This window comes from Streptomyces sp. NPDC090088 (assembly GCF_044747345.1).
Taxonomy (GTDB): Bacteria; Actinomycetota; Actinomycetes; order Streptomycetales; family Streptomycetaceae; genus Streptomyces.
The window spans coordinates 335,981-389,823 of sequence record NZ_JBIVDZ010000002.1; the positions used below are offsets into that span (position 1 = coordinate 335,981).

Below are 53,843 nucleotides of genomic sequence, written 5' to 3' on the forward strand. Positions count from 1 at the left end.
CCCGCATGGGTTCCGGCTCGGTGTCACCACGGACTTCAAGTCCCGGTGGTACGCCGACAAGCTGTACAAGGACTACGTCAAGGAAGACGTCGCCATCCGTCGGATGATGACGTCCGGCATGGAGCGCGCCGGTATCTCGAAGGTGGAGATCGAGCGCACCCGTGACCGTGTGCGTGTGGACATCCACACCGCGCGTCCGGGCATCGTCATCGGCCGCCGTGGCGCCGAGGCCGACCGCATCCGCGGTGACCTCGAGAAGCTCACGGGCAAGCAGGTCCAGCTGAACATCCTCGAGGTCAAGAACCCCGAGACGGACGCTCAGCTGGTCGCTCAGGCCGTCGCCGAGCAGCTCTCCTCCCGCGTCTCCTTCCGCCGCGCCATGCGTAAGAGCATGCAGTCGGCGATGAAGGCCGGCGCCAAGGGCATCAAGATCCAGTGCGGTGGCCGCCTCGGCGGCGCCGAGATGTCCCGCTCGGAGTTCTACCGCGAGGGCCGCGTGCCCCTGCACACGCTCCGCGCGAACGTGGACTACGGCTTCTTCGAGGCCAAGACGACCTTCGGCCGTATCGGTGTGAAGGTCTGGATCTACAAGGGCGACGTCAAGAACATCGCCGAGGTCCGCGCCGAGAACGCCGCAGCCCGTGCCGGCAACCGCCCGGCCCGTGGTGGCGGCGCTGCCGACCGCCCGGCCCGTGGTGGCCGCGGTGGCGAGCGGCGCGGTCGCAAGCCGCAGCAGGCTGCCGGCGCCGAGGCCCCCAAGGCCGAGGCCCCCGCCGCCGCTCCGGCTGAGAGCACCGGAACGGAGGCCTGACCGACATGCTGATCCCCCGTAGGGTCAAGCACCGCAAGCAGCACCACCCGGGACGCAGCGGCGCTGCCAAGGGTGGCACCACGGTTGCGTTCGGCGAGTACGGCATCCAGGCGCTCACCCCGGCGTACGTGACGAACCGTCAGATCGAGGCCGCTCGTATCGCCATGACGCGTCACATCAAGCGTGGTGGCAAGGTCTGGATCAACATCTACCCGGACCGTCCCCTCACCAAGAAGCCCGCCGAGACCCGCATGGGTTCCGGTAAGGGCTCCCCGGAGTGGTGGATCGCCAACGTCAAGCCCGGACGCGTGATGTTCGAGCTGTCGTACCCCAACGAGAAGATCGCCCGTGAGGCCCTCACTCGCGCAGCCCACAAGCTGCCGATGAAGTGCCGGATCGTCAAGCGCGAGGCAGGTGAAGCGTGATGTCGGCCGGTACCAAGGCGTCCGAGCTGCGCGAGCTGGGCAACGAGGAGCTTCTGGGCAAGCTCCGCGAGGCCAAGGAAGAGCTGTTCAACCTCCGCTTCCAGGCGGCGACCGGACAGCTTGAGAACCATGGCCGTCTGAAGGCGGTCCGCAAGGACATCGCGCGGATCTACACCCTGATGCGCGAGCGTGAGCTGGGCATCGAAACGGTGGAGAGCGCCTGATGAGCGAGAGCAACGTGACTGAGAACACTGCGGCGCGCGACAGCTTCCGCAAGACCCGTGAGGGTCTCGTCGTCAGCGACAAGATGGACAAGACCGTCGTCGTCGCCGTCGAGGACCGCGTCAAGCACGCGCTGTACGGCAAGGTCATCCGCCGTACGAACAAGCTCAAGGCGCACGACGAGCAGAACGCTGCCGGCGTCGGCGACCGGGTTCTCCTGATGGAGACCCGTCCGCTGTCGGCGACCAAGCGCTGGCGCGTCGTCGAGATCCTCGAGAAGGCCAAGTAAATCTCCTGCGGGGCATCCCTCGCAGGACAGTTCCGCCAGGCTCCGGGAGCCGCTCCGCTGAGCGGCTCCCGGGGAACCGGCAGACACACAGGAGATAGACGTGATCCAGCAGGAGTCGCGACTGCGCGTCGCCGACAACACTGGTGCGAAGGAGATCCTTTGCATCCGTGTGCTCGGTGGCTCCGGTCGCCGCTACGCGGGCATCGGTGACGTCATCGTCGCCACCGTCAAGGACGCGATCCCCGGCGGCAACGTGAAGAAGGGTGACGTCATCAAGGCGGTCATCGTTCGCACCGTCAAGGAGCGCCGCCGTCCGGACGGCTCGTACATCCGCTTCGACGAGAACGCCGCCGTCATTCTGAAGAACGACGGCGACCCTCGCGGCACCCGCATCTTCGGCCCGGTCGGGCGTGAGCTGCGCGAGAAGAAGTTCATGAAGATCATCTCGCTGGCTCCGGAGGTGCTGTAAGCATGAAGATCAAGAAGGGCGACCTGGTCCAGGTCATCACCGGCAAGGACAAGGGCAAGCAGGGCAAGGTCATCGCGGCCTACCCCCGCGAGGACCGTGTCCTGGTCGAGGGTGTCAACCGGGTCAAGAAGCACACCAAGGCCGGCCCGACCGCTCGCGGTTCCCAGGCCGGCGGCATCGTCACGACCGAGGCGCCCGTCCACGTCTCCAACGTCCAGCTGGTCGTTGAGAAGGACGGCAACAAGGTTGTCACGCGTGTCGGTTACCGCTTCGACGACGAAGGCAACAAGATCCGCGTTGCCAAGCGGACGGGTGAGGACATCTGATGGCTACCACCACTGCTCCGCGTCTGAAGCTGAAGTACCGCGAGGAGATCGCGGGCAAGATGCGTGACGAGTTCAAGTACGAGAACGTCATGCAGATCCCCGGCCTCGTCAAGATCGTGGTCAACATGGGTGTCGGCGACGCCGCCCGTGACTCGAAGCTGATCGAGGGCGCGATCCGCGACCTGACCACCATCACCGGTCAGAAGCCGCAGGTCACCAAGGCCCGCAAGTCCATCGCGCAGTTCAAGCTGCGTGAGGGCCAGCCGATCGGTGCCCACGTCACGCTCCGTGGCGACCGCATGTGGGAGTTCCTGGACCGCACCCTGTCGCTCGCGCTTCCGCGCATCCGCGACTTCCGTGGTCTGTCCCCCAAGCAGTTCGACGGCCGTGGCAACTACACCTTCGGTCTCACGGAGCAGGTCATGTTCCACGAGATCGACCAGGACAAGATCGACCGTACCCGGGGCATGGACATCACCGTGGTCACCACGGCGACCAACGACGCTGAGGGCCGCGCGCTCCTTCGTCACCTCGGCTTCCCGTTCAAGGAGGCGTGAGCGAGATGGCGAAGAAGGCTCTGATTGCCAAGGCTGCTCGCAAGCCCAAGTTCGGTGTGCGTGGCTACACGCGCTGCCAGCGCTGCGGCCGTCCGCACTCCGTGTACCGCAAGTTCGGCCTGTGCCGCGTGTGCCTTCGTGAGATGGCTCACCGTGGCGAGCTGCCGGGCGTGACCAAGAGCTCCTGGTAATCCCCGCTTTTAGGGATTCCGGAAGCTCTCGGTAAGCAATGGGCGTGTCAGGTGCCCTGCTCTCCATGGCTTAGGCTTGGAGGGTTGGGCGCCTGACGGTCGCCCGTACGCCCGTGGGCAGGGCCCACAAATGTTTGCTTACTACGCCGTAGGTCCACCGCGCCGCACCCGTCCCGTCTCGGATCGGGGAGAGGGATGGCGCACCAGGAAACCCCGGCGAGAGAGGCCGAAGGCCAATTCATGACCATGACTGATCCGATCGCAGACATGCTTACGCGTCTGCGGAACGCGAACTCGGCATACCACGACTCCGTGACGATGCCGGCGTCCAAGATCAAGTCTCACATCGCGGAGATCCTCCAGCAGGAGGGCTTCATCACGGGCTGGAAGGTCGAGGACGCCGAGGTCGGCAAGAACCTCGTCCTGGACCTGAAGTTCGGTCCCAACCGTGAGCGCTCCATCGCGGGCATCAAGCGGATCTCCAAGCCCGGTCTCCGGGTGTACGCGAAGTCCACCTCCCTGCCGAAGGTGCTGGGCGGCCTCGGCGTGGCGATCATCTCCACGTCGCACGGGCTCCTCACCGACAAGCAGGCCGGCAAGAAGGGCGTGGGTGGGGAAGTCCTCGCCTACGTCTGGTAGCAGAAGGGAACGGAGGAAACAGCTATGTCGCGTATCGGCAAGCTCCCCATCGCGGTTCCCGCCGGCGTGGACGTCACCATCGACGGCCGCACGGTGCAGGTCAAGGGCCCCAAGGGCGAGCTGACCCACACCATCGTGGCTCCGATCGACATCGCCAAGGGCGAGGACGGCACTCTCGCGGTGACCCGCCCCAACGACGAGCGTCAGAGCAAGGCCCTGCACGGCCTGTCCCGCACGCTGGTGGCGAACATGATCACCGGCGTGACCCAGGGTTACGTGAAGAAGCTCGAGATCAGCGGTGTCGGTTACCGCGTGACCGCCAAGGGCTCGAACCTCGAGTTCGCGCTCGGTTACAGCCACCCGATCCTGGTCGAGGCCCCCGAGGGCATCACCTTCAAGGTCGAGGCTCCGACCCGTTTCTCGGTCGAGGGCATCGACAAGCAGAAGGTCGGCGAGGTCGCGGCCAACATCCGCAAGCTGCGCAAGCCCGACCCGTACAAGGCCAAGGGCGTCAAGTACGAGGGCGAAGTCATCCGCCGCAAGGTCGGAAAGGCGGGTAAGTAAGCCATGGCATACGGACAGAAGATCCTCAAGGGCGACGCCTACAAGCGCGCCGCGATCAAGCGCCGCCACATCCGGATCCGCAAGAACATTTCCGGTACGGCGGAGCGTCCCCGTCTGGTCGTTACCCGCTCCAACCGCCACATCGTGGCGCAGGTGATCGACGACCTGAAGGGCCACACCCTGGCTTCCGCGTCCACTCTGGACGTGTCGGTCCGTGGTGGCGAGGGCGACAAGTCCTCGCAGGCCAAGCAGGTCGGCGCCCTGGTCGCCGAGCGTGCCAAGGCCGCCGGTGTCGAGGCCGTGGTGTTCGACCGTGGTGGCAACCAGTACGCCGGGCGCATCGCCGCCCTGGCGGACGCCGCCCGCGAGGCCGGGCTCAAGTTCTGAGCCGCTTGTAGCTAGCGGAAAGAGAGAGGTAATCCAATGGCTGGACCCCAGCGCCGCGGCAGCGGTGCCGGTGGCGGCGAGCGGCGGGACCGGAAGGGCCGTGACGGCGGCGCTGCTGCCGCCGAGAAGACCGCGTACGTTGAGCGCGTCGTCGCGATCAACCGCGTCGCCAAGGTTGTGAAGGGTGGTCGTCGCTTCAGCTTCACCGCGCTGGTCGTGGTGGGCGACGGTGACGGCACCGTGGGTGTCGGTTACGGCAAGGCCAAGGAGGTGCCGGCCGCCATCGCCAAGGGCGTTGAGGAGGCCAAGAAGCACTTCTTCAAGGTCCCCCGCATCCAGGGCACCATCCCGCACCCGATCCAGGGTGAGAAGGCTGCCGGCGTCGTGCTGCTCAAGCCCGCGTCCCCGGGTACCGGCGTTATCGCCGGTGGTCCGGTGCGTGCCGTGCTCGAGTGCGCCGGTATCCACGACATCCTGTCGAAGTCGCTCGGCTCCGACAACGCGATCAACATCGTGCACGCGACCGTGGCGGCCCTGAAGGGCCTGCAGCGTCCCGAGGAGGTCGCGGCCCGCCGTGGCCTGCCGCTCGAGGACGTCGCGCCCGCGGCTCTGCTGCGTGCCCGCGCCGGAGTGGGTGCGTGATGGCGCAGCTGAAGATCACGCAGGTCAAGTCCTACATCGGCAGCAAGCAGAACCACCGTGACACCCTGCGTTCCCTTGGTCTCAAGGGCATCAACACGCAGGTCGTCAAGGAGGACCGCCCCGAGTTCCGCGGCATGGTGCACACCGTCCGCCACCTCGTGTCGGTCGAGGAGGTCGACTGATCATGGCGGAGCAGAACCCGCTCAAGATCCACAACCTCCGTCCGGCCCCCGGCGCCAAGACCGCCAAGACCCGTGTCGGTCGTGGTGAGGCGTCGAAGGGTAAGACGGCCGGTCGTGGTACCAAGGGTACGAAGGCCCGTTACCAGGTTCCGGAGCGCTTCGAGGGTGGCCAGATGCCCCTCCACATGCGTCTCCCGAAGCTGAAGGGCTTCAAGAACCCGTTCAAGACCGAGTACCAGGTCGTGAACCTCGACAAGCTGGCCGCGCTGTACCCGGAGGGTGGCGAGGTCACCGTCGAGGGTCTCGTCGCCAAGGGTGCCGTTCGCAAGAACAGCCTCGTCAAGGTCCTCGGCCAGGGTGAGGTCTCCGTGGCGCTGCAGGTGACGGTCGACGCCGTCTCCGGCTCCGCCAAGGAGAAGATCACCGCTGCCGGCGGCACCGTCACCGAGCTCGTCTGAGTCTCTCGGACGTCTCGATGACGTAAGCAACTCCCGACCGGGGATACCTCACAATGGGGTATCCCCGGTTGGTCGTTCCTAGGGGGGCGTGGTCGCCGGTAAGGTGGCCAGCGCTGTTCTCTTTTTCTATTCGTCGAACCTCAGACCGTCACCCTTGACGCAGTTGCGCGGGGGTCGCAGGAGGCACCGTGCTCACCGCGTTCGCCCGGGCGTTCAGGACGCCCGACCTGCGCAAGAAACTGCTCTTCACGCTCGGGATCATCGTGGTGTACCGGGTCGGCACCCATATCCCGATCCCCGGCGTCAACTACAAGGCCGTCCAGACGTGTGTGAACGAGGCCTCCGGCAACCAGGGCCTGTTCGGTCTCGTCAACATGTTCAGCGGCGGCGCGCTGCTCCAGATCACGATCTTCGCGCTCGGCATCATGCCGTACATCACGGCCAGCATCATCCTTCAGCTGCTGACCGTGGTCATCCCGCGCCTGGAGGCCCTGAAGAAGGAGGGCCAGGCGGGTACGGCGAAGATCACGCAGTACACCCGTTACCTGACGGTGGCGCTCGCCATCCTGCAGGGCACCGGACTGGTCGCCACCGCACGCAGCGGCGCCCTCTTCTCCGGCTGCACGGTCGCCTCCAGCATCGTCCCGGACCAGGCGATCTTCACCACCATCACGATGGTCATCTGCATGACCGCCGGCACGGCCGTCGTCATGTGGCTCGGTGAGCTCATCACCGACCGCGGCATCGGCAACGGCATGTCGATCCTGATGTTCATCTCGATCGCCGCGACCTTCCCGTCCGCGCTGTGGGCCATCAAGAAGTCGGGCACCCTGGCCGACGGCTGGATCGAGTTCGGCACGGTCATCGCGGTCGGCCTGATCATGGTCGCCCTGGTGGTCTTCGTCGAGCAGGCCCAGCGCCGGATCCCGGTCCAGTACGCGAAGCGCATGATCGGCCGCCGTTCCTACGGCGGTACGTCCACCTACATCCCGCTCAAGGTGAACCAGGCCGGTGTGATCCCGGTCATCTTCGCCTCGTCGCTGCTGTACATCCCGGCGCTCGTGGCACAGTTCGCCGGCGGCAACTCGGGCTGGAAGCAGTGGATCAGCACGAACCTCACCAAGGGTGACCACCCGATCTACATCACCCTGTACTTCTTGCTGATCGTTTTCTTCGCGTTCTTCTACGTCGCCATCTCCTTCAACCCCGAAGAAGTAGCCGACAACATGAAGAAGTATGGTGGCTTCATCCCGGGCATCCGGGCTGGCCGACCGACCGCTGAGTACCTCTCGTACGTGCTCAACCGGATCACCTGGCCGGGTTCGCTGTATCTGGGCCTGATCGCTCTCGTACCGACGATGGCGTTGGTTGGCTTTGGGGCAAGCCAGAACTTCCCGTTCGGTGGCACCAGCATCCTGATCATCGTGGGTGTGGGCCTCGAAACGGTGAAGCAGATCGAGAGCCAGCTTCAGCAGCGCAATTACGAAGGGTTCCTCCGCTGATGCGAATCGTCCTCGTCGGGCCGCCTGGCGCCGGTAAGGGAACGCAAGCCGTTCGCCTTGCCAAGGAGCTGAAGATCCCGCACATCTCCACGGGCGACCTGTTCCGCGCCAACATCAGCCAGCAGACGGAGCTCGGGAAACTCGCGAAGTCCTACATGGACGCCGGCAACCTCGTCCCCGACGAGGTGACCATCGCGATGGCCAAGGACCGCATGGAGCAGGAGGATGCCGCAGGCGGCTTCCTGCTCGACGGCTTCCCGCGCAACGTCTCGCAGGCCGAGGCGCTCGACGAGCTGCTGAAGGCCGAGACGATCAAGCTGGACGCGGTGCTCGACCTCGAGGTCCCGGAGGACGAGGTCGTCAAGCGGATCGCCGGCCGCCGGCTGTGCCGCAACAAGGCGGACCACGTCTTCCACGTGACGTACAGCCCGCCGAAGACCGAGGGTGTCTGCGACATCTGCGGCGGCGAGCTCTACCAGCGTGACGACGACTCCGAGGACACCGTCCGCACGCGGCTCGAGGTCTACCACACGCAGACCGAGCCCATCATCGACTACTACAAGGCACAGGGCCTGGTCGCCACGATCTCCGCCCTGGGCCCGGTCGACGAGGTCACCAAGCGCGCACTGGACGCGCTGGGGCGTGACGACGAGGACGACGAGAAGTAGTTCCACGGCGGTTCCGGCCGCGGTGCCCTCCCCCGGATCAGGTCCGGGGGGACCCCAGGGCGCCGCGGCCGTACTGTTGTCCAGGTATCCGGTTGACGTTGACGTGAGTGACGGAGAGCGCAGGCCCCCCATGGTGCAGATCAAGACCTCCGAGCAGATCGCCAGAATGCGGGCGGCGGGCCTGGTCGTCGCCGCCATCCACGCGGCGACGCGTACCGCCGCGGTCCCCGGGGCCAGCACCAAGGACCTGGACGAGGTGGCCCGCAAGGTCCTCGCCGAGCACGGTGCCAAGTCGAACTTCCTCGGCTACGGCGGTTTCCCGGCCACCATCTGCACGTCCGTCAACGACGTGGTCGTCCACGGCATCCCTTCGGAGGATGTCGTTCTCAAGGACGGCGACATCATCTCCATCGACTGCGGCGCGATCGTCGACGGCTGGCACGGCGACGCGGCGTACACCGCGTTCGTGGGCTCCGGCCACGCTCCGGAGCTGATCGAGCTCTCCCGGGTGACCGAGGAGTCGATGTGGGCCGGCATCGCGGCGATGAAGCAGGGCAGCCGCCTGGTGGACGTGTCCCGGGCGATCGAGACGTACATCCGCCGGCAGCCGAAGCCGGGCGGCGGCAAGTACGGGATCATCGAGGACTACGGCGGCCACGGCATCGGCACCGAGATGCACATGGACCCGCACCTGCTGAACTACGTCGACCGGCGGCGTGGCAAGGGGCCGAAGCTGGTGCCCGGGTTCTGCCTGGCCATCGAGCCGATGGTGTCCCTGGGGACGCCGCGGACGGAGGTCCTGGAGGACGACTGGACCGTCATCACGACGGACGGGACGTGGTCGTCGCACTGGGAGCACAGCGTTGCACTGACCGAGGCCGGGCCGCTTGTGCTGACGGCGCCCGACGGGGGCAGGGCCAAGCTGGCCGAACTGGGGATCACGGCTGCGCCGGATCCGCTGGGCTGAGCACCGTTTGAAGCCGCGGCTCCGGTGAGGGCTGAGCGCGCAGTTCCCCGCGCCCCTGAAGGGGCGCTTCAGCGGGGCGCGCTTAATGATCTGCCGTATGGGGCAGGCTTTCTCGATTCGTCTTTCCGGGTGTGCTGACGTAGACTGACTCGTCGGCTCTCGTGCACCCGCATGTCCGCATGCCCCCGAGAGGGGAAGTGCGGGAGTCGATCAAGGTAGTCGATTCGAAGGGCGAAGCGTGGCCAAGAAGCAAGGTGCCATCGAGATCGAGGGCACTGTCGTCGAGTCTCTTCCGAACGCCATGTTCAAGGTCGAGCTCCAGAACGGCCACCAGGTCCTGGCACACATCAGCGGCAAGATGCGTATGCACTACATCCGCATCCTCCCTGACGACCGGGTCGTGGTGGAGCTGTCTCCGTACGACCTGACGCGTGGCCGGATCGTCTACCGCTACAAGTAGATCCCTCTGACTCGGAGAACCTCAATCCCATGAAGGTCAAGCCGAGCGTCAAGAAGATCTGCGACAAGTGCAGGGTGATCCGCCGTCACGGTCGGGTCATGGTCATTTGCGAGAACCCGCGCCACAAGCAGCGCCAGGGCTGACGCACGACCGATCCCTCTGCATCGACATCGCAGAGATTCGCGCGACGCGAGCTGAATTTGTTCATACGCAGGACCCAGGTGCCTCAGGCGCCTGACACCCCCGGTTCGGAGGCCGGGGACCCAGTTCGTACCTGGTACGGCGGCTGGGAACCGGTTCTGCGGAAGACCTCCGAAGATCACCAGGAGCCATTGAAGTGGCACGCGTTTCCGGTGTTGACATCCCGCGCGAAAAGCGCGTGGAGGTCGCCCTCACCTACGTGTTCGGCATCGGCCGGACGCTCTCCCAGCTGACGCTGGCCGAGACCGGTATCGACCCGAACACCCGTGTTCGCGACCTGACCGAAGAGCAGCTGGTCGCCATCCGCGAGTACGTCGACAACAACATCAAGACCGAGGGTGACCTCCGTCGCGAGATCCAGGCCGACATCCGCCGCAAGGTCGAGATCGGCTGCTACCAGGGTCTGCGTCACCGTCGCGGTCTGCCCGTCCGCGGTCAGCGCACCAGCACGAACGCCCGCACCCGCAAGGGCCCGCGTCGCGCCATCGCCGGCAAGAAGAAGCCGGGCAAGAAGTAGTCCGCAGCGGACCTCTGTCCACGGTCTTCGCTGTAGGACCGACCACCTCCCGTAGGAGTTAGTAGATGCCCCCCAAGGGTCGTCAGGGCGCTGCCAAGAAGGTGCGCCGCAAGGAAAAGAAGAACGTCGCTCACGGCCACGCGCACATCAAGAGCACGTTCAACAACACGATCGTCTCGATCACGGACCCGTCCGGCAACGTGATTTCCTGGGCCTCCGCCGGCCACGTCGGCTTCAAGGGTTCCCGGAAGTCCACGCCGTTCGCCGCGCAGATGGCCGCCGAGTCGGCTGCCCGCCGCGCCCAGGAGCACGGCATGCGCAAGGTCGACGTGTTCGTGAAGGGCCCGGGTTCCGGTCGTGAGACCGCGATCCGCTCCCTGCAGGCCACGGGCCTCGAGGTCGGCTCCATCCAGGACGTCACCCCGACCCCGCACAACGGCTGCCGTCCGCCGAAGCGCCGTCGCGTCTGACGTCGCTTCGCAGGGCTGCCCGGGCGGTACGGCTCCGTAAGGGGCGTACCGCCCGTACCCTTGCAGTACCCCGTGCTGTGTGTATGCGGCGCGGTCCCGTAGGACGTCAAATAGCGGGCGTCCACGAAAGAAGGATCTGATCCACACATGCTGATCGCTCAGCGTCCCTCGTTGGCCGAAGAGGTCGTCGACGAATTCCGCTCCCGGTTCGTGATCGAGCCGCTGGAGCCGGGCTTCGGCTACACCCTCGGCAACTCCCTTCGCCGTACCCTCCTGTCCTCGATTCCCGGCGCTGCTGTCACCAGCATCCGGATCGACGGCGTGCTGCACGAGTTCACCACCGTGCCGGGCGTCAAGGAGGACGTCACCGACCTGATCCTCAACATCAAGCAGCTGGTCGTCTCCTCGGAGCACGACGAGCCGGTCGTGATGTACCTGCGCAAGCAGGGTCCGGGTCTGGTCACCGCCGCCGACATCGCGCCCCCGGCCGGTGTCGAGGTGCACAACCCCGATCTGGTCCTGGCCGCGCTCAACGGCAAGGGCAAGCTGGAGATGGAGCTGACGGTCGAGCGTGGCCGCGGTTACGTCTCCGCCGTGCAGAACAAGCAGGTGGGTCAGGAGATCGGCCGGATTCCGGTCGACTCCATCTACAGCCCCGTGCTGAAGGTGACGTACAAGGTCGAGGCCACGCGTGTCGAGCAGCGGACCGACTTCGACAAGCTGATCGTCGACGTCGAGACGAAGCAGGCCATGCGGCCGCGTGACGCCATGGCGTCGGCCGGCAAGACCCTGGTGGAGCTGTTCGGTCTCGCCCGCGAGCTGAACATCGACGCCGAGGGCATCGACATGGGCCCGTCCCCCACGGACGCGGCGCTGGCGGCCGACCTCGCGCTCCCGATCGAGGAGCTCGAGCTGACCGTCCGGTCCTACAACTGCCTCAAGCGCGAGGGCATCCACTCCGTGGGTGAGCTCGTGGCACGTTCCGAGGCGGACCTCCTGGACATCCGCAACTTCGGTGCGAAGTCCATCGACGAGGTCAAGGCGAAGCTGGCCGGCATGGGCCTGGCCCTCAAGGACAGCCCGCCCGGATTCGACCCCACGGCCGCCGCCGACGCCTTCGGCGCCGACGACGACGCGGACGCGGGTTTCGTGGAGACCGAGCAGTACTGATCGGTCGTATGCCGATGGGCAGCCGCTCATCGGGTTCCTGACTCCGGTACCTGACACGGCCGGGGCAGACACACAGGAGAAGAACAATGCCGAAGCCCACCAAGGGTGCCCGTCTGGGCGGCAGCGCCGCGCACGAGAAGCTGCTCCTCGCGAACCTCGCGAAGTCGCTGTTCGAGCACGGCCGGATCACCACCACCGAGGCGAAGGCCCGCCGCCTGCGCCCGTACGCCGAGCGTCTGGTCACCAAGGCGAAGAAGGGCGACCTTCACAACCGCCGTCAGGTGCTCCAGGTCATCACGGACAAGAGCATCGTGCACACGCTCTTCACCGAGATCGGCCCGCGCTACGAGAACCGTCCGGGTGGCTACACCCGTATCACCAAGATCGGTAACCGCCGTGGCGACAACGCGCCCATGGCTGTCATCGAGCTGGTCGAGGCGCTGACGGTCGCGCAGCAGGCCACCGGCGAGGCCGAGGCCGCCACCAAGCGTGCGGTCAAGGAGGCCGAGGAGACCAAGGTCGAGGAGACCAAGGTCGACGAGGTCGAGGAGACCGAGGCTGCCGCCGAGGAGACCAAGGAGGCGTAAGCCGTCCTTTGGCTGCCGGTCTGTTGTGGCTGGTCGCGCCCGCGCGGCGGAGCCGCATGACGATGCAGTCCCGCGCCCCTGACGGGGCGCGTGAGTGGGTCCGTTCCTTTCGAGGGGCGGGCCCACTTTTTTCGTGCCTGAGAGGATTCTTCCGTGAGTGACGAAGCGCAGCCCGGTCATGTCCGTGTCCGTCTCGACCTGTCGTACGACGGGTCCCATTTCCACGGCTGGGCCAAGCAGGCCGGCGGGAAGCGGACCGTGCAGGGGGAGATCGAGGACGCGCTGCGGGTCGTCACGCGGTCGCAGGAGACGGTGTACGAGCTGACGGTGGCCGGGCGTACGGATGCCGGGGTGCACGCGCGGGGGCAGGTGGCGCATGTCGATCTGCCGGCCGGGGTGTGGGAGGAGCAGCGGGAGAAGCTGCTGAAGCGACTGGCCGGGCGGCTGCCCAAGGATGTGCGGGTGTGGTCGCTGGGTGAGGCGCCGGCGGGGTTCAACGCGCGGTTCGCGGCGCTGTGGCGGCGGTACGTGTACCGGGTCGGGGACCGGCCGGGCGGTGTGGACCCGCTGCTGCGCAACCACGTGCTGTGGCACGACTGGGAGCTGGACGTCGACGTCATGGACGCGGCGGCCGGGTCGCTGATCGGGGAGCACGACTTCGCGGCGTACGCGAAGAAGCGGGAGGGAGCCTCGACCGTCCGGGAGATCTTCGACTTCGGGGTGCGCCGTACCGCGGACGGGGTCGTCGAGATCGAGGTCCGGGCCGACGCGTTCTGCCACAACCAGGTGCGGTCGATGGTCGGCGCGCTGCTGTTCGTGGGGGACGGGCACCGGGGCGTGGAGTGGCCGCGGAAGGTGCTGGACGCGGGGGTGCGGGACAGCGCGGTGCATGTCGTACGACCGCACGGGCTGACGCTGGAGGAGGTCGCGTACCCGGCCGACGACCAGCTCGCGGAGCGGCAGCGGCAGGCCCGCCGGGTGCGGGGGCAGGTGCACTGACGGAGGCTCCACGGGCCGTGGAGCCTCCGTCGTCCGGGGTCAGTCGTGCGAGCGGAAGCGGGTCCGCAGCCGGGGCGCGACCCGCAGGACGGCCCAGCCGGCCGCGGCCAGGGCCACGGCCGCCGCGGCGAGGGTGCCGATGTCCCCGGCACCGGTCAGCGCCAGGTCGCCCGCGCCGCCGTCATCGCCGTCCGAGGCACCCGGCGCGGCCTGACCCGTCCCCGAAGGACTCGGACTCGGCGACGGGGAGGCCTCGTCGGCCGCGGTGACCTTGAGGGTGAAGCGGGCCGTGGCGTCGGCGGCGGTGGCCGTGACGGTGTAGGTGCCCGTTCTCTCCCCGGCGACCAGCTCGGGGGCCGAGGCCTCGCCGTCGGCGTCCGTGGTCACGCTCACCGTCCGCTCGTCGCCCTTGAACACCGGGGCGCCGTCCGCGTCGCTCCGCACGCGGAACTCCACCACGGTGCCCGCCGCCCTGGCACCGGCCGCGCTGACCGCGACGCTCAGCGGCTCGGCGAAGGACGCGCCGGGCCGGGCCTGCTGTCCGTCGCCGCCGGTGATCTCGATGCTGTGGGCCGTCTCGCCCACGTGGGCGGTGAACGTCGTCGAGACGTTCCCCGAGGTGGCCCGCACGCCGAAGTCGCCCTCGGTGTCACCGGCGGTGACGCGCGGGGAGCGCGCGCGGCCCTGGGTGTCCGTCGTCACCTCGGTCGCGTCCCCGTCGAACGTCACTCCGAGGCCGTCGGGGTCCTCCAGGGCGAACGTCACCTTCTGGTCCGCCAGTGGCTCGCCTTCCTTGTCGCGGGCCACGACCGCGAAGGGGGCGGACACCCCGTTCGGGGCGATGGTCTGGCCGTCGCCGGACTCCCGGGTCAGTTCCGCCGGTACGGGAGCGGGCTGCTCGGCCGCCGTCCACTGGAGCACCACGCGGCCGTCGCCGCCGGGACCGTTGGGGCCGCCCTCGGCGACGCCGGACAGGACCGGGTCGTCGAACGGGCTGGGCGCCCAGAACGGGTCGTTCTTCGCCGGCGGCACGGTGGTGTCGCTGCCCAGCATCCGCACGCCGGTGGTGCGGACGGGGTCGGCGTAGCTGGAGCCGCCACCGCCGCTGCCGCTGTCGCCGTCGGAGTCGGTGCCCGCTCCGCCGCCACCGCCTGCGTAGCCCGCGCCGCCGCCTCCCGCGCTGTCACCGCCCGCACCGCCGGCGCCGCCCTGCGGGTGGTCGGCACCGGCCGCTCCGCCCGGGCCGCCCGCCGCTCCGCCCCGGCCGCCCTTCGCGCCCTTGCCGCCGAGGTTCGTCTCGACCGCGTCCTGGCCGTCCGGGGCACCGGCGCCGCCGGCCCGGCCCACCCCTCTGACGCCGCCCCCGCCGCCACCGCCCCCGCCGGCGACGACCAGGGCGGAGCCGTCGGCGGCCCGGACCGCGGAGCTGGCGCCTCCCTTCTCGCCCCACCTGCCGCCGCCCTTGCCGCCGAGAGCGTCGCCGTAGCTGTCGCCGTAGGAGAAGCCGCCGACCTTGACGGCCAGGTGCTCACCGGGTGTGACCGTGAGCGAGCCTGCCACGTACGCGCCCGCTCCGCCGTTGGCGAAGGGGCCGCCGTCCCCGCCCTCGCCCCAAGCCCGGAAGTCCAGCCGTGCCACCCCGGCCGGGACCTGGAAGTCCTCGGCGGCGCCGGTGAACGAGAAGATCCGGCAGTCGGTGAAGCCCTCCGTCGGTGTGCACGAGTCGTCGTCGGCCGCGACGGCCGGCCAGGCTCCGCCGACCCCCAGGCCTGCCATGAGCAGCGCGGCCGCACCGATGGCGCGGCCGCCGTGGCGCAGCACAAAAGAACGTTTCTGCATGATCCCCTCCGGTGTCACGTGTACACAGCCCCCCCCCCGGGGGCTTACGAGGACTCGGCGGGGAGACGGGATTCCCTGGCGCGTGCCGGCCCGTGAAAGGAGGAAAGGGCCGCGCGAATCATCCCCACCGATCAATGCGATTTTACTGTCACTGCAGCCACTTTGAACACATGGATTACGAACGGCTGCGCAAGGGCGGGGTGTTGGGGGATAACTGTGTCCGAGGTGGACGTCGTGTCGAGTGGGGGTCGCGTTGCGTAAGAGAATATGGAATTCCGTTTCTGTGGACCGGCGTTCCGCGCTGCGTTTCGCGGGTCTCGGCGGTCTGGCCGCGGCCGGCGGGGCCGGTGCGGCGGGCATGCCGGTCACCGCGAGTGCCGCCCCTCTCGACGCTCTGGCGGCACCGCCGTACGCCCCGAGCGGACGGCGGCCGCGCTATCGCCGGGCGAGCTGGAGCCAGCAGTTCCAGCCGGGGCACGGCTGGTCGGCGGGTGGCGCGGGCACCGCCTCGGCGAACCCGGGTGACACCGCCGTCTTCACCCGCGGCAGCCAGTCGATCCGTGTGACGACCGCGGGCAGCGGCGTCCAGTCGTACGTGCGCAGGACGGGGATGGACGGCCTGGACCTGTCCGCCAGGATGATCAGGCTCGTCTTCCGGGTCGCGGACGTCACCCATCTCAGCAGAGTGGCCTTCTACTTGGGCACCGACGGGCTGAAGAACGTCTTCGGCTGGCGGTTGCACACGCATTCGGCGACCGCGGCCAACTACGTCCAGTCCGGGGAGTGGGTGACCGTCAACCTGCAGTGGTCCGACGTCACCACCGCGTCCGGCTCGTACTCGCTCTCCGCGCAGGGCGAACCGTCGGTACGGTCGGGCTTCACCGACATGTCGTTCGCCGTCTACGACGACGCGGCGGGGCCCGTGACGTACCACCTGCAGGCGATCGAGCTGGTGCCCGCCGCCACCACCGTGTTCCCCCGAGGCGCGGTGTCCGTCACGTTCGACGACTCGCACGTGTCCGTGCACGACCTCGCCCGGCCCGTCATGGACCCCTACGGAATCCCGGGCACGGTCTACAACATCGCGGACGCGGTGGGCACCGCCTCCTGCCTGGACCTCGGGAAGATGCGCTCGCTCCAGGACTCTTCCGGCTGGGAAATGGCCGGACACGCCTATGCCACCGCGGCGCACGCGGCGGGCTATGCCCAACTGTCGGCACAACAGGTGGACGACGATTTCCGGAAGCTCCGGGAATGGCTGGTCGGAAACGGATTCACCAGCGAGCACTTCGCCTATCCGCACGGCGTTTTCCAGAAGACCACGGACGGCGTACCCGTCGATCTGCTCGCGGGCCGCCATTTCAGTACGGCCCGCTCCATTGCCTTCGACACCGTCGAGAGTTTCGCGCCGGCCATGCCCTACCGGCTCAAGGCGCTGACCGGTGTCACCGACGGGCCGGGTGTCGGGGGCACCACGCTGGCCAACGTGATCGGTGCCGGCGGGCCGCTCGACCGGTGTGCCCGCGGCGGCTGGCTCATCCTCTGCCTGCACAAGGTCGTCGCGGGTACACCGGCGGCGAGCACCGAGATCAGCCAGGCGGGTCTGCGTCAGCTGATGACGGAGATCCAGAAACGCGGGATCGCGGTGCTCACCGTCCAGGAGGCGATGGCGTACTACAGCTGACCTCGGTCAGCGGTGGCCGCCGAACCAGCCGTCGTCCTGCTGTCCGGACGCGTAGGTCTCGTTCTCCGGGGTCCACTGCCCGCCCTGCGAGTGGTCGGGTGCCTGCGGCTGCTGAGGGATGTGCGGGATGTACGGCTGGCCGCCGTAGACCGGGCCGTGCCCCTGGACGTGCCCCTGCCCATGCCCCTGCCCATGCCCCTGCCCATGCCCCTGGCCCTGCTCCGGTACCTGGCCCTGCTGCCACTGGCCGTACGGCTGTGCGGGCTGCTGCTGGTACTGGCCGGCGTACGGATCGTGGGCGACGGGCTGCGGCTGCTGTGTCACGCCGTTCCAGGCGACGGGCGGCTGGGGGCTCCGGCCCAGCTCCCGCAGCTCGTCCTCGCTGTGCTGGGTGTAGGCCTGGGCCGGGACGGCCTCCGGGTGCCGCCCGGAGGCGTGCGGAGCCGTGCGGGCCAGGGCGATGCCCTCCAGCCGCATCATCTCGATCGTGGAGGAGACCTGCGAGGAGGAGTACTCGTCCTCTTCCTCCCAGACCGCCGAGACGTCCTGCTCGTGGCCGCCGGCGACCGAGACCTCGACACCGCCCTGGCGGGTGCCCCAGGTGCCCTTGCCGAGGGTGAGCAGGGCGTAGAAGCGCAGCGGGGTGAGCAGCAGCAGCTGGATGACGCCGTACAGCGGAGCCAGCAGGAACATGCCGAACCGCTTGATGAAGCCCATGCCCCGGCGCGGGAAGTCGAGGTACCGGACGTTGCGCAGGTACCCCATGAGGACCATGAAGACCAGGTAGTCGCCGATGTGGCCGACGAACCGCTCGGGGTGCATGGCCGGCAGGACGACCATCGAGTAGAACATCGCGGTGCCGAAGATCAGCCACAGCGCGAGTTCCATGCAGGTCAGCCAGAAGGCGGGCCGGTACTTCTTCTGGTTCCTGAAGGCCCACAGGGACTCCCGGAAGAAGGACTTGTTCCAGCGCACCTGCTGACGCAGGAAGTGCGGGAGCTTCTCGGGGACGGCTGTGTAGCCGACGGCCGTCTCCTGGAAGACCACCTGCCCTTCCATCAGGGCGTAGTTCGTCATCCGGCGGTCGTCGCCGAAGACGGCGGGCTTGCCGAGGAACTGCTGGTTGAGGAAGTCCGGCAGGTACTTGCGGACCAGCGTGCCGCGGTACACGGAGAGCGCGCCGCAGCAGCACAGGACCGACTTCAGCCGGGAGTAGGCGGCCCGTTCGAAGAGGAACGAGTTGCCGTACCGCAGGTCCTGGAGCCGGGTGAAGATGTTGGTGTCGTGGTTGAGCGCGAGCACCATGCCGGTGGAGGCCATGACCTTCTCCTCGGCCATGGGCAGCAGCAGCTCACGGACCGTGTCACGGGAGAGGATGGTGTCGGAGTCCACGCACAGGAACAGGTCGGAGTAGGGCGCCGACTCGAAGCCGAGGGCGAGGGCCTCGCGCTTGCCCTTGTTCTCGGGCTGCACGCTGACCGTGTACTTCACGCCGCGCGCCTCGAAGTCGCGGCGCAGCTTCTTGGCGGCCTTGATGCCGGACGGGTTCGCGCTGCAGTCGTCGATGATGTGGACCTCGTTGGGCAGCCGGCTCTGCGCGAGGAGGCTGCGCATGCCCTGCTCGAACATCACCGGGTCCTCGTTGTAGATCGGGATGACCGCGGTGACCCAGGAGTTGTCCAGGAGCAGCAGCTCCTCGCGGTCCGCCTTGGCGGGCCGGTAGAACAGCGCCCCGAACATCTTCAGGGTGAGCAGCCCGAGCGCGCCGAACGAGTAGGCGTGCAGCGAGTGCGGGTCCAGCTTGGTGACGATGACGGCGGCGATCGCGAGGAAGACGAAGTACGACACCTTCAGGTGCCGTTTGCGCCGGTGGCGACGGCGGTCGTCGCTGTCGAGGGCGCCGGGTGCGTAGCCGTCGCTCACAGCCGGACCACCTGGGGGTGGTCGGCCGTCCTGCCGCGGGTGTCGAACAGCAGCCGGGCGTGGTCGGCCAGCGGGCCGAGGTCGAACTCGCTGTGCTGCTGGAGAAGGATGGTCAGGTCCGCCTGCTCGGCTCCCGCGAGGTGGTCCTCGACGCGGGGCACGGCGACGCCCTCGACGGTCCACTCGGGCACGCGGGGGTCGCAGTAGGAGAGGTCGGCGCCGCGTTCGAGCAGCAGTTCCGCGACGTCCATGGCGGGGGACTCCCGCTGGTCGGAGATGTCCGGCTTGTAGGTGACGCCGAGCAGCAGGACGCGCGAGCCGCGGATCGGCTTGCCCTGCTGGTTGAGCAGGTCGGCGGCGCGCGAGACGACATGGGCGGGCATCCGCTGGTTGATCTCCTGGGCCAGCTCCACGAAGCGGAACGGGATGCCGAGCGAACGCACCTTGTACGACAGGTAGTTGGGGTCGATCGGGATGCAGTGGCCGCCGACGCCCGGGCCCGGGTAGAACGGCGCGAAACCGAACGGCTTGCTGGAGGCGCAGCGGATGGCGTCCCACAGGTCGACGTCGATCTCGCGGCAGAACATCGCCATCTCGTTGACGAGGGCGATGTTCACGTGCCGGTAGGTGTTCTCCAGGAGCTTGGCCATCTCGGCCTCGCGGGTGCCCTTGGCCTCCACCACGCTGCCCACGAAGCGCTCGTACAGGGCGCGGGCCGCCTTGGTGCAGTCCGGGGTGGCGCCGCCGACGACCTTCGGGGTGTTCTCCAGGCCGTACCGGGGGTTGCCCGGGTCGATGCGCTCGGGAGAGAAGGCGAGGTGGAAGTCGGTGCCCGCCCGCAGCCCGCCGGCCTCCAGGCGGGGGCGCACCACCTCGTCGGTGGTGCCCGGGTACGTGGTGGACTCCAGGACGACCAGCGTGCCCGGGGTCAGATGGGCCGCGATGTCCGCGACGGCGGCGTCCACCGCCGCGAGGTTGGGCGCGCCGTGCTCGGTCAGCGGTGTGGGCACGCAGATCACGACCGCCGCGGCGTCCGCGATGACCTCGGGCGACGCGACCGCGCGGAACCCCCGGTCGAGCATGCCGCGCACGTCCGCGTCACTGATGTCGTCGACGTGTGAGGAGCCCGAGTTCAGCCCTTGTACGACGGGCGCGCTGCGGTCGAGTCCCACGACCTTCAGACCGGCGCCACTGGCCGCCCGCGCCAGGGGCAGCCCTACGTAGCCGAGCCCGATGATCACGAGATCGACGGAGAATCTTCGGTTCACCTGATGAATCCCACCCTCGGCGCCGACCCCCCGCTGAGCTCCGATGGCAAGCGCACAGTCATCAATCGAATACAGGAGCGAGGATCGTAACAACGTCTCCATGGGTCCTGCATATATCCACCATGGTTGTGATTCTCACGTTGAATCCCGTACAACCTTTGGCCGCCGTCGTGGGTCGCTCCGTCTGTCGTCGGCCGCGCCCTCGACCACACCCCCTCTCCGCCGACCTGAAGGAGTCCTCGTCGTGGCGTCCTCTCGCCGTCAGCCCCGCCGCCCCAGCCGGGCCGGCCGAGTGCTGAAGGCCCTGCTGCTGGTGGCCGTCCTGGTGGGCGGCGGGCTGGCCGCCAAGCCGGTGTGGCGTCACCTCCATCCGGAGCCGCCGGAGCTCACCGTCCGGTACCGCACGGCGACCGCGGCCAAGGCCGATGCCGTCCGCCCGTGGCTGGAGGTCTTCAACACCTCCGACAAGCGCGTGCCGCTGAGCCGGGTGGCGCTGCGGTACTACTTCACGGCCGACGACGACGCGGCGTACGCCTTCAACTGCGTGGAGGCCGCCGTGGGGTGCTCGAACCTCACCGGGACCGTGGTCGCCATGGACACGCCCCACGACGGGGCCGACCACTACCTGGAGCTCGGCTTCACCGGCGCGGCCGGGGCGCTGGAGCCCGGCGCGAACAGCCGGGGACTGGAGATCCAGCTCTACCGGACCGACCAGAAACCGGTCAGTCAGGACGGCGACTGGTCCTTCGACGCCGCCAAGCGGACCTATCAGAAGTCCGACCGGATCCCCGCGTACGACAGCGGCGCCCTGGTGTGGGGCGAGGAGCCCGGCGGCAAGGCTGCCGAGGCCTCGGCCACGCCCTCGGCCAAGGCGGCGGCGCAGGCTCCGGAAGGGGGGTTCTTCGACGACTTCGACTACCGCGGCCCGAAGGACACCGCCCTGTTCAAGCACGGCTGGCTGGTGCGGACCAGCGAGGGAGGCCCCGGGATCGACGGCACCTGGAAGGCGGACGGCATCTCCTTCCCGGCCGGCGACAAGGCGGCCGGCGGGCAGGTGCTCGACCTGCGCGCCGCCACCGACGGCACAAAGGCGGGCACCCGGCAGGCCGCCCTCGGGACCAAGGAGGCCAAGTTCCGCACCGGCACCTACGCCGCGCGCATCCACTTCACCGACAAGCCGACGACCGGCGACAACGGCGACCACGTCAACCAGGCGTTCTTCACCATCGGCGGGTCGGGCGACAAGTACAGCGAGCTCGACAACGAGTACATGCCGAACGGCGGCTGGGGCGCGCCCGGACCGAAGCTGGACACCACCACCTGGCGCAACGCCGACGAGGGCGACCGTGTCACGCACAAGACGATGCGGAGCCTGGCCGGCTGGCACACCGTGCTGATCACGGTCCGCAAGGACTCCGTCACGTACAGCGTCGACGGCCGGACCCTCTACCGCAGCGGCGCCGACTACGCGCCGCGCGCCGACATGGCGATCAACTTCAACACCTGGTTCGTCGATCTGCCGTTCACCGGTGAGCGCGCCTGGGACATGAAGGTCGACTGGTTCTACTACCAGAACGGCGAGTCGCTCACGGTGAAGGAGGCCGAGCGGGCCGCCCGGGGCTTCCGGGACGGCGGCCTGGGCTACTTCGACACGCTGTCCGCCTCCTGAGCGGCCGCCCTCCGCCGCGGCGGAGGGCGGGTGGCGGCCCGGCTAGCCCTGGGCCGCCGCGGACGCCTGGGCCTCGCCGCGCCGGCGGATCTGGCGGAAGGTGAACTCCGCCAGGTCGTCACCGGTCTGGAAGACCTTGGTGTCCTTGGTGGTGACGTCCTTGCCGTTGAGGAAGCCGGTGGTGGTGAAGTAGGCGTAGCGGCCGTAGGAATTGGTCGTCGTACGGCAGACGCCCGAGTCGCAGAAGGGCTTCACGCCGGAGCCGGACAGGGCCGCGACGAAGCCCTTCTTGTCGGCCTCGGTCTTGGCCTTGCTCGCCTGGGCCTCGGTGTTGAAGACGGCCACCCCGACCGTGACCGCGACGCCGTCCTTGAAGTAGGTGACGCGCAGCACACGGGTGCAGTTGTTCTTGGTGAGGACGCTCGGGAGCGTGCCCTTGGCGACCGACGCGCACTTCTTGGTGTCGGCCGTGGGGCCCTTCTTGTAGACCGTCTCGCCCATGGTCAGCTGGGTGCCCGGGAAGAGGGTCTCGGCGCTCAGCGGCGCCGTGTCCTTCTGCACGCTGCCTATGAACTCCTCCGGGTCCAGCGGTGGCGGCGCGCTGGTCGGCGCGAAAGACGGCGCCGGGTCGGCCGAGTCGCTCGGGAGCGAGGCGCTCGCGGGCAGGTTCGAGGGCGTGCCGGAGGCGTTGTTGTCGCCGTTCGCGGACACCACGGCCATGGCGACGGCGGTGCCGATCGCCAGCGTGGCGACCACGCCGCCGCCGATGAACAGCACGCGGCGCCGTTTGTTCCGCGTTTCCGACGCGTCGGCGAGCGCGGCCCAGTCCGGGGTCGGCCCGGAACTGTCGCGCCAGGGCTGCTGAGACTGCGGTTTCCAGGGATCCCACTGGGACTGGGGTCCCCCCTGCCCATAACTCATGGGGCGCATCTTAGACGGGCGGCGAGGGGTACCGGTGCGACAGTACGAACGGTGATAGTGGACCTTTGGGGGCGAGACGGCGCATCCCGGCCGCGCCGGTCGCCCCGAGCTCGTTTTGACCCGTCCGGGGGCGCCCTTGTAGGCTTGCTCTTCGTTGTGTATTGGCTCGCTCGTTTCTCACGAGAGAGGCCTCTACCTAGGTTCCCTGGAGCAGTTACCAGTGGGCGGCATACGGGCAGTGGTCCCGGCATATTTGTCGTCCCCAGCTGCACGATCGCTTCAGTGATGCCATGTGTCAGCACCCATCCACTGAAGAAGAAGGCTGCGAAGTGCGTACGTACAGCCCCAAGCCCGGCGATGTGACTCGCCAGTGGCATGTCATTGACGCTCAGGACGTCGTCCTGGGCCGTCTCGCCACCACCGCCGCGTCCCTTCTCCGCGGCAAGCACAAGCCGATCTACGCGCCCCACGTCGACACCGGTGACTTCGTCATCATCATCAACGCCGACAAGGTGCACCTCTCCGGCAACAAGCGGACCCAGAAGATGGCGTACCGCCACTCCGGCTACCCGGGTGGTCTGCGCTCCGTCCGCTACGACGAGCTGCTCGACAAGAACCCCGAGAAGGCCATCGAGAAGGCCGTCAAGGGCATGCTCCCCAAGAACACGCTGGGCCGTCAGATGCTCTCGAAGCTGAAGGTCTACAAGGGTGACGTGCACCCGCACGCTGCGCAGCAGCCGGTGCCGTTCGAGATCACCCAGGTCGCGCAGTAGTTCCGGCCACCCCCTAAGACAGAAAAGAATCTGAGGAGCATCGTGGCCGAGACCACTGTTGAGCAGCCGGTCGAAGAGACCGAGACCGAGCTCGTCGACATCGACAGCTACACCACCGAGTCCGAGGTCCCCGTCGAGGGCGAGTACACCTCGGAGTCGCTGGCGTCCCGCTTCGGCGACCCGCAGCCGGCCGCCGGCCTGGGCCGTCGCAAGAACGCCATCGCCCGCGTCCGGATCGTCCCGGGCACCGGCAAGTGGAAGATCAACGGTCGCACCCTCGAGGACTACTTCCCGAACAAGGTGCACCAGCAGGAAGTCAACGAGCCCTTCAAGGTGCTCGAGCTCGAAGGCCGTTACGACGTCATCGCCCGTATCGCCGGTGGCGGTGTCTCCGGCCAGGCCGGTGCGCTCCGTCTCGGTGTCGCCCGCGCGCTGAACGAGGCCGACGTCGACAACAACCGCGGCCCGCTGAAGAAGGCCGGCTTCCTCAAGCGCGACGACCGTGCGGTCGAGCGCAAGAAGGCCGGTCTGAAGAAGGCCCGCAAGGCCCCGCAGTACAGCAAGCGCTAATCACCAGCTGCCTGCACGTACTCCGAACGCCCCGGCGGCACGCCACATGTGCCGTCGGGGCGTTCGTTTATCCCAGCCAAGGGCGTATAACGACACAAGACGCTCAAAGGCTGGTGTGATCGCATGACCGGGCGCCTGTCATCATTTCCAGGCGGCAAGGACGCTTCCTCAGGAGGACAAGTGGGACGACTCTTCGGCACGGACGGCGTGCGCGGTGTCGCCAACGCGGACCTGACCGCCGAGATGGCGCTCGGCCTGTCCGTCGCGGCGGCGCACGTGCTGGCCGAGACGGGCACGTTCGAGGGCCACCGGCCTACGGCGGTCGTCGGACGGGATCCGCGTGCGTCCGGGGAGTTCCTGGAGGCGGCCGTGGTCGCCGGGCTGGCGAGCGCGGGCGTGGACGTCCTCACCGTCGGCGTGCTGCCGACCCCCGCCGTGGCCTTCCTCACCGGCGCGCTCGGCGCCGACCTCGGTGTCATGCTCTCCGCCAGCCACAACGCCATGCCCGACAACGGCATCAAGTTCCTCGCGCGCGGCGGGCACAAGCTCGACGACGAGCTGGAGGAGAAGATCGAGGGCGTCTACGAGTCCCACCGGCACGGCGAGCCCTGGGAGCGGCCCACCGGCGCGGGCGTCGGCCGGGTGCGGTCGTACGACGAGGGGGCCGAGCGGTACATCGCCCACCTGCTCGCCGTCCTGCCCAACCGGCTCGACGGCCTGAAGATCGTCCTGGACGAGGCGCACGGCGCGGCCGCGGGGGTCTCGCCGGAGGCGTTCCGCCGGGCGGGCGCGGAGATCATCACCATCGGCGCGGAGCCGGACGGGCTCAACATCAACGCGGGCTGCGGCTCGACCCACCTCGGCCCGCTGAAGGCCGCGGTCATCGAGCACGGGGCCGACTTCGGCATCGCGCACGACGGGGACGCGGACCGGTGCCTCGCCGTGGACCACGCCGGCGAGGAGGTCGACGGCGACCAGATCATGGCCGTCCTCGCCCTCGCCATGCGGGAGCGGGGCGCGCTGCGCGCCGACACCGTCGTCGCCACCGTCATGTCCAACCTCGGCTTCAAGCTGGCGCTGGAGCGGGCGGGGCTGCACCTGGTCCAGACCGCGGTCGGCGACCGGTACGTCCTGGAGGAGATGAAGGAGCACGGCTACGCCCTCGGCGGCGAGCAGTCCGGGCACGTCATCATCCTCGACCACGCGACGACCGGTGACGGCACGCTGACCGGGTTGCTGCTGGCGGCGCGGGTCGCGCAGACCGGGACGGCGCTGCGGGAGCTGGCGGGCGTGATGGAGCGGCTGCCGCAGGTGCTGATCAATGTGCCGGACGTCGACAGGTCGCGGGTGCGGACCTCGGCGGACCTCGCGGCCGCCGTCGCCGAGGCGGAGCGGGAGCTGGGGGAGACCGGGCGCGTACTGCTCCGTCCCTCGGGGACCGAGCCGTTGGTACGGGTGATGGTGGAGGCGGCGGACATCGAGCAGGCGCGGTCGGTGGCCGGGCGGCTGGCCGATGCGGTGAAGTCCGCGCTGGGATAGGGCCGTTGCGGGTTCGGGGTGCCGGGGAAGGTGCGTTGCGGGCTGACGGTTCGTCGTGGCTGGTCGCGCAGTTCCCCGCGCCCCTGAAAGGGCGCTACAGCTTGCGGAGTCGTAGGCGCTGGACCTTGTGGTCCGGGCCCTTGCGGAGGACCAGGGTGGCGCGGCCTCGGGTGGGGGCGATGTTCTCCACCAGGTTGGGCTTGTTGATGGTGCGCCAGAGGGTGCGGGCGTAGTCGACGGCCTCCTCCTCGGACACCTGGGTGTACTTCCTGAAGTACGAGTCGGGGTTCTGGAAGGCCGTCTGGCGCAGCTTCTTGAAGCGGTTGAGGTACCAGTTCTCGATGTCCTCGGCGCTCGCGTCGACGTACACGCTGAAGTCGAAGTAGTCCGCGAGGCCGACCCGGGTGCGGCCGTCGCTGCCGGGCAGGGCGGGCTGCAGGACGTTGAGGCCCTCGACGATCAGGATGTCCGGGCGGCGGACCGTGAGCTTGCGGTCCGGGACGATGTCGTAGATGAGGTGCGAGTAGACGGGGGCGGTGACCTCGTCCTTGCCGGCCTTGATGTCGGCGACGAAACGGGTCAGGGCCCGGCGGTCGTACGACTCGGGGAACCCCTTGCGGGACATCAGCCCGCGGGCCTGGAGCTCCTTGGTGGGGAGCAGGAAGCCGTCGGTGGTGACCAGCTCGACCCGGGGGTGCTCGGGCCAGCGGGAGAGCAGGGCCTGCAGGAGCCGGGAGACCGTGGACTTGCCGCAGGCCACCGAGCCCGCCACGCCTATCACGAACGGGGTGCCGGCCTGGGAGCCCTGCTCGCCCAGGAACGTGTTCAGGGCGCCTCTGAGGCCGTCGGTGGCACCGACGTAGAGATTCAGCAGCCGGGAGAGCGGGAGATAGACGTCCCGCACCTCGTCGAGGTCGATGACGTCGCCGAGGCCGCGCAGCTTCTCGACCTCCTCGGCGGTGAGCGGCAGCGGCGTCTTGTCGCGCAGCGCGCTCCACTCGTCACGGGTGAGGTCGACGTAGGGAGTCGCCTCCGGCCTGTGCCGGTGGGCGCTCCGGGAGATCGGGGAGACCGGAGAGATCACATTCCATTGTTAACGGAGTTTGAACGGAACGGCGGGTGGGGTCGGTCACGGTCGCCCGCGCGGGAGAGCGGACGGACGGTGGCCGGAAGGCGCGTACGGCGGCGGGAATTTCCGATTTCGGGCACGCGGTGCCTCTTTCCGTGGCGGTCTCGCACTTAGGCTGCCGCTCATGTGTGGAATCGTGGGATACGTGGGGGCGCAGTCGGCGCTCGATGTGGTCGTCTCCGGGCTGAAGCGGCTGGAGTACCGGGGGTACGACTCGGCCGGTGTCGCCGTGCTCGCGGACGGCGGGCTGGCCTCGGCGAAGAAGGCCGGGAAGCTGGTCAACCTGGAGAAGGAGCTGCTGGAGCGGCCGCTGCCGACCGGGTCCACCGGTCTCGGGCACACCCGCTGGGCCACCCACGGCGGGCCGACGGACGCCAACGCGCATCCGCACCTCGACAACGCGGGCCGGGTCGCCGTCGTCCACAACGGGATCATCGAGAACTTCGCCGCGCTGCGGGCCGAACTGGCCGAGCGGGGCCATGACCTGGCCTCGGAGACGGACACCGAGGTGGTCGCGCACCTGCTCGCCGAGGAGTTCTCCGGCGCCGCCGATCTCGCGGAGGCGATGCGCCTGGTGTGTCGCCGTCTCGAAGGCGCGTTCACCCTGGTCGCGGTGCACGCCGACGCTCCGGACGTGGTCGTGGGCGCGCGCCGCAACTCCCCGCTGGTGGTGGGCGTCGGCGAGGGCGAGGCCTTCCTCGCCTCGGACGTCGCCGCGTTCATCGCCCACACGCGCTCCGCGATCGAGCTGGGCCAGGACCAGGTGGTGGAGCTGCGCCGGGACGGCGTGACGGTCACGGGCTTCGACGGCGCCCCGGCCGAGGTCCGCTCGTACCACGTGGACTGGGACGCGTCGGCGGCGGAGAAGGGGGGCTACGACTACTTCATGCTCAAGGAGATCGCCGAGCAGCCCAAGGCGGTCGCCGACACCCTCCTGGGCCGCATCGACGCCAACGGCTCGCTGACCCTGGACGAGGTCCGGATCGGCGCCGCCGAGCTGCGCGAGATCGACAAGGTCGTCATCGTCGCCTGCGGTACGGCCTTCCACGCGGGCCTGATCGCCAAGTACGCCATCGAGCACTGGACGCGCATCCCGTGCGAGGTGGAGCTGGCCAGCGAGTTCCGCTACCGGGACCCGATCCTGGACTCGCGCTCGCTCGTCATCGCCATCTCGCAGTCCGGCGAGACCATGGACACGCTGATGGCGCTGCGGCACGCGCGGGAACAGGGCTCGAAGGTGCTCGCCATCTGCAACACCAACGGCTCGACGATCCCCCGCGAGTCGGACGCGGTGCTCTACACCCACGCCGGACCGGAGGTCGCGGTCGCCTCCACCAAGGCGTTCCTCACCCAGTTGGTCGCCTGCTACCTGGTGGCCCTCTACCTCGGCCAGGTGCGGGGCACCAAGTGGGGCGACGAGATCGGCGCGGTGATCCGGGACCTCTCGCAGATCTCCGGCGAGGTCGAGCGGGTCCTGGAGACCATGGAGCCGGTACGGGCGCTGGCGCGCACCCTGGCCGACAAGAAGACGGTGCTGTTCCTCGGCCGGCACGTCGGCTACCCGGTCGCCCTCGAAGGCGCCCTGAAGCTCAAGGAACTGGCGTACATGCACGCCGAGGGCTTCGCGGCGGGCGAGCTGAAGCACGGGCCGATCGCGCTGATCGAGGAGGACCTGCCGGTGGTGGTCGTCGTCCCGTCCCCGCGCGGCCGGTCCGTCCTGCACGACAAGATCGTCTCCAACATCCAGGAGATCCGGGCCCGGGGTGCCCGCACCATCGTGATCGCGGAGGAGGGCGACGAGGCGGTCGTCCCCTACGCCGACCACCTGATCCGCATCCCGGCCACCCCGACCCTGCTGCAGCCGCTGGTCGCCACGGTCCCGCTGCAGGTCTTCGCCTGCGAACTGGCCACCGCCCGGGGCAACGAGGTGGACCAGCCGCGCAACCTGGCGAAGTCGGTCACCGTGGAGTGACCTTAGGGTGCTGACCATGAGCATCATCGGGGTCGGTATCGACGTCGCCGAGATCGACCGGTTCCGGGAGTCGCTGGAGCGGACTCCCGGGCTGGCCGGGCGGCTCTTCGTCGAACGGGAGTTGTTCCTGCCGAGCGGGGAGCGGCGCGGCCACGCCTCGCTCGCCGCGCGGTTCGCGGCCAAGGAGGCCCTGGCCAAGGCGCTGGGCGCGCCGCCCGGGCTGCTCTGGACGGACGCGGAGGTCGTCGTCGAGGACAACGGGCGGCCACGGCTGCGGGTGAAGGGCAGCGTGGCCGCGTGCGCGGCGCAACTCGGGGTCCGGTCGTGGCATGTGTCGCTCAGTCATGACGCCGGAGTCGCCTCGGCGGTGGTGATCGCGGAGGGGTGACCCGAGGGGCCGTCGGCGGATGCGCGGGCCGCCGGTTCCGGGGGAGACTCGGGGCATGCGGACTGCTTACAGCGTGGAGACGGTACGGGCGGCCGAGCGGGAGCTGATGGCACGGCTGCCGGAAGGGGCGCTGATGCAGCGGGCCGTCGCCGGGCTGGCCGCCGCCTGCGCCGATCTGCTCGGACGGGTGTACGGCAGCCGGGTGGTGCTGCTGGTCGGCAGCGGGGACAACGGCGGCGACGCGCTGTACGCCGGGGCGCGGCTGGCGCGCCGGGGCGCCGGGGTCACGGCGGTGCTGCTCGCGCCGGAGCGCACGCACGAGGGCGGCCTCGCGGCGCTGCGCCGGGCCGGTGGGACCGCCGTACTGCCGGGCGCCGCCGAGGAGTTGATCCTGCGGGCCGATCTCGTCGTCGACGGCATCGTGGGGATCGGCGGGAAGGGCGGGCTGCGGCCCGAGGCGGCCGCGCTGGCGGCGGTCGTGGCGCGGTCGCGGGCGGCCGTCGTCGCCGTGGACCTGCCGAGCGGGGTGGAGGCGGACAGCGGTGAGGTGCGGGGGGCGGCCGTACGGGCGGACCTGACCGTCACCTTCGGGACGCACAAGCCGGGACTGCTGATCGATCCGGCGCGGGAGTACGCCGGTTCGGTGCGGCTGGTCGACATCGGGCTCGAACTGCCCGAGGCGGCCGAGCTGGAGGCCTTGCAGGACGTGGACGTGGCCCGGCTGCTGCCGTCGCCGTCGGCGGAGAGCGACAAGTACCGGCGGGGAGTGGTCGGGATCGCGGCCGGCTCGGCGCGCTATCCGGGCGCCGCCGTGCTCGCCGTCGCGGGCGCGCTGCGGGGCGGGGCCGGGGCCGTACGGTACGTCGGGCCCGCCGGGGACGAGGTGCTGGCCCGCTTCCCCGAGACGCTGGTGTCGGACGGAGGGCCGCGCAAGGCGGGGCGGGTGCAGGCGTGGGTGGTCGGGCCCGGGGCCGGGGACGACGCGGAGGCCGTCGCCGGGGTGCTGGAGCAGGACGTGCCGGTACTGGTCGACGCGGACGGGCTGCGGCTGGCCGACCGGGACGTGGTGCGGGCGCGGACGGCGCCCACGCTGATGACGCCGCACGCCGGGGAGGCCGCCGCGCTGCTGGGGGTACGACGGCAGGAGGTCGAGGCCGGCCGGCTCGCGGCGGTGCGGGAGCTGGCGGCGGCCTATCGGGCGACCGTGCTGCTGAAGGGGTCGACGACGCTGGTGGCGGCGCCGGAGGGTGGGGCGGTGGCCGTCCGGGTGAACGCGACGGGGACGCCGTGGCTGGCCACCGCCGGGAGCGGGGACGTGCTGTCGGGGCTGGCGGGGTCGCTGCTGGCGTCCGGGTTGGACGGGCGGGACGCGGGGAGTGTGGCCGCGTATCTCCACGGGCTCGCGGGGCGGTTCGCGGCGGAGGGGGCACCGACGGTTGCCCACGAGGTCGCTTCGCAGCTGGGGGCGGCTTGGCGAGGAGTCTTCCCACCCACTCACCCGACTCGGTAAGTCGAGACCGCACCGGCACGCGGCTGCGCCGCGAATTCGTTTCCGCCGCGGCGGCGCTCGGCCACGACGGTGGATTTCGGCGGTGCCGGACGGCTGGTGGGCACCTGCGGGTGAGTGGGGGCTGGGCGCGCAGTTCCCCGCGCCCCTTGCGGGGCGCTCCACTTGGGTCGGTCGTGCATCCCTCGGGTGACCTCGCCGCGCGGCTCCCCGGGATTGGGGGGTGGTGGGGGTTGTCTGATCGCATGATTAGTGGACGAATCGTGCGTGGGCGGTGTGGTGTTGTGCGCGGGGTCGCGGGGAGCCTTGTCGCCGCTGTGACTGTTGTCTCTGTCGGTGCCGGGAGTGTCGCCGCCGACGATGGTGCTCCCGAACCCTCCGCCGCCGTGGCCGAGTCGGACCTGGTGCCGGGGGTCGCGCCGGGGCCCGGGCAGCCGTGGCAGGTCGACACGCCGGACCAGAGGCTGGCGCCGAAGGTGTACACGCCGACCGCCGAGGAGGACGCGGTCGAGCCGAAGGCGGCGGCGCCGGGGACGTACGACCTGATCGAGTACGTGCCGCTCAGCGACGCCGTCTCCAAGGTGAGCTGCTCCAAGCTGACCGGGCCGTACCAGAAGCAGATCGAGCAGTGGCTGAAGCTGAAGGCGGACGGGAAGCAGTCCACCGCCGACTGCAAGGCCATCCAGAAGTTCCAGAAGCAGTACAAGATCAAGCCCGCCATCGGGTTCGCCGGGCCGGTGACCTGGTACCAGATGATGCTGCTGTCGGCGAAGAAGGATCCGAACGCCAAGAAGAACTGCCCGGTGAAGTCGTACCGGGTCGCCTGTGTCGACCTCAACCGGCAGGTCACGTGGGTGCAGAAGGGCAGCAAGGTGATCTACGGGCCCGTGCAGATGCGGAGCGGGCGCAAGGGGTACGCGACCCGGGCCGGGTGGCACTCCGTCTACTGGCGGCACAAGAACCACTGGTCGACGCTGTACAACTCGCCCATGCCGTACGCCCAGTTCTTCGACGGCGGGCAGGCCTTCCACGCCGTCTACGGCTCGATCTACACCACCGTCGGCTCCTGGGGCTGCGTGAACCTCAAGCTCGGCGACGCCAAGAAGCTGTGGAGCGTGCTGAAGAAGGGCGACAAGGTGTACGTGTGGGGGCACCGGACGGGTACCTGAGTCCTGTCCGGTGCCGGTAGCGGGGCCTGTGCCCGAGGGCTGTGCGAGGCCTCTGAGACACTGGGGGCGCGATGACTGAGACAGCGACTGCACCGACCGCGCCCCGACGCGCCCGCGCCGAGATCGATCTGGCCGCTCTGCGGGCCAACGTGCGGACCCTGCGTGCCCTCGCGCCGGGCGCGGCCCTGATGGCCGTGGTGAAGTCCGACGCGTACGGCCACGGGGCACTCCGGTGTGCCCGCGCGGCCGTCGAGGCGGGCGCGAGCTGGCTCGGCACGGCCACCCCGGAGGAGGCCCTGGCGCTGCACGCGGACCCCGGGCTGCCCGCGGACGTGCGGATCATGTGCTGGCTGTGGACCCCGGGCGGGCCGTGGCGGGAGGCGATCGAGGCAGGCCTCGACGTGTCGCTGAGCGGCATGTGGGCCCTGCGTGAGGTGGTCGCGGCGGCCCGGGAAGCCGGTCGTCCCGCGCGCGTGCAGCTCAAGGCCGACACTGGGCTCGGGCGCAACGGCTGCCAGCCCGCCGACTGGCCCGAGCTGGTCGCCGAGGCGCTGCGCGCCGAGGCCGAGGGGCTGGTCCGGATCACCGGGCTCTGGTCCCACTTCGCCTGCGCCGACGAGCCCGGCCACCCCTCCATCGCCGCCCAGCTCACCCTCTTCCGCGAGATGCTCGCGCACGCCGAGGGGCAGGGCGTGCGCCCCGAGGTGCGGCACATCGCCAACTCGCCGGCCACCCTCACCCTCCCCGAGTCCCACTTCGACCTGGTCCGCACCGGCATCGCGCTGTACGGCGTCTCGCCCAGCCCCGAGCTGGGCAGCGCGGCCGACTTCGGCCTGCGCCCGGTGATGACCCTGTCCGCCTCCCTCGCCCTGGTGAAGCACGTACCGGGCGGGCACGGCGTGAGCTACGGGCACCACTACGTCACGCCCGGCGAGACCACCCTCGGGCTCGTCCCCGTCGGCTACGCGGACGGCATCCCGCGCCACGCCTCCGGCACCGGACCGGTGCTGGTCGGCGGCAAATGGCGGACGGCCGCCGGACGCATCGCCATGGACCAGTTCGTCGTCGACCTCGGCGGCGACGAGCCCGAAGTCGGCTCCGAGGCCGTGCTGTTCGGCCCGGGCGACCGGGGCGAGCCCACCGCCGAGGACTGGGCCCAGGCCGCGGGCACGATCGCGTACGAAATCGTCACGCGCATCGGAACCCGGGTTCCCCGCGTCTATGTGAACGACGAACCGAGTGGGCAGGAACCAGGGGACGGCGACTGACCTCCGGGGTTCGTCAGCGGCACAACCCGGTTACACCTGTAGCAGCAGCATCAGTCACCTCGTCGGCATCACCCGTGTCACCGAACCGGCGAACTGCAGTACGGCGAAGAGGAGCGGTACGTGAGCGAGAGCAGTGCGGAGGCCGTAGCCGACGCCGCGGCGGCCGTCGCCTCCGCCACGGGGGTGGACGGGAGCTGGCGCAAGGTGACCGGTATCGCCGGCGCCGCCATAGGGGTGCTCGCGGCCGGGGCGGCCGCGGGCGTCGCCGTGGAGCGGATGACCGTCGGCCGCGGAATGCGCCGCAAGGCCCGGCTGGCCCTGGACTCGGCGGGCCCCTACGGCACCCTGCGCGGCAACCCCGGCAAGGCGCGGGCCGACGACGGCACCGAGCTGTACTACGAGGTCGACGAGGTGGAACCCGACCTCGGCCCGGCCGTCTCACCGCGCCGCCGCCGGCTCTTCGGCCGCAAGGCGCCCGCGCCCGTCACCGTCGTCTTCAGCCACGGCTACTGCCTCAACCAGGACTCCTGGCACTTCCAGCGCGCGGCCCTGCGCGGGGTCGTCCGCACCGTGCACTGGGACCAGCGCAGCCACGGCCGCTCCGCGCGGGGCGTCGCCCAGCACGAGGACGGGGTGCCGGTCACCATCGACCAGCTGGGCCGGGACCTGAAGGCCGTCCTCGACGCGGCCGTCCCCGAGGGGCCGATCGTCCTGGTCGGGCACTCGATGGGCGGCATGACCGTGATGGCGCTGGCCGCGCAGTACCCCGAGCTGGTGCGGGAACGGGTGGTGGCGACCGCGTTCGTCGGCACCTCGTCGGGGCGGCTCGGCGAGGTGAACTTCGGGCTGCCGATCGCCGGCGTCAACGCGGTGCGCCGGGTGCTGCCCGGAGTGCTGAAGGCGCTCGGCACGCAGGCCGCGCTGGTGGAGAAGGGACGCCGGGTGACCGCCGATCTCTTCGCCGGGATCATCAAGCGGTACTCGTTCGCCTCCAAGGACGTCGACCCGGCCGTCGAGCGGTTCGCCGAGCGGATGATCGAGTCCACCCCGATCGACGTGGTCGCCGAGTTCTACCCGGCCTTCGTCGACCACGACAAGACCGCCGCGCTCGCCTACTTCCAGGATCTGCCGGTGCTGGTGCTGGCCGGGGTGCAGGACCTGGTCACGCCCAGCGAGCACAGCGAGGTCATCGCCGACCTGCTGCCCGACGCGGAGCTGGTGCTGGTCCCGGACGCCGGGCACCTGGTCATGCTGGAGCACCCGGAAGTGGTCACCGACCGCCTCGCCGACCTGCTCACCCGCGCGGGTGCCGTGCCGGCAGGGGCTACGGTAAGTGGCTATGGAAGCACCAGCAGCACGGCACAGCCGGGCTGAGACCGAGTTGACCGTCGGTTCCCCCGGGCAGATGGGGGAACTGGGCCGCAGACTGGCCAAGTTGCTGCGCGCCGGTGACCTCGTGATGCTCAGCGGCGAGCTCGGCGCCGGGAAGACCACGCTGACCCGCGGACTGGGCGAGGGGCTCGGTGTGCGGGGCGCCGTCACCTCGCCCACGTTCGTCATCGCCCGCGTCCACCCCTCCCTCGGGGGCGGGCCGCCGCTCGTCCACGTCGACGCGTACCGCCTGGGCGGCGGGCTCGACGAGATGGAGGACCTGGACCTCGACGTCTCGCTGCCCGAGTCCGTGATCGTCGTGGAGTGGGGCGAGGGCAAGGTCGAGGAGCTGACCGACGACCGGCTGATGGTCCGGATCCACCGGGCGGTCGGCGACACCGCCGACGAGGTACGGCACGTCACCCTGGCGGGGCTGGGGGAGCGGTGGGCGGGGGTGGACCTGGGGGTGCTGTCGGCCTGAGGACCGTGTGAACGTTCCGACAAGGCGTCGGCAAGATATTGCGCCGGACGTATCGGGCGTGGTCACATGGTACCCAGTCCGTAGTTAGGTCTACCTAACTACGCCCGCCCCCGCACCTCAGGAGGCGCCCGTGTCCGTGTCCCAGTCCGAGGAGCGGCGACCGGTCGCGGTCGCCGGAGTGTCCATGCGCGAGCTGCTGGCGTCGTGCGCGGCCGCCGACGCGGTGTCCCGGCCGCCGAGAGCGCCGGAGCCGGTGGCGTCGCCGGTGGAGCAGGACCGCAAGGCTGCCTAGGCGGGTTCGGCCGGTGGGTCCGTGCGGGTGCGTCGTGGCTGGTCGCGCCCGCGCGGCGGTAGCCGCAAGTCAGAAACAGCCCCGCGCCCCCAAGCGGCGGCTGCGCCGCCGACTGGTCGCGCCCGCGCGGCGGTAGCCGCAAGTCAGAAACAGCCCGGCGCCCCTTCGGGGCACTGGACTCAGCGGATCACTAGGACCTTCACGCCGATCGTGGCGAATTTCCACATGGCGTCGCCGTCGGGGCGGGTCTCGCGGATGCCGCCGGTTTTCACGGTGGGGTCGGGGGTCGCGCCGGCGCTCATGGGGGTGAGGGCGCTGAAGCCGATGGCTGAGCCGTCCTTGGTGGTGGTGAAGCGGACGACGTGCTCGATGGGGAGGCCGTCGGTGCCGGTGACCGCCTTCGAGCGGGAGGTGACCCAGTAGGCGCCCGGGGCGGGATCGATGGTGCCGGGGGTGACCTTGAAGGTGCGGGTGACGCGGCCCCGCTCGTCGACGAGCCAGACCCGGTCGTCGTCCACCGAGTACACCACGCGTTCACCCGTTCCGGATCCGTTCGGAAGGGCGGCGGGGTGCCGGTGGTCGCGGGGTGCCTTGGAGGCCGGCGCACCGGGCGCCGGGCTCACCGCCGGACGGCCGCCGATACCGGGCGGGACGGTGGCCGAGGCCTGGTAGGCGAGCAGGCCGACCGCCCCGACGGCCGCCGCGGTGAGGCCGGCCACGACTCCCGAGCTGGTCCCTGCCACGTGCGCCACCCCTGCCTCGCCGTAGAGCCTTGCCGTATATGTCGTACTTCGTACAGACCGTAGCAGTCAGTGACCGTCCGACCGGGCCGGGCGTGCGCACGGCGTCGGAGCCGTAGGCTGTTCGCGTGCTCTTGCTCGCTCTGGATACCGCCACCCCCGCCGTCACCGTCGCGCTGCACGACGGTACGGCCGTCATCGCCTCGTCGAGCCAGGTGGACGCACGCCGGCACGGCGAGCTGCTGCTGCCGGCCGTCGACCGCGTCCTCGCCGAGGCCGGGGTGAGGCTGGACGCCGTCACCGGGATCGTCGTGGGCGTCGGCCCCGGCCCCTACACCGGCCTGCGGGTCGGTCTGATGACCGCCGACACCTTCGGGCTCGCGCTCGGGGTGCCCGTCCACGGTCTGTGCACGCTCGACGCCCTCGCCTACGCGGCCGACATCGAGAAGGGGCCGTTCGTCGTGGCGACCGACGCCCGTCGAAAAGAGGTCTACTGGGCGACGTACGCCGACTCGCGCACCCGGCTCACCGAACCGGCCGTCGACCGGCCCGCCGACATCGCCGCGCAGGTCGCCGGGATGCCCGCCGTCGGGGCCGGGGCGCTGCTCTACCCCGACACCTTCCCGGTCGTGCACGAACCCGAGCACGTCTCCGCCGCGGCCCTCGCGTCCCTCGCCGTGGAGCGGCTGGCCGCGGGCGCGGAGCTGCCCGAGCCCCGGCCGCTGTACCTGCGCCGCCCGGACGCCCAGGTGCCCAGGAACTACAAGGTGGTCACGCCCAAGTGACCGCACAGCTGCGCGAGATGCGCTGGTGGGACATCGACCCGGTCCTGGAGCTGGAGAAGGACCTGTTCCCCGAGGACGCCTGGTCCCGGGGGATGTTCTGGTCCGAACTGGCGCACGCCAGGGGACCGGAGGCGACCCGGCGGTACGTCGTCGCCCTGGAGGGCGACCGGATCGTCGGCTACGCGGGACTGGCCGCCCAGGGCGCGGCGCCCGAGGGCGAGGCCGCCCCGGTGGGCGACATCCAGACCATCGCCGTACGCCGTGACCAGTGGGGCACCGGGCTCGGCGGCGAGCTCCTCACCGAGCTGCTGCGGGCCGCGACCGCCTTCGAGTGCGCCGAGGTCATGCTGGAGTGCCGGGTCGACAACATCCGTGCCCAGAAGCTCTACGAGCGGTTCGGCTTCGAGCCCATCGGGTTCCGGCGCGGCTACTACCAGCCGGGCAACGTGGACGCCCTGGTGATGCGGCTGACCGACCCTTCCTCCTCAGTGCAAGGAACCGAGATCAATGGCTGACGAACCCCTGGTCCTGGGGATCGAGACCTCCTGCGACGAGACCGGCGTCGGCATCGTCCGGGGCACCACGCTCCTCGCCGACGCCGTCGCCTCCTCCGTCGACGAGCACGCCCGCTTCGGCGGGGTGGTGCCGGAGGTGGCGTCCCGGGCGCACCTGGAGGCGATGGTCCCGACCATCGAGCGCGCGCTGAAGGACGCGGGCGTGAGCGCGAAGGACCTGGACGGCATCGCGGTCACGGCCGGACCGGGGCTCGCGGGCGCGCTGCTCGTCGGCGTCTCGGCGGCGAAGGCGTACGCGTACGCGCTCGGCAAGCCCCTCTACGGCGTGAACCACCTCGCCTCCCACATCTGCGTCGACCAGCTGGAACACGGCCCGCTGCCCGAGCCGACGATGGCCCTGCTGGTCTCCGGCGGCCACTCGTCCCTGCTGCTGTCCTCGGACATCACCTCCGACGTACGGCCGCTCGGCGCGACCATCGACGACGCGGCCGGCGAGGCCTTCGACAAGATCGCGCGGGTGCTGAACCTGGGCTTCCCCGGCGGCCCGGTCATCGACCGCTACGCGAAGGAGGGCGACCCGCAGGCGATCGCCTTCCCGCGCGGTCTCACCGGCCCCCGCGACCCCGCCTACGACTTCTCCTTCTCCGGCCTGAAGACCGCCGTGGCCCGCTGGATCGAGGCCAGGCGCGCGGCCGGCGAGGAGGTCCCGGTCCGCGATGTGTCGGCCTCCTTCCAGGAGGCGGTCGTCGACGTCCTGACCCGCAAGGCCGTCCGCGCCTGCCGGGACGAGGGCGTCGACCACCTGATGATCGGCGGCGGTGTCGCCGCCAACTCCCGGCTGCGCGCCCTCGCGGCGGAGCGCTGCGAGGCGGCCGGCATCCGGCTCCGGGTGCCGCGCATGAAGCTGTGCACGGACAACGGCGCGATGGTGGCGGCCCTCGGCGCGGAGATGGTCGCGCGGGGCCGGACCCCGTCCGGCTGGGACCTCTCGGCGGACAGCTCCCTGCCGGTGACGGACCCGCACGTGCCGGGCACCCATCACCACGACCACGTGCACGAGGTCAGCAAGGAGAACCTCTACTCGTGACGGTCGCGTTGATGTGGGAGGCGCGGGCGTCGGAGGGCCGGGGCGAGGAGCTGCTGACCTGGGCGCGGCGCCAGGGCCTCGCCGTGGAGCCGGTACGCCGGGAGACCTTGCGCGCGCCGCAGGACCGGGTGCTGGTGATCACCTGGTGGGAGGCGTCGTACGACGACTCGGGCATCCCGGAACTCCCGGACCCGCCCGGCGACTTGGTGACCCGGCCGGTCCACCGCTGGCGGTTCGAGTCGGTGAGCGACACCCCCTAGAGGCCCTCTGGAGCCCCTAGAGGCCCCTGGAGCCCTTGGAGCTCCTGGAAGGCAGCGCCAAAAGGCTGAGCCGCACCCGACACGACGTCGGTCGGCCGGGCGCCGGGCGGGCGAGGTGGATAACTGGATTTCCACACCATCAGCGAGCCGCCCGCCTCGGAGGGCAGATGCACGTACCCCGCGCCTTGCGTTCGATCGTCGCCGTCGCCTCGGTGGGAGCGGCTCTGACGGCCTCCCCGGCGTGGTCCGCCCCGCCCGTCGCCGGCACCGGACCCGGACCGGCCGTCCACACGGGGGCCACCCGGTCCCCCGACTCCGGCCCCGCGGTGCACCATGACACCTCGCCACCGCTGCGCGAACTGGGGCGGAGAGCCAGGACGTTCCCGTCCACCCCGCGGATCGTGCCTCGCGGAACGGTGCCGCGCCCGCCCCTCGCCAGGGCCGGCGGCCGGGACCGGATCCGGCTGGGCGTCAGTTTCGAGGGCATCCGGGAAGGCGGCGGCACCCCGCCCGATCCCAACGCCTCGGTGGGCTCCCGCCAGGTCGTGGAGATCACCAACTTCGACCTCGCGGTGTACTCCAAGTCCGGTGCCACGCTGCTGGGACCGCTCACGACCCAGACCCTGTTCAAGGGGTTCGGCGGACCGTGTGAGACCGCTGGGGCCGACTTCCTCGGGGACCCCGAGGTCCGCTGGGACTCCCTGGCCCGCCGCTGGGTCATCAGCCAGTTCGCCAGCGACGACGGAACCACCACGAACCGGCTGTGCGTGGCCGTGTCCCGGACCGAGGACGCGACCGGCCAGTACTACCGCTACGCCTACGGGTACCGGAACCTCCCCGACCACCCGAAGTTCGCGGTGTGGCCGGACGCCTACTACATGAACGCCACCGCGGCCGGTCCGCTCTTCGAGTCGTGCGCCTGGGACCGGGCGAGGATGCTGCGCGGAGCCGACGCCGACCAGCAGTGCTTCGACGTCCCGGCGGCGACCATCCCGATCGGCTCGGACCTCGACGGCACGACCCCGCCCCCGCGCGGCGCGCCCAACCTGCTGATCAACCTCGGCCCCACCGGTGACAACAGCCTCCAGTACTGGCGCTTCCACACGGACTGGAAGAACCACAGCCGCACCACCCTCGCGGGACCGTTCCGGCTGCGGGTGGCCCCCTACACCCCGGCCTGCGCGAGCACCGATCCCACCCAGTGCGTCCCGCAGGCCGGCACCGCCCAGAAACTGGACTCGCTCTCCTACTCGCCCATGTACCGGTTCGCCTACCGCAACTTCGGCGACCACGAGTCCCTGGTCGTCAACCACGCGGTCGACGCCCGTGGCGGTGTCGGCGCGCGCTGGTACGAACTGGGGCTGCGCGACGGCCGGCCGGTCGTCCGCCAGCAGAACACCTACGCCCCGGACTCCACCTACCGGTGGATGGGTTCCGCGGCCATGAACAGGAACGGCGACATCGCCCTCGGATACTCGCAGTCGTCCGCCCGGACCCGTCCCTCGATCCGTGTCACCGGACGCCTGGCGAGCGACCCGCCGAACCGGATGACCTTCCGCGAGACCACCGTGTGGACCGGCGCGGGCTCCCAGACCGGCAGCAACCGCTGGGGCGACTACACCTCCATGGCGATCGACCCGGTGGACGACTGCACGTTCTGGTACACCAACCAGTACCAGCCGGCCGACGGCACCGGAAACTGGAACACCCGGCTCGCTTCCTTCCGGCTCAGATCCGCGTGCCGTTGACCGTCAGGGCCACGTCGAGGTTGCCGCGCGTGACGTTGGAGTAAGGGCAGGCCTGGTGGGCCGCCCGGGCCAGTCCGGCCGCCTGTTCGTCCGTGAGTGAGGGAAGGGAGATCCGCAGTTCGGTGCCGAGCCGGAGGCGGCCGCCTCCGGCCGGGATCAGGGAGACGGACGCGTCGACCTCCGCGTCGTCCGCCTGGAGCCCGTCGCGCTGCCCGAGGAGGGCGAGCGTGGTGCCGAAGCAGGCGGCGTAACCGATCGCGAAGAGCTGCTCGGGGTTCACGCCCTCGCCGTCGCCGCCCAGTTCCTTCGGCAGGCGCAGCTCCAGGTCCAGCCGCCCGTCGCTCGTCCGCCCATGGCCGTTCCGGCCGCCGGTGACGTGCGCCTGGGCCGTGTACAACGCGTTGCTCATCCCAACCCCCTTTGTCGTTACCGTAGTTCGAACCTCCCACTTCAAAATCAGGAAGTCAATGACTTATGATTCAGAAGTGGAACAGCGAACCTACAACCAGTACTGCGCCACCGCGCGCACCCTCGACCTCGTCGGCGAACGCTGGACCCTGCTGCTGATCCGCGAACTGCTGACCGGGCCCAAGCGGTACGGCGACCTCCAGGCGAGCCTGCGCGGTCTGGGTACGGGGCTGCTGGCCGCGCGCCTCAAGCACCTTGAGCGCGAGGGTCTCGCCCACAAGGTCACGCTCCCGCCGCCCGCCCGCACCCCCGCCTACGCGCTCACCCCGGCGGGCGAGGAACTCGGCCCCGCGATCCTGGAGTTGGCCCGCTGGGGCCTCAAGTGGGCGATGGACGAGCGCCGTGACACCGAGGCGTTCCATCCGGGCTGGGCCGTGCTCGGGCTGCGCGCCTGCTTCGACCCCGAGGCGGCCGAAGACCTCCGGGCTGTGTACGAGTTCCGTATCGACGACGAGGTGTTCCACGCCCGGATCGACGACGGGACGGTCGAGGCCGTGCACGGTCCGGCCCAGTACCCCGACGCGACCGTCACGATGAGCGAGGAGTCCTTCGTCCGCCTGACCGGCCAGGGCCTCACCTTCGCGGAAGCCGTCGAGACGGGCGTGGCGTCCGCCGACGGCGACGAGGAGGCCTTGCGCAGGCTGAAGGGCCTGTTCCCGCTGCCGCTGCCGCATTCCCGGAATCCGTAGACAGCGGAGTCGCGTCGCCGTCACCCTGAGTGCATGAGCGGTGGCGTTGAGGTGAACGGTGAACCCGAGTCGTCGGACAGCATGAAGACGTTCGGCGCCTTCGTGCAGGGGCTGCGGGAGCACGCGGGACTGAGCCGGGAGGAGTTCGGGGCGCGGGTCCACATGTCCAAGCACTCGGTGGCTTCGATCGAGTTGGGGCGGCGGCTGCCGGATCAGGGGTTCGTGAACGCTGCGGAAGGGGTGCTCGGGAACACGGGCGCGTTGCGGAAGGCGTTCGAGCGGGTGGCACGGCAACCCGGCTTTGCGGCGTGGTTCCGCAAGTGGGCGGCGCTGGAGCAGGAGGCGGTGAGCCTGGCCACGTATGAATGCCGCCTGGTTCCCGGCTTGTTGCAGTCCGAGCCGTATGCGCGGGTGGTGTTCAGCAATCGCATTCCGCTGTTGTTGGACGAGCAGGTGGAAGCGCAGGCGGTAGCCCGCATGGAGCGGCAGCAGATGCTCCGCGAGCGCCCCGACACCTCGTTCAGCTTCGTCATGGACGAGCACATCGTGCGACGGCGCCTGGGTGATGACGAGGTCGCACGAGCGCAACTGGACCACATGCTCGGGTACGCCCAACTGCGCAACGTCGAGGTCCAGATCATGCCGCTCGACTGCCGGGTGCATGCGGGACTGGACGGTCCGTTGGCCTTGCTGGAAACTCCGGACGGAAGGCGTCTGGCCTACGCGGAGGGGCAGGAGACCGGCCGTTTGATCGCAGACCCGAAAGAGGCAGCCGTCCTGCACCGCCGGTATGCGACACTGCGCGCGCAGGCTCTCAGCCCCCTGGACTCCGTTGGCCTGCTGGAGCGCATCAGAGGAGAGCTATGAGCACCACTGAACTCGCGTGGTTCAAGTCCAGCTACAGCGGCACTGCGGGCGACAACTGCCTCGAAGTCGCTCTGGCCTGGCGCAAGTCCTCCTTCAGTAGCGATCAGGGCGACAACTGCATAGAAGTAGCCGTCGCCCCCACCACCATCCACATCCGCGACTCCAAGGACCGCGCCCGCCCCCACCTCGCCGTCACCCCCGCCGCCTGGTCTGCCTTCGTCACGGCGGTCGGTTGAGGTTCGTCAGGAGCCGTGGCCGAAGAGCCTCTGCAGGGAATCGATCAGCGGGAGTACTCCGGTCACCGCCGTCGTGCCCGTGCGGATCGTGCTCAGCCAGCCTTGTACCCGGGTCGCGTCCAACGCGCCGCCCTGCTCCGGCACCCTCTCGAGTTCCCCCTGAAGTTCCTCGGCCTCGGCAGCCCGTTGGGAGTCCGCCTCGCGGAGCGTCCGCACCAGGCTGGCGGCGTCGCGACGTGCTCTGTCCAGGTCGGCGCCCTTCAACACGATCAGGGTGCCGCCGTCGCCGAATATGTTCGGTCCGTTGATTTCTCCTCCGAACTCGTACTTGCTCACGTCGCCCCCTTGTCGTCGTCCTCGGTGCTCTCGTCGTTCCCGCGGCTGTCGCCATGCGCCTCGCCGGAGGCGAAGTTGATGCCGTGGTCGCCGAAGATGTTCTGTCCGCTGATCGGGCCCTTGAAGTTGTACGTCTGCCGGTTGACCGTCGCGCGGGCTTCCTTCAGGTCTGAGGCGTCGACGTTGTGTTCCTTCAGGAACCGCTCGGTGGCGAGCAGGACGCCCTGCTGAATGCGCTGGTAGGAATCCCTGGCGTCCATCTGCTGGGTGAAGTCGCGGCTTCGGCGGAAATCGGCGGCCGCCGCGCGGAGCGTGCCGGCCGTGCCGTAGTCGAAGCAGTTCCGGGCGATTCGGCTGAGGCCCCGGCGGCGGCGCACCTCTTGGCCGAGGAGCCGGAACGGCAGGCCGAACACGCGGTGCAGGGAGCCGAAGAGTTGGGGGCGCAGTTCGTGGCGGGTGAAGACAAGAAGCTTCCATGCCTGTTCGACGCGGCCGAATTTCCGGGTGTCGTCGTCGCCGAGGAACGCGTGTACCGGCGGAAGGTAGTAGGCGGATATCTCCCAGGAGAGCCGCCGGTGCACGAGCCGGGCGCGGACGTTCACCGTCACCACGTACGAACCGCTCTCCCCGACCTGCTCCAGGACGAGGTACGTCCGCATGACGTCCTGCGTCTCCGAGATGCCCTCGTTGACGCAGGCGGGGTCGTCGAGCACGGTCCTCGGGCGATGGCGCCGGTCCGGGAGCAGTCCTGGCACGTCACCGGCGTGCTGGCCCCTCACATGGAGGCGGTTGCGGGCACGCAGCCCGTCGAGCCCGGCGAGTCTGCCGACGTGCTCGGCCACATAGAAATGCAGGTCGACCGCGTCGAACTCCTTCCGCGTCAGTTCCATGCCCTGGTCGTCCTTGGCGGGGCGGCTGACGTCGATGCCCGCCCACACCCGCTCCATGACGTAGACACCGGTGCCGACGAAGGGGTGCTCGGCGCGCTGTCCGGCCGTCGCATAGGCGACGACGTCGGACACGTCGAGCGAGTCCAGTTCCTCCTCCAGGTCCGCGCGCACCGGTGGGGCTCCCTCGCGAGGTGCCCCGTCGCCCCAGTGGACGGCTTGCGCCGCTCGCCACAGCGTCCAGCCCCAGGCGTAGACGACGACGGTGCCCGTGGCCAGGGCGCCGCCCCCGAGGAGCGCGCATGTCCCCAGCCGGCCACCGTCCCGGTCCAGCAGTGCCGCCAGCCCGCCGGCCACGCCCGTGAGGGTGGCGGCCAGACACAGGGCGAGCATCGCGTCCCGCAGCAGGAACATGCGGCGCGCCCGGACCGCGTGCCTCGTCACGGCCACCAGATCGATGCCCAGCGGCTGCCCGTGAGCCCGAAGCCGGTCCGTCACGAACAGACCGACCACACTCGTGGCGAAGACCTGGTCCCGATAGGTGTGACCGCACAACTGCCGCGTGACCATGTCCGTGTGGTACTTCGGTAACGCGGAGTGCCCCCCTTGCCCCATGATGTCCCCCTCGCCGGTCAGGCCTCCCACGGTAGAGGCGGCGGCGTCCGCTGACGAGAGGTGCGGAGAGGTCAGGAAAGCGGGTGTACCTCCGTTTCGCACCTCATCCGACGATCCGGCCCGAGTAGTCGCGCCTGTCCCGTCAGCGTCAGCCGCGTGGTGTGCCGAACCTCCGCGCTCGAAGCCCCCGCCCGCAGCTCCAGTGCCCCCGGCTCCACCACCCGCGCCCCTTCCCGGTCCGTGAACGCCGACAGGTCCGCGTGGAAGTGGAAGGTCACCCTTCTCGATGCGCCCGGGGCCAGGTCCACGCGCTGGTAGCCGATCAGGCGGACGTCCGGGCGGGTCACCGACGCCACCGGGTCGTGGAGGTAGAGCTGGACGACCTCGGTGCCCGGGCGGTCGCCCGTGTTGCGGACCGTCAGCGTCACGTCGTAGGAGCCGTCCGTGGTGATCTCGGCCGCCGTCGGGGACACCGGCTCCCACGCGAACGCCGTGTACGAGCGGCCGTGGCCGAAGGCGTACAGCGGGGTCGGGTCCAGGTTGCTGACCTCGCCGGCGAGGCCGAGTGGGGGCTGGAGGTAGGTCCAGGGCTGGCCGCCGGGCTCGCGGGGCACGCTCACCGGGAGGCGGCCCGAGGGGTTGACGCGGCCCGACAGCACTCCCGCCACCGCCGGGCCGCCCTCCTCGCCGGGGAAGAACGCCTGGACGACCGCGCCGAGCCGGCCGTCCCAGCGGCCCAGTGCGTACGGGCGGCCGGTGAGCAGGACGAGGACCACCGGGACGCCCGTGGAGAGGAGCGCGTCCAGCAGGTCCGCCTGGACGCCCGGCAGTCCGAGGTCCGTGACGTCGCAGCCCTCGCCCGAGGTGCCCCGCCCGAACAGGCCCGCGCGGTCGCCGAGGACCGCCACGCACACGTCGGCCTCGGACGCGCGTGCCACCGCCTCCGCGAAGCCGGACGGGTCCGGGTCCGTCACGTCGCAGCCCTCGGCGAACGTCACCTTCGCGTCCGGGAGTTCGGTGCGGAGGGAGTCGAGGACGGTGGGGATGGAGATGCCCAGGTCCGCCTCGGGGTGGTGGGTGAGGACGTGGGACGGGAAGGAGTAGCAGCCGAGCATGGCGAGGGCGTCGGCGGCCCGGGGGCCCACCACCGCCACGCGGGTGTCGGGGGCGAGGGGGAGGAGGCCGTCGGGGTTGTCCAGCAGGACCACGGACTCCTCGGCGAGGCGGCGGGCGAGGGCGCGGTTGGCCGTCGAGTCGAGGTCGACGGGGCCTTCGGGGGCGGGGTCCCAGTCCTCGTCCAGCAGGCCCAGTTCGCACTTCTGGAGCAGGACCCGGCGGGCCGCCCGGTCGACCAGGGACTCCGGGACCGTGCCCGCGCGGACGGCTGCCACGAGGGGGCGGCCGTAGCACTTCAGGGTCGGGAGTTCGACGTCGATGCCGGCCGTCAGGGCGAGATGGGCCGCCTCCGCCTCCGTACCGGCCACCCGGTGGAGGGTCTGGAGGAAGCCGATGCCGAAGTAGTCGGCGACCACCGTGCCGTCGAAGTTCCAGTCCTCGCGGAGGAGTTCGGTCAGCAGGCGGGGGTCGGCGGAGGCGGGGACGCCGTCGGTCTCGTTGTAGGCCGCCATCACCGAGCGGGCGCCGCCCTCCCGGAGGGCCATCTCGAACGGGGGGAGGGTGACGTCCGCGAACTCCCGGACGCCCGCCCGGACGGGGGCGAGGTTGCGGGCGCCGACGGAGGAGGCGTACCCGGCGAAGTGTTTCAGCGTGGCGATGATCCCGGCCGACTCCAGGCCCCGGACGTAGGCCGTGCCGACCGTGCCCACCAGGTACGGGTCCTCGCCGATCGTCTCCTCGACCCGCCCCCAGCGCGGGTCGCGGACCACGTCCAGGACGGGGGCCAGGCCCTGGTGGACGCCGACCGAGCGCAGGTCCTCGCCGATCCTGCGGCCCAGCTCCTCGACGAGCGGCGGGTCGAAGGCCGCGCCCCAGGCGAGCGGGACCGGGTAGGCGGTGGCCTGCCAGGCGGTGAACCCGGCCAGGCACTCCTCGTGGGCGATCGCCGGGATGCCGAAGCGGCCGGCGGCGGTGATCCGGCGCTGGGCGCGGGCCAGTGCCCGCGCGCCCAGCGCCGGGTCCACGGGGGCGGTGCCGAAGGAACGGGTCAGCTGGCCGAGGCCGAGCGTGATCAGCTCCTCCCAGGCGTAGTCGGCGGTCATCTCGCGTTGCAGCGGGGCTACTCCGTCGCCGTCGGTGGCGGCGCCCACCCACACGCCGTACAGCTGGGCGGTCTTCTCCTCCAGGGTCATCCGGGAGAGCAGATCGTCGACGCGGGCGGTGGCGGGCAGCGCGGGGTCGCGCCAAGGAGCGGTGGTCATGAAACTCCCGTCTCTGCTCTCTGCATGCTGCGAATGTTTCGTACCACACACCGAATGTTCCGGGAACCTATGGCGCGCGAAGGTCTTCGTCAAGGGGGAGCGCGGGGATACGATCGCGGGCATGACGCCTCCGAAGCCCACAGAAACGCAGACGGCGACGCTCGCCGAAATCGCCCGTGAGGCCGGTGTGTCCGCTCCGACTGTTTCGAAGGTCCTGAACGGGCGTGCGGACGTCGCCCCGGCCACCCGCACCCGGGTCGAGGAGCTGCTGCGCGCCTACGGCTACCGGCGGCGGCGCGCCGAGGCCTCCCGGTCGCCGCTGATCGACCTGGTCTTCCACGAGCTGGAGAGCGCCTGGGCGATGGAGGTCATCAGGGGAGTCGAGAACGTGGCCCGGGACGCCGGGCTGAGTGTGGTGCTGAGCGAGTCCGCGGGGCGGCTGACCCCGGGGCGGACCTGGGCGGACCAGGTGGCGGCGCGCCGGCCGCACGGGGTGGTGCTGGTGCTGTCGGGGCTCGACGAGTCGCAGCGGGCGCTGCTGCTGAGCCGGTCGATCCCGTTCGTGGTGATGGACCCGGCGGGCGATCCGGGGCCGGACGTGCCGTCGATCGGGGCGACCAACTGGCAGGGCGGGCTCGCCGCCACCCGGCACCTGGTCGAGCTGGGGCACCGGCGGATCGGGGCGATCAGCGGGCCGTCCCGGATGATGTGCAGCCGGGCCCGGGTGGACGGCTACCGGGCCGCGCTGGAGACCGCCGGGCTCCCCGTCGACCCGGGCCTGGTCAAGGCCGGCGACTTCCACCACGACGCCGGCTACCGGCTCGGCCTGGAGCTGCTGCGGATGCCCGACCGGCCCACCGCGATCTTCACCGGCAACGACCTCCAGGCGCTCGGGCTGTACGAGGCCGCGCGCGAGCTGGGGCTGCGGATCCCGGAGGACGTGAGCATCGTCGGGTTCGACGATCTGCCGGTGGCCCGCTGGGTGGGGCCGCCGCTGACGACCGTACGGCAGCCGCTGACCGAGATGGCCGAGGCGGCGGCGCGGCTGGTCCTGGAGATGGGGCGGGCGGAGGAGGCGACGACCGCCACCCGGGTGGAGCTGGCGACCAGCCTGGTGGTGCGGTCGAGCACGGCGGCGCCCCCGGCGCTGTGAGCCCGCGGGCGGGAGTGGCCGGATGTTGACGTATTGACGGGTGGTGCGGGCGTCCCCACACTCCTCCGAAGCCAATCGGTTGCACAACCGAAACTTTCGGAGGCACCCGCAATGAGATCTCTGAGAACCGGCTTATCCCTGGCGGCCCTGGTCACCGGCGCCGCCCTGCTCTTCACGGCACCCGCCGCGCACGCCGCCGACACCCCGTTGCGCGACCTCGCTACCGCCCAGGGCAAGGTCATCGGCACCGCGGTCACCGGCTCCAAGCTCACCGGGACCTACGGCGACCTCGCCGGCGGCCAGTTCAGCTCGCTCACCCCGGGCAACGCCATGAAGTGGGGGACCGTCGAGCCCACCCAGTCCACGTTCAACTGGACCGAGGCCGACCAGATCGTCGCCTTCGCCCAGGCCCACAACCAGCAGGTGCGCGGCCACACCCTGGTCTGGCACAGCCAGAACCCCAGCTGGCTGACGAACGGCACCTGGACCTCCGCCCAGCTCAGCAGCCTGCTGCAGAACCACATCAGCACCGAGGTCGGCCGCTACAAGGGCGAGATCGCCGCCTGGGACGTCGTCAACGAGCCCTTCAACGAGGACGGCAGCTACCGCTCGACGCTCTGGTACAACGGCCTCGGCTCCGACTACATCGCCAACGCCCTGACCTGGGCGCACGCTGCCGACCCGGCCGCCAAGCTGTACATCAACGACTACAACGTCGAGGGCGTCAACGCGAAGAGCACCGCCCTGTACAACCTGGTCAAGTCCCTGAAGGCGGCGGGCGTCCCGATCGACGGGGTGGGGCTTCAGGCCCACCTCGTCCTCGGCCAGGTCCCCTCCACCCTCCAGCAGAACATCCAGCGCTTCGCCGACCTCGGCGTCGACGTGGCGATCACCGAGCTGGACGTGCGGATGGCGCTGCCCGCCGACGCCACCGAACTCGCCCAGCAGAAGGCCGACTTCAAGTCGGTGGTGGCCGCCTGCGTGGCCGTGAGCCGCTGCGTGAACGTCACCGTGTGGGGCTTCACCGACTCCGACTCCTGGGTGGACAGCACCTTCCCGGGCTACGGGGCGGCGACCCCGTACGACGCGAACTACGCGCCGAAACCGGCGTACTACGGGATCTCCGAGGCGCTCGGCGGGACCACCACCACGCCGCCCACCGGCGCCTGCACCGCCGCCTACAGCGTGAGCAGCCAGTGGAACACCGGTTTCACCGGCCAGGTGACCATCTCCTGCTCCGGCGCCGCCCTCTCGTCCTGGAAGGCGACCTGGACCTACGGCGCCGGGCAGCAGATCACCCAGGCCTGGAACGCCACCTGCACGCAGTCCGGCGCCGCCGTCTCCTGCACCAACGCCTCCTACAACGGCACCGTCCCGGACGGGGGTTCGGTGACCTTCGGCTTCAACGCCTCCTGGACCGGCAGCAATCCGGTGCCGGCCGTGACCCTCGGGTGAGCGGGCCGACGGTAAGCGGGGGCTGAGAAGCGTGAGAGTTTTCGAAGAAAACTTCTTCACGCGGCTTCCACTAACAGTCTCCTAATAATTCGGATTTACGTTCCTGCCCGTGACGGGACACGAGGAGCAAGGCGAAGCGGGCAGACGGGTGGGCCGGCGGTCGCGGGCGCTGAAGATCGTCGGCCTCACCCTGGCGGGGGTCATGACGCTCGGCATCGCGGCAGCGGGGTGGGCCTATGTGCACCTCAACGACAACATCAAGAGCGTCGACATCAACAGCGCGCTCGGGGACGACCGGCCGGCGAAGGCGGTGACGACACCGACGGCGTCCGCGTCCGCCTCCGCGTCCCCGCTGCCCACCGGCTCGGTGAACATCCTGGTGCTGGGCTCGGACTCGCGCAGCGGCAAGGCGAACCAGGCACTCGGCGGCGGGCACAGCGGGGGCGCCCGCTCCGACACGGCGATGGTCGTGCACATCGACGCGGGCCGCACCTCGGCCACCGTCGTCAGCATCCCGCGCGACACCCTGGTCACCCGCCCCTCCTGCCCGCTGTCCTCCGGCGGCTCGACGGCGGTGGCCTACAACTCCATGTTCAACAGCGCCTACTCGGTGGGCGGGGCGGTGTGCGCGGTGAAGACGGTCGAGTCGATCACCGGCGTACGGATGGACCACTACCTGGAGATCGACTTCTCGGGCTTCGCGAAGCTGGTGAACGCGCTCGGCGGGGTGACCGTGACGACCGACCAGGACATCGACGACGACGACAGCCATCTGCACCTGAAGAAGGGCACCCACCGGCTCGACGGCAAGACGGCCCTGGCGCTCGCCCGCACCCGGCACGGCATAGGCGACGGCAGCGACCTCGGCCGGATAGGCCTCCAGCAGAAACTGGTCAAGGCCCTCCTCGACCAGATGGCCTCCATCAGCCTGCTCAGCAACCCGGCCAAGCTCTACGAGGTCGCCGACGCGGTCACCTCCAGCCTCACCACCGACACCGGCCTGGACTCCCTCAGCGAGCTGATGCGCCTCGGCCAGAGCCTGAAGGGCCTCACCTCCGACCACCTCAAGACCGTGATGATGCCCGTGGTCACCGCACCCTCCGACCCCAACCGGGTGGTCGCCGAGGAACCGGCGGCGAGCAAGCTGTGGAAGTCGCTGCGGTAGCGCCCCGGCGGGTGCCGGGAGCGGGCCGGAAAAAAACTTCGGGGAATTCCGGCAGGCGTGTCGATCCCGGCGGACCCCGTTCGACGCAAGGGTGAGAGGCGGGAGAAGAGCCCGCGTCCTACCGAAGGAGTCACCATGCCCCGTTACCTGTCGCTCGTGCGCATCGAAGAGGCCTCCGCTCCCGCCGAGGGCCCCAGCGAGGCGCTGATGCAGCGGATGGGCGAGCTGATCGAGGAGGTCACCAAGGCCGGCGTGATGCTGGACACCGCCGGGCTGACGCCGTCCGCCGACGGCACCCGGGTGCACTGGGAGGGCGGCAAGATCTCCGTCACCGACGGGCCGTTCACCGAGTCCAAGGAGGTCATCGGCGGGTACGCGATCATGCAGTGCAAGGACAAGGCCGAGGCCCTGGAGTGGACCAAGCGGTTCCTCAAGGTGCACGAGGAGTTCTGGACGGTGACCTGCGAGCTGCGGGAGATCGCGGAGGGCTGACCTTCCTGCCTTCCTGCCTTCCTGGCGTACGTCAGACGGTGGGTGTTGCATGGGGGGCTGTGAGCACACAGCCCCCCGCCGAGGCAGGCGCCCGCCACGCCATCGAGACCGTCTTCCGTCTGGAGTCGCCCCGCGTGATCGCCGGCGTCGCCCGGATCGTCCGGGACGTCGGCATCGCGGAGGAGCTGGCGCAGGACGCCCTGGTCGCCGCCCTGGAGCAGTGGCCCCGCGACGGGGTGCCCGACAACCCGGGCGCCTGGCTCATGGCCACCGCCCGCCATCGCGCCGTCGACCTGATCAGGCGCCGGGAGAACTACGCCCGCAAGCTCGCGGAGATCGGCCGCGACACGGAGACGACCGCCCCGCCCGAGGAGCCCGCCGACCCGGACGACATCGACGACGACCTGCTCCGGCTCGTCTTCACCGCCTGCCATCCGGTGCTGTCGTCCGAGGCCCGCATCGCCCTCACCCTGCGCCTCCTCGGCGGCCTGAGCACCGCCGAGATCGCCCGCGCCTTCCTGGTCCCGGAACCGACGATCGCCCAGCGCATCGTCCGCGCCAAGCGCACCCTCGCCACCAGGAACATCGCCTTCGAGGTGCCGTACGGCCCGGACCGCGAGGCCCGGCTCGGCTCCGTGCTCGACGTCATCTACCTGATCCACAACGAGGGGTACGCGGCCACGACGGGCGACGACTGGCTGCGCCCGGCGCTGTGCGAGGACGCCCTGCGGCTGGCCCGGGTGCTCTCCGGGCTGATGCCGAAGGAGCCGGAGGTGCACGCCCTCACCTCGCTGCTGGAGTTCCAGTCCTCTCGGACCGCGGCCCGCACCGGCCCGGGGGGCGAACCGGTCCTGCTCAAGGACCAGAACCGGCGCCGCTGGAACCGCATGCTCGTCGCCCGCGGCATCAGGGCCCTCGCCCGCGCGGACGCCACCGCGACGGGCGCCCCGGGCCCGTACGCCCTCCAGGCGGCCATCGCCGCCTGCCACGCGCACGCCTACACCTACGAGGAGACCGACTGGACGGCCATCGCCACGCTGTACGGCCTGCTGGCGGTCCGGGCCCCGTCCCCCGTCGTCGAGCTGAACCGCGCGGTGGCGGTGTCGATGGACCGGGGGCCGGCGGCGGCCCTGCCGATCGTGGACGCGCTGACCGCCGAGCCCGCCCTGCGCGACTACCACCTGCTGCCCAGCGTCCGCGGCGACCTGCTGGCCCGCCTCGGGCGCGGCGCCGAGGCCCGCGCGGAGTTCGAGCGGGCGGCGGCGCTGGCGCGCAACGAACGGGAGCGGGAACTGCTGCGGCGGCGGGCGGCAGAGGCCTAGGCACGGCCGTCGGTACCGTGCGGTCGGCTACTCGTGCGGTGGGCTTCTCGTGCGGTCAGCTCCGGCGGGCGTACGACGTGAGGCGGTCGGCGAACGCGGTGACGAGGTCGCGCAGTTCGGCGGGGCCCTCGACGGCGAACGGCCGGTCGAGCGAGGCGAGGACCGGGGGCAGCCAGTCGAGCCGTTCCGCCCGCAGCTCGACGCGCCGCCAGCACTCGGCCACCGGGTCCCCGTCCGGCCCGCCCGGCCCGCCCGGTCCGTCCGGCCTGCCCGGCCTGCCCGGCCCGCCCGGCTCCTCCGTGATGCTCGCGACGCTCGCGGGCAGGCGGGCGCGGATCTGCCCGACCGTCCCGTGGATCCGCAGGGTCACCCGGTGCCGGTACTCGGCGGTGGCGAACCCCGCCAGCACCCGTTCCGCCGGACCGGGGCCCTCGGGCACCTCGAACGAGCCGGGCAGGATCCGCGCGGCCGCGATGCGGTCGAGCCGGAAGGTCCGGCCCTCGCCGAGACGGGCGTCCTCGCCCGTGACGTACCACCGTCCCGCGTGGGCGACGATCCCGTAGGCGTGCAGGGCGCGTTCGCCGCGCCGGCCGTCGCGGTCGGTGTACTGGACCGAGAGCGGCCGGCGGTGGCGGACCGCGTCGGCGACGGTGAGCAGCACCTCGGCGTCCGGGGTGTCGAACTCGCCGGGCCGGTCCGTGAAGTCGAGGGCGTCCAGGAGCGTGTCGAGGCGGCCCGCGAGGTGCCGGGGCAGCACCCGCCGGATCTTCGCCGCCGCCGTCTCGCCCGCCGTGCGCTCCGCCGTCGTCAGCCCGGTCCGGCGGCCGGCGACCAGGCCGAGAAGCACGGCCAGCGCCTCTTCGTCGCCGAGCATGAGCGGCGGCAGGCGGTGTCCTGGGGCGAGCCGGTAGCCGCCGTAGCGGCCGCGCACCGACTGCACGGGCACGTCCAGCTCGATCAGCTGGTCCACGTACCGCCGCACGGTGCGGCCTTCGACGCCGAGCCGGTCGGCGAGTTCGGCCACCGTCCGGGTGCCGCCCGACTGAAGCAGCTCCAGGAGGGTCAGCACGCGGCCGGTGGGTCTGGGCATGTTCGCAGCCTAACGCGAATAGAGGACCGATTCTGTCCTCTATTTCTCCTAGCCTGCGCGGTGCACGCCTTCCCGCACAGCACCAGCAC

The 53,843-nt window shown here is 70.4% G+C and carries 61 protein-coding genes (1 of these 61 cut by a window edge); 50 read left to right on the forward strand and 11 right to left on the reverse strand.

Annotated elements, in window-relative coordinates; all coding sequences use genetic code 11:
- The 24 genes from rpsC to truA all read left to right on the forward strand — a co-directional run.
- Positions 1 to 811, forward strand: the 3' portion of a protein-coding gene (rpsC, locus tag ACIPSJ_RS10220) for a 30S ribosomal protein S3 (protein WP_046732371.1). 17 nt of this gene lie to the left of the window's left edge; 811 of the gene's 828 nt are visible here — the last part of the coding sequence; its start codon lies beyond the left edge, outside the window; it ends in the stop codon at positions 809 to 811.
- 5 nt (positions 812 to 816) lie between these two features.
- Complete coding sequence (rplP, locus tag ACIPSJ_RS10225; RefSeq protein WP_007494765.1) at positions 817 to 1,236, forward strand: 50S ribosomal protein L16; 420 nt, start codon at positions 817 to 819, stop codon at positions 1,234 to 1,236.
- Positions 1,236 to 1,460, forward strand: coding sequence for a 50S ribosomal protein L29 (rpmC, locus tag ACIPSJ_RS10230; RefSeq protein WP_030174543.1), 225 nt, complete (start codon positions 1,236 to 1,238; stop codon positions 1,458 to 1,460). Before rplP ends, rpmC begins: the two co-directional genes overlap by 1 nt.
- Positions 1,460 to 1,747 carry a 30S ribosomal protein S17 gene (rpsQ, locus tag ACIPSJ_RS10235; RefSeq protein ID WP_123974795.1) on the forward strand — a complete coding sequence of 96 codons (288 nt, stop codon included), beginning with the start codon at positions 1,460 to 1,462 and terminating at the stop codon, positions 1,745 to 1,747. Before rpmC ends, rpsQ begins: the two co-directional genes overlap by 1 nt.
- 100 nt (positions 1,748 to 1,847) lie before the next feature.
- A complete protein-coding gene (gene rplN, locus ACIPSJ_RS10240) occupies positions 1,848 to 2,216 on the forward strand; it encodes a 50S ribosomal protein L14 (protein ID WP_003992364.1) in 369 nt (122 codons plus the stop codon).
- A 2-nt stretch (positions 2,217 to 2,218) separates the two neighbouring features.
- Positions 2,219 to 2,542, forward strand: coding sequence for a 50S ribosomal protein L24 (rplX, locus tag ACIPSJ_RS10245; protein WP_030967306.1), 324 nt, complete (start codon positions 2,219 to 2,221; stop codon positions 2,540 to 2,542).
- On the forward strand, positions 2,542 to 3,099 hold the full coding sequence (rplE, locus tag ACIPSJ_RS10250) for a 50S ribosomal protein L5 (protein WP_123974794.1): 558 nt from the start codon (positions 2,542 to 2,544) through the stop codon (positions 3,097 to 3,099). Before rplX ends, rplE begins: the two co-directional genes overlap by 1 nt.
- A gap of 5 nt (positions 3,100 to 3,104) precedes the next feature.
- Positions 3,105 to 3,290 carry a type Z 30S ribosomal protein S14 gene (locus ACIPSJ_RS10255; RefSeq protein WP_003948630.1) on the forward strand — a complete coding sequence of 62 codons (186 nt, stop codon included), beginning with the start codon at positions 3,105 to 3,107 and terminating at the stop codon, positions 3,288 to 3,290.
- A gap of 240 nt (positions 3,291 to 3,530) precedes the next feature.
- Positions 3,531 to 3,929, forward strand: coding sequence for a 30S ribosomal protein S8 (gene rpsH / locus ACIPSJ_RS10260; RefSeq protein ID WP_089099428.1), 399 nt, complete (start codon positions 3,531 to 3,533; stop codon positions 3,927 to 3,929).
- Between the two features lie 24 nt (positions 3,930 to 3,953).
- Entirely contained in the window at positions 3,954 to 4,493 is a 540-nt protein-coding gene (rplF, locus tag ACIPSJ_RS10265; protein WP_089099427.1) for a 50S ribosomal protein L6, read from the forward strand.
- A 3-nt stretch (positions 4,494 to 4,496) separates the two neighbouring features.
- On the forward strand, positions 4,497 to 4,880 hold the full coding sequence (gene rplR / locus ACIPSJ_RS10270) for a 50S ribosomal protein L18 (protein ID WP_355720039.1): 384 nt from the start codon (positions 4,497 to 4,499) through the stop codon (positions 4,878 to 4,880).
- Positions 4,881 to 4,916: 36 nt separating this feature from the next.
- Positions 4,917 to 5,522, forward strand: a complete 606-nt coding sequence (gene rpsE / locus ACIPSJ_RS10275) for a 30S ribosomal protein S5 (RefSeq protein WP_355720042.1) — start codon at positions 4,917 to 4,919, stop codon at positions 5,520 to 5,522.
- The gene (rpmD, locus tag ACIPSJ_RS10280; RefSeq protein WP_006140898.1) at positions 5,522 to 5,704 is read left to right on the forward strand and encodes a 50S ribosomal protein L30; all 183 of its coding nucleotides are present in this window, start codon (positions 5,522 to 5,524) and stop codon (positions 5,702 to 5,704) included. The genes rpsE and rpmD overlap by 1 nt, the downstream gene beginning before the upstream one ends.
- A gap of 2 nt (positions 5,705 to 5,706) precedes the next feature.
- Positions 5,707 to 6,162, forward strand: a complete 456-nt coding sequence (rplO, locus tag ACIPSJ_RS10285) for a 50S ribosomal protein L15 (protein WP_030745257.1) — start codon at positions 5,707 to 5,709, stop codon at positions 6,160 to 6,162.
- Between the two features lie 188 nt (positions 6,163 to 6,350).
- Positions 6,351 to 7,664: a preprotein translocase subunit SecY gene (secY, locus tag ACIPSJ_RS10290; RefSeq protein ID WP_355720048.1), complete on the forward strand. Its 1,314-nt coding sequence runs from the start codon at positions 6,351 to 6,353 to the stop codon at positions 7,662 to 7,664.
- Positions 7,664 to 8,332, forward strand: a complete 669-nt coding sequence (locus ACIPSJ_RS10295) for an adenylate kinase (protein WP_359210605.1) — start codon at positions 7,664 to 7,666, stop codon at positions 8,330 to 8,332. Before secY ends, ACIPSJ_RS10295 begins: the two co-directional genes overlap by 1 nt.
- Before the next feature lie 130 nt (positions 8,333 to 8,462).
- Complete coding sequence (gene map / locus ACIPSJ_RS10300; protein WP_359210608.1) at positions 8,463 to 9,299, forward strand: type I methionyl aminopeptidase; 837 nt, start codon at positions 8,463 to 8,465, stop codon at positions 9,297 to 9,299.
- A 238-nt stretch (positions 9,300 to 9,537) separates the two neighbouring features.
- Positions 9,538 to 9,759 (forward strand): translation initiation factor IF-1, encoded by a 222-nt coding sequence (gene infA / locus ACIPSJ_RS10305; protein ID WP_003948620.1) that lies wholly within the window; start codon positions 9,538 to 9,540, stop codon positions 9,757 to 9,759.
- Positions 9,760 to 9,788: 29 nt separating this feature from the next.
- Entirely contained in the window at positions 9,789 to 9,902 is a 114-nt protein-coding gene (gene rpmJ, locus ACIPSJ_RS10310) for a 50S ribosomal protein L36 (protein WP_003998809.1), read from the forward strand.
- A gap of 194 nt (positions 9,903 to 10,096) precedes the next feature.
- Positions 10,097 to 10,477, forward strand: coding sequence for a 30S ribosomal protein S13 (gene rpsM, locus ACIPSJ_RS10315; RefSeq protein WP_020941684.1), 381 nt, complete (start codon positions 10,097 to 10,099; stop codon positions 10,475 to 10,477).
- 65 nt (positions 10,478 to 10,542) lie between these two features.
- A complete protein-coding gene (gene rpsK / locus ACIPSJ_RS10320; protein ID WP_003956432.1) occupies positions 10,543 to 10,947 on the forward strand; it encodes a 30S ribosomal protein S11 in 405 nt (134 codons plus the stop codon).
- A 147-nt stretch (positions 10,948 to 11,094) separates the two neighbouring features.
- Complete coding sequence (locus ACIPSJ_RS10325) at positions 11,095 to 12,117, forward strand: DNA-directed RNA polymerase subunit alpha (protein WP_401344984.1); 1,023 nt, start codon at positions 11,095 to 11,097, stop codon at positions 12,115 to 12,117.
- 86 nt (positions 12,118 to 12,203) lie between these two features.
- A complete protein-coding gene (gene rplQ, locus ACIPSJ_RS10330; protein ID WP_359215014.1) occupies positions 12,204 to 12,704 on the forward strand; it encodes a 50S ribosomal protein L17 in 501 nt (166 codons plus the stop codon).
- Positions 12,705 to 12,857: 153 nt separating this feature from the next.
- Positions 12,858 to 13,703, forward strand: a complete 846-nt coding sequence (gene truA / locus ACIPSJ_RS10335) for a tRNA pseudouridine(38-40) synthase TruA (protein WP_401344986.1) — start codon at positions 12,858 to 12,860, stop codon at positions 13,701 to 13,703.
- A 39-nt stretch (positions 13,704 to 13,742) separates the two neighbouring features.
- Here truA and ACIPSJ_RS10340 read toward each other — a convergent pair whose 3' ends face one another.
- Positions 13,743 to 15,542 carry a hypothetical protein gene (locus tag ACIPSJ_RS10340; RefSeq protein ID WP_401344988.1) on the reverse strand — a complete coding sequence of 600 codons (1,800 nt, stop codon included), beginning with the start codon at positions 15,540 to 15,542 and terminating at the stop codon, positions 13,743 to 13,745.
- Between the two features lie 283 nt (positions 15,543 to 15,825).
- Between ACIPSJ_RS10340 and ACIPSJ_RS10345 the strand changes: the two genes are divergently transcribed.
- Positions 15,826 to 17,226, forward strand: a complete 1,401-nt coding sequence (locus ACIPSJ_RS10345; RefSeq protein ID WP_401344990.1) for a polysaccharide deacetylase family protein — start codon at positions 15,826 to 15,828, stop codon at positions 17,224 to 17,226.
- A 6-nt stretch (positions 17,227 to 17,232) separates the two neighbouring features.
- Here the strand turns inward: ACIPSJ_RS10345 and ACIPSJ_RS10350 are convergent, their stop codons facing one another.
- Positions 17,233 to 19,149 (reverse strand): glycosyltransferase, encoded by a 1,917-nt coding sequence (locus ACIPSJ_RS10350; RefSeq protein ID WP_401344992.1) that lies wholly within the window; start codon positions 19,147 to 19,149, stop codon positions 17,233 to 17,235.
- Complete coding sequence (locus tag ACIPSJ_RS10355) at positions 19,146 to 20,417, reverse strand: nucleotide sugar dehydrogenase (RefSeq protein WP_359215029.1); 1,272 nt, start codon at positions 20,415 to 20,417, stop codon at positions 19,146 to 19,148. Before ACIPSJ_RS10355 ends, ACIPSJ_RS10350 begins: the two co-directional genes overlap by 4 nt.
- A gap of 244 nt (positions 20,418 to 20,661) precedes the next feature.
- Between ACIPSJ_RS10355 and ACIPSJ_RS10360 the strand changes: the two genes are divergently transcribed.
- Entirely contained in the window at positions 20,662 to 22,086 is a 1,425-nt protein-coding gene (locus tag ACIPSJ_RS10360; RefSeq protein ID WP_401344995.1) for a cellulose binding domain-containing protein, read from the forward strand.
- A gap of 42 nt (positions 22,087 to 22,128) precedes the next feature.
- Here the strand turns inward: ACIPSJ_RS10360 and ACIPSJ_RS10365 are convergent, their stop codons facing one another.
- The gene (locus ACIPSJ_RS10365; RefSeq protein ID WP_359215036.1) at positions 22,129 to 23,007 is read right to left on the reverse strand and encodes a hypothetical protein; all 879 of its coding nucleotides are present in this window, start codon (positions 23,005 to 23,007) and stop codon (positions 22,129 to 22,131) included.
- A gap of 329 nt (positions 23,008 to 23,336) precedes the next feature.
- Here ACIPSJ_RS10365 and rplM point away from each other — a divergent pair, with 329 nt between their 5' ends.
- The 3 genes from rplM to glmM all read left to right on the forward strand — a co-directional run bounded on the left by rplM (position 23,337) and on the right by glmM (position 25,889).
- Positions 23,337 to 23,780, forward strand: a complete 444-nt coding sequence (gene rplM, locus ACIPSJ_RS10370) for a 50S ribosomal protein L13 (RefSeq protein ID WP_020941688.1) — start codon at positions 23,337 to 23,339, stop codon at positions 23,778 to 23,780.
- Positions 23,781 to 23,822: 42 nt separating this feature from the next.
- Complete coding sequence (gene rpsI, locus ACIPSJ_RS10375) at positions 23,823 to 24,350, forward strand: 30S ribosomal protein S9 (protein ID WP_359215039.1); 528 nt, start codon at positions 23,823 to 23,825, stop codon at positions 24,348 to 24,350.
- A 180-nt stretch (positions 24,351 to 24,530) separates the two neighbouring features.
- Complete coding sequence (gene glmM, locus ACIPSJ_RS10380; protein WP_359215042.1) at positions 24,531 to 25,889, forward strand: phosphoglucosamine mutase; 1,359 nt, start codon at positions 24,531 to 24,533, stop codon at positions 25,887 to 25,889.
- 94 nt (positions 25,890 to 25,983) lie between these two features.
- On the opposite strand, the gene coaA is transcribed toward glmM, so the two are convergent.
- Positions 25,984 to 26,973: a type I pantothenate kinase gene (gene coaA / locus ACIPSJ_RS10385; protein WP_359215048.1), complete on the reverse strand. Its 990-nt coding sequence runs from the start codon at positions 26,971 to 26,973 to the stop codon at positions 25,984 to 25,986.
- A 169-nt stretch (positions 26,974 to 27,142) separates the two neighbouring features.
- Here coaA and glmS point away from each other — a divergent pair, with 169 nt between their 5' ends.
- From glmS to ACIPSJ_RS10425, 8 genes are all read left to right on the forward strand, one after another.
- Complete coding sequence (glmS, locus tag ACIPSJ_RS10390) at positions 27,143 to 28,990, forward strand: glutamine--fructose-6-phosphate transaminase (isomerizing) (protein WP_359215051.1); 1,848 nt, start codon at positions 27,143 to 27,145, stop codon at positions 28,988 to 28,990.
- Between the two features lie 16 nt (positions 28,991 to 29,006).
- Positions 29,007 to 29,378 (forward strand): holo-ACP synthase, encoded by a 372-nt coding sequence (locus ACIPSJ_RS10395; protein ID WP_359215055.1) that lies wholly within the window; start codon positions 29,007 to 29,009, stop codon positions 29,376 to 29,378.
- Positions 29,379 to 29,433: 55 nt separating this feature from the next.
- The gene (locus tag ACIPSJ_RS10400) at positions 29,434 to 30,888 is read left to right on the forward strand and encodes an NAD(P)H-hydrate dehydratase (RefSeq protein WP_401345000.1); all 1,455 of its coding nucleotides are present in this window, start codon (positions 29,434 to 29,436) and stop codon (positions 30,886 to 30,888) included.
- A gap of 314 nt (positions 30,889 to 31,202) precedes the next feature.
- Complete coding sequence (locus ACIPSJ_RS10405) at positions 31,203 to 32,054, forward strand: L,D-transpeptidase family protein (protein ID WP_401345002.1); 852 nt, start codon at positions 31,203 to 31,205, stop codon at positions 32,052 to 32,054.
- A gap of 71 nt (positions 32,055 to 32,125) precedes the next feature.
- Positions 32,126 to 33,322, forward strand: coding sequence for an alanine racemase (gene alr / locus ACIPSJ_RS10410; protein WP_401345004.1), 1,197 nt, complete (start codon positions 32,126 to 32,128; stop codon positions 33,320 to 33,322).
- A 120-nt stretch (positions 33,323 to 33,442) separates the two neighbouring features.
- Positions 33,443 to 34,696 carry an alpha/beta hydrolase gene (locus ACIPSJ_RS10415; RefSeq protein WP_359215066.1) on the forward strand — a complete coding sequence of 418 codons (1,254 nt, stop codon included), beginning with the start codon at positions 33,443 to 33,445 and terminating at the stop codon, positions 34,694 to 34,696.
- Positions 34,662 to 35,174 (forward strand): tRNA (adenosine(37)-N6)-threonylcarbamoyltransferase complex ATPase subunit type 1 TsaE, encoded by a 513-nt coding sequence (tsaE, locus tag ACIPSJ_RS10420; RefSeq protein ID WP_359215069.1) that lies wholly within the window; start codon positions 34,662 to 34,664, stop codon positions 35,172 to 35,174. Before ACIPSJ_RS10415 ends, tsaE begins: the two co-directional genes overlap by 35 nt.
- Positions 35,175 to 35,304: 130 nt before the next feature.
- Positions 35,305 to 35,466 (forward strand): hypothetical protein, encoded by a 162-nt coding sequence (locus ACIPSJ_RS10425; RefSeq protein ID WP_355711254.1) that lies wholly within the window; start codon positions 35,305 to 35,307, stop codon positions 35,464 to 35,466.
- Between the two features lie 179 nt (positions 35,467 to 35,645).
- On the opposite strand, the gene ACIPSJ_RS10430 is transcribed toward ACIPSJ_RS10425, so the two are convergent.
- Positions 35,646 to 36,209 (reverse strand): hypothetical protein, encoded by a 564-nt coding sequence (locus ACIPSJ_RS10430; RefSeq protein WP_401345007.1) that lies wholly within the window; start codon positions 36,207 to 36,209, stop codon positions 35,646 to 35,648.
- A gap of 125 nt (positions 36,210 to 36,334) precedes the next feature.
- On the opposite strand from ACIPSJ_RS10430, the gene tsaB reads away from it, so the two are divergent.
- The 5 genes from tsaB to ACIPSJ_RS10455 all read left to right on the forward strand — a co-directional run bounded on the left by tsaB (position 36,335) and on the right by ACIPSJ_RS10455 (position 40,601).
- Positions 36,335 to 36,991 (forward strand): tRNA (adenosine(37)-N6)-threonylcarbamoyltransferase complex dimerization subunit type 1 TsaB, encoded by a 657-nt coding sequence (tsaB, locus tag ACIPSJ_RS10435; protein WP_401345009.1) that lies wholly within the window; start codon positions 36,335 to 36,337, stop codon positions 36,989 to 36,991.
- Between the two features lie 17 nt (positions 36,992 to 37,008).
- On the forward strand, positions 37,009 to 37,506 hold the full coding sequence (gene rimI, locus ACIPSJ_RS10440) for a ribosomal protein S18-alanine N-acetyltransferase (protein ID WP_359215412.1): 498 nt from the start codon (positions 37,009 to 37,011) through the stop codon (positions 37,504 to 37,506).
- On the forward strand, positions 37,499 to 38,593 hold the full coding sequence (gene tsaD / locus ACIPSJ_RS10445) for a tRNA (adenosine(37)-N6)-threonylcarbamoyltransferase complex transferase subunit TsaD (protein ID WP_401345010.1): 1,095 nt from the start codon (positions 37,499 to 37,501) through the stop codon (positions 38,591 to 38,593). The genes rimI and tsaD overlap by 8 nt, the downstream gene beginning before the upstream one ends.
- A complete protein-coding gene (locus ACIPSJ_RS10450) occupies positions 38,590 to 38,853 on the forward strand; it encodes a hypothetical protein (protein ID WP_359215081.1) in 264 nt (87 codons plus the stop codon). The genes tsaD and ACIPSJ_RS10450 overlap by 4 nt, the downstream gene beginning before the upstream one ends.
- A gap of 167 nt (positions 38,854 to 39,020) precedes the next feature.
- Positions 39,021 to 40,601: a hypothetical protein gene (locus ACIPSJ_RS10455; RefSeq protein ID WP_401345012.1), complete on the forward strand. Its 1,581-nt coding sequence runs from the start codon at positions 39,021 to 39,023 to the stop codon at positions 40,599 to 40,601.
- Here ACIPSJ_RS10455 and ACIPSJ_RS10460 read toward each other — a convergent pair.
- On the reverse strand, positions 40,582 to 41,010 hold the full coding sequence (locus ACIPSJ_RS10460; protein ID WP_401345013.1) for an organic hydroperoxide resistance protein: 429 nt from the start codon (positions 41,008 to 41,010) through the stop codon (positions 40,582 to 40,584). The genes ACIPSJ_RS10455 and ACIPSJ_RS10460 overlap by 20 nt on opposite strands.
- 76 nt (positions 41,011 to 41,086) lie before the next feature.
- On the opposite strand from ACIPSJ_RS10460, the gene ACIPSJ_RS10465 reads away from it, so the two are divergent.
- The 3 genes from ACIPSJ_RS10465 to ACIPSJ_RS10475 are packed head-to-tail and all read left to right on the forward strand — an operon-like array spanning position 41,087 to position 42,861.
- Positions 41,087 to 41,758, forward strand: a complete 672-nt coding sequence (locus ACIPSJ_RS10465) for a winged helix-turn-helix transcriptional regulator (protein WP_401345015.1) — start codon at positions 41,087 to 41,089, stop codon at positions 41,756 to 41,758.
- Positions 41,759 to 41,791: 33 nt separating this feature from the next.
- Positions 41,792 to 42,625, forward strand: a complete 834-nt coding sequence (locus ACIPSJ_RS10470) for a Scr1 family TA system antitoxin-like transcriptional regulator (RefSeq protein ID WP_401345017.1) — start codon at positions 41,792 to 41,794, stop codon at positions 42,623 to 42,625.
- Positions 42,622 to 42,861, forward strand: coding sequence for a DUF397 domain-containing protein (locus tag ACIPSJ_RS10475; protein ID WP_401345019.1), 240 nt, complete (start codon positions 42,622 to 42,624; stop codon positions 42,859 to 42,861). The genes ACIPSJ_RS10470 and ACIPSJ_RS10475 overlap by 4 nt, the downstream gene beginning before the upstream one ends.
- 6 nt (positions 42,862 to 42,867) lie before the next feature.
- Here ACIPSJ_RS10475 and ACIPSJ_RS10480 read toward each other — a convergent pair whose 3' ends face one another.
- From ACIPSJ_RS10480 to ACIPSJ_RS10490, 3 genes are all read right to left on the reverse strand, one after another.
- Positions 42,868 to 43,197 carry a hypothetical protein gene (locus ACIPSJ_RS10480; RefSeq protein WP_359215099.1) on the reverse strand — a complete coding sequence of 110 codons (330 nt, stop codon included), beginning with the start codon at positions 43,195 to 43,197 and terminating at the stop codon, positions 42,868 to 42,870.
- Complete coding sequence (locus ACIPSJ_RS10485; RefSeq protein ID WP_401345021.1) at positions 43,194 to 44,654, reverse strand: hypothetical protein; 1,461 nt, start codon at positions 44,652 to 44,654, stop codon at positions 43,194 to 43,196. The genes ACIPSJ_RS10480 and ACIPSJ_RS10485 overlap by 4 nt, the downstream gene beginning before the upstream one ends.
- A 116-nt stretch (positions 44,655 to 44,770) precedes the next feature.
- Positions 44,771 to 47,077, reverse strand: coding sequence for a glycoside hydrolase family 3 N-terminal domain-containing protein (locus ACIPSJ_RS10490; RefSeq protein WP_401345023.1), 2,307 nt, complete (start codon positions 47,075 to 47,077; stop codon positions 44,771 to 44,773).
- A gap of 121 nt (positions 47,078 to 47,198) precedes the next feature.
- Between ACIPSJ_RS10490 and ACIPSJ_RS10495 the strand changes: the two genes are divergently transcribed.
- The 5 genes from ACIPSJ_RS10495 to ACIPSJ_RS10515 all read left to right on the forward strand — a co-directional run bounded on the left by ACIPSJ_RS10495 (position 47,199) and on the right by ACIPSJ_RS10515 (position 52,664).
- The gene (locus ACIPSJ_RS10495; RefSeq protein ID WP_359215108.1) at positions 47,199 to 48,230 is read left to right on the forward strand and encodes a LacI family DNA-binding transcriptional regulator; all 1,032 of its coding nucleotides are present in this window, start codon (positions 47,199 to 47,201) and stop codon (positions 48,228 to 48,230) included.
- Positions 48,231 to 48,341: 111 nt separating this feature from the next.
- Positions 48,342 to 49,685, forward strand: a complete 1,344-nt coding sequence (locus ACIPSJ_RS10500) for an endo-1,4-beta-xylanase (protein WP_401345025.1) — start codon at positions 48,342 to 48,344, stop codon at positions 49,683 to 49,685.
- Positions 49,686 to 49,887: 202 nt separating this feature from the next.
- Complete coding sequence (locus tag ACIPSJ_RS10505) at positions 49,888 to 50,850, forward strand: LCP family protein (RefSeq protein ID WP_359215414.1); 963 nt, start codon at positions 49,888 to 49,890, stop codon at positions 50,848 to 50,850.
- Positions 50,851 to 50,985: 135 nt separating this feature from the next.
- Entirely contained in the window at positions 50,986 to 51,342 is a 357-nt protein-coding gene (locus ACIPSJ_RS10510; protein ID WP_393795224.1) for a YciI family protein, read from the forward strand.
- A 59-nt stretch (positions 51,343 to 51,401) separates the two neighbouring features.
- Positions 51,402 to 52,664, forward strand: coding sequence for a sigma-70 family RNA polymerase sigma factor (locus ACIPSJ_RS10515; RefSeq protein ID WP_359215117.1), 1,263 nt, complete (start codon positions 51,402 to 51,404; stop codon positions 52,662 to 52,664).
- A 55-nt stretch (positions 52,665 to 52,719) separates the two neighbouring features.
- On the opposite strand, the gene ACIPSJ_RS10520 is transcribed toward ACIPSJ_RS10515, so the two are convergent.
- A complete protein-coding gene (locus ACIPSJ_RS10520) occupies positions 52,720 to 53,754 on the reverse strand; it encodes a helix-turn-helix transcriptional regulator (RefSeq protein WP_401345028.1) in 1,035 nt (344 codons plus the stop codon).
- Positions 53,755 to 53,843 lie beyond the last annotated feature (89 nt).

Excerpts from the sequence above, each read along its gene's own strand:
- rplE (WP_123974794.1), top strand. The coding sequence starts at position 2,542 with ATGGCTACCACCACTGCTCCGCGTCTGAAGCTGAAGTACCGCGAGGAG.
- ACIPSJ_RS10485 (WP_401345021.1), bottom strand. The coding sequence starts at position 44,654 with ATGGTCACGCGGCAGTTGTGCGGTCACACCTATCGGGACCAGGTCTTC.
- rimI (WP_359215412.1), top strand. The coding sequence starts at position 37,009 with ATGCGCTGGTGGGACATCGACCCGGTCCTGGAGCTGGAGAAGGACCTG.
- map (WP_359210608.1), top strand. The coding sequence starts at position 8,463 with ATGGTGCAGATCAAGACCTCCGAGCAGATCGCCAGAATGCGGGCGGCG.
- rpsQ (WP_123974795.1), top strand. The coding sequence starts at position 1,460 with ATGAGCGAGAGCAACGTGACTGAGAACACTGCGGCGCGCGACAGCTTC.
- rpmJ (WP_003998809.1), top strand. The coding sequence starts at position 9,789 with ATGAAGGTCAAGCCGAGCGTCAAGAAGATCTGCGACAAGTGCAGGGTG.
- rpsK (WP_003956432.1), top strand. The coding sequence starts at position 10,543 with ATGCCCCCCAAGGGTCGTCAGGGCGCTGCCAAGAAGGTGCGCCGCAAG.
- rplR (WP_355720039.1), top strand. The coding sequence starts at position 4,497 with ATGGCATACGGACAGAAGATCCTCAAGGGCGACGCCTACAAGCGCGCC.
- rpmD (WP_006140898.1), top strand. The coding sequence starts at position 5,522 with ATGGCGCAGCTGAAGATCACGCAGGTCAAGTCCTACATCGGCAGCAAG.
- ACIPSJ_RS10490 (WP_401345023.1), bottom strand. The coding sequence starts at position 47,077 with ATGACCACCGCTCCTTGGCGCGACCCCGCGCTGCCCGCCACCGCCCGC.
- rplQ (WP_359215014.1), top strand. The coding sequence starts at position 12,204 with ATGCCGAAGCCCACCAAGGGTGCCCGTCTGGGCGGCAGCGCCGCGCAC.
- tsaD (WP_401345010.1), top strand. The coding sequence starts at position 37,499 with ATGGCTGACGAACCCCTGGTCCTGGGGATCGAGACCTCCTGCGACGAG.
- ACIPSJ_RS10495 (WP_359215108.1), top strand. The coding sequence starts at position 47,199 with ATGACGCCTCCGAAGCCCACAGAAACGCAGACGGCGACGCTCGCCGAA.
- rpsH (WP_089099428.1), top strand. The coding sequence starts at position 3,531 with ATGACCATGACTGATCCGATCGCAGACATGCTTACGCGTCTGCGGAAC.
- alr (WP_401345004.1), top strand. The coding sequence starts at position 32,126 with ATGACTGAGACAGCGACTGCACCGACCGCGCCCCGACGCGCCCGCGCC.
- ACIPSJ_RS10510 (WP_393795224.1), top strand. The coding sequence starts at position 50,986 with ATGCCCCGTTACCTGTCGCTCGTGCGCATCGAAGAGGCCTCCGCTCCC.
- ACIPSJ_RS10500 (WP_401345025.1), top strand. The coding sequence starts at position 48,342 with ATGAGATCTCTGAGAACCGGCTTATCCCTGGCGGCCCTGGTCACCGGC.
- ACIPSJ_RS10400 (WP_401345000.1), top strand. The coding sequence starts at position 29,434 with ATGCGGACTGCTTACAGCGTGGAGACGGTACGGGCGGCCGAGCGGGAG.
- ACIPSJ_RS10295 (WP_359210605.1), top strand. The coding sequence starts at position 7,664 with ATGCGAATCGTCCTCGTCGGGCCGCCTGGCGCCGGTAAGGGAACGCAA.
- rpsE (WP_355720042.1), top strand. The coding sequence starts at position 4,917 with ATGGCTGGACCCCAGCGCCGCGGCAGCGGTGCCGGTGGCGGCGAGCGG.
- ACIPSJ_RS10340 (WP_401344988.1), bottom strand. The coding sequence starts at position 15,542 with ATGCAGAAACGTTCTTTTGTGCTGCGCCACGGCGGCCGCGCCATCGGT.
- ACIPSJ_RS10325 (WP_401344984.1), top strand. The coding sequence starts at position 11,095 with ATGCTGATCGCTCAGCGTCCCTCGTTGGCCGAAGAGGTCGTCGACGAA.
- ACIPSJ_RS10470 (WP_401345017.1), top strand. The coding sequence starts at position 41,792 with ATGAGCGGTGGCGTTGAGGTGAACGGTGAACCCGAGTCGTCGGACAGC.
- rplX (WP_030967306.1), top strand. The coding sequence starts at position 2,219 with ATGAAGATCAAGAAGGGCGACCTGGTCCAGGTCATCACCGGCAAGGAC.
- ACIPSJ_RS10475 (WP_401345019.1), top strand. The coding sequence starts at position 42,622 with ATGAGCACCACTGAACTCGCGTGGTTCAAGTCCAGCTACAGCGGCACT.
- tsaE (WP_359215069.1), top strand. The coding sequence starts at position 34,662 with ATGGAAGCACCAGCAGCACGGCACAGCCGGGCTGAGACCGAGTTGACC.
- ACIPSJ_RS10460 (WP_401345013.1), bottom strand. The coding sequence starts at position 41,010 with ATGAGCAACGCGTTGTACACGGCCCAGGCGCACGTCACCGGCGGCCGG.
- ACIPSJ_RS10455 (WP_401345012.1), top strand. The coding sequence starts at position 39,021 with ATGCACGTACCCCGCGCCTTGCGTTCGATCGTCGCCGTCGCCTCGGTG.
- ACIPSJ_RS10520 (WP_401345028.1), bottom strand. The coding sequence starts at position 53,754 with ATGCCCAGACCCACCGGCCGCGTGCTGACCCTCCTGGAGCTGCTTCAG.
- glmS (WP_359215051.1), top strand. The coding sequence starts at position 27,143 with ATGTGTGGAATCGTGGGATACGTGGGGGCGCAGTCGGCGCTCGATGTG.
- rpmC (WP_030174543.1), top strand. The coding sequence starts at position 1,236 with ATGTCGGCCGGTACCAAGGCGTCCGAGCTGCGCGAGCTGGGCAACGAG.
- ACIPSJ_RS10255 (WP_003948630.1), top strand. The coding sequence starts at position 3,105 with ATGGCGAAGAAGGCTCTGATTGCCAAGGCTGCTCGCAAGCCCAAGTTC.
- ACIPSJ_RS10505 (WP_359215414.1), top strand. The coding sequence starts at position 49,888 with ATGACGCTCGGCATCGCGGCAGCGGGGTGGGCCTATGTGCACCTCAAC.
- rplF (WP_089099427.1), top strand. The coding sequence starts at position 3,954 with ATGTCGCGTATCGGCAAGCTCCCCATCGCGGTTCCCGCCGGCGTGGAC.
- ACIPSJ_RS10365 (WP_359215036.1), bottom strand. The coding sequence starts at position 23,007 with ATGAGTTATGGGCAGGGGGGACCCCAGTCCCAGTGGGATCCCTGGAAA.
- rplO (WP_030745257.1), top strand. The coding sequence starts at position 5,707 with ATGGCGGAGCAGAACCCGCTCAAGATCCACAACCTCCGTCCGGCCCCC.
- rplP (WP_007494765.1), top strand. The coding sequence starts at position 817 with ATGCTGATCCCCCGTAGGGTCAAGCACCGCAAGCAGCACCACCCGGGA.
- ACIPSJ_RS10395 (WP_359215055.1), top strand. The coding sequence starts at position 29,007 with ATGAGCATCATCGGGGTCGGTATCGACGTCGCCGAGATCGACCGGTTC.